Consider the following 45,160-nt stretch of genomic DNA (forward strand, 5'->3'; position numbering starts at 1 on the left):
AAGCCGTTTGGCGTTCAGATAAGAAACAAGAGTCTGAGTTATATCATTCTGGCTATACAGAAATGTTAGCTGATGGGCCAGATCCGGTAGGGATGAACACAGCATCGGGAAATATTTTTGCGTCAGCTGGTCAACCTGTAAGCACCGTAGCCCTGGATGATATCATCGGAGATTCAAAGGTCAAAATTCTCAAAATCGATTGCGAAGGAAGTGAGTTTCCCATTCTTCTCACATCTCAACGCTTACGACAAGTCTGCTGTTTTGTCGGGGAGTATCATCTGATGGACTCCATCCCCAGTGCAGCACAGGTGGAAGGATTCGAGAAATACACTGTGGGAACGTTGGCAGATTTATTCATTAGTCATCGCTTTAGAGTGGAATTTGTTCCCTACCAAGATGCTCGGTTTTCTAATGTCGGAAATTTCTTCGCTTATAATCTTGATTTAGAATAAGTCATTTATAAGTAGTGATGCCTATATCCCCTGAAGAGACGGGGATATAAGCTAAATAGAGGAATTTATCCATCTATTTTATTTATTTTCCACTTTAAATATACAAAGTTTACTCTGCTTACCATACAAAGGAATCTCCTCTTTGTAGGGTATAGTTAGAACTAGCTCTACATTATTTAAATTAAAAGGGGCTTGATCTAAAAAGACTGCTGAATTTTTTTCTAATCTAATTTCAGCACCTGTAGATATATCTAGATTGGGTACACAATCCTGTTCGTTTTCAGGATAACTTTCAGTCACAAATACATAATTATATTGAGTGATTTTATCGATAAATTTCTGAATATGTTGGTTAGATAAGTGCTGCAAAACTTGGCGAATTAAGCAGATATCTCCAGTCGGTAAATCTTCGGTTAAAACATCAACACATAAGAACTCTACATTAGCATTAGCATATTGACTCTGATTGCGTTCTATTAATGTTGGTACTATGTCTATACCTATATATTGGTATTTAATCTGGGCTTGTTCTAAACTTTTTAAAAGCTGCTGACCAACCCGAAAATCACCACATCCTAAATCGACAATTTTGATATTTTTTAACTGTTTCTTCACAGCAAACTCTGTGAGTAATTTACAATAAGGGATAGCAAAAATATCATCTGAACCTTTACCTGAGAAAAATTCTCCGGAATTTCCTCCCCAGATGTTGTTTGCATATATTTCCGAGAAAATATCAGTGGGTGTTTGATTCTCTTGTAGCATATTAAAGTAACAATTATCCTGGTAACATTCTAAAATTTACACTGAATATTAACCTTTGTCTAGTTATAGACCACTCGATAGGGGCGCAAGGCCTTGCGCCCCTACTCACCATTTATTTCCAAATTAAATCGAGGCGTTGTTGAGCTGCTTTTAAACTTTGTTCTGGAGATGCACCCAGCAAGGTAGCCTCAATAGCTCGACCCAGACTATCAGATAAACTACTATAACCAGCAATAATCGGTCTACCACGTGCCGCAGGCATTTGTTCTAGAAAAACTTTTAACACGGGTTTTTCGGTAATGAATTGCTGATAAGCTGCACTTTGGGTAGATTTGATATTCACCGGCAAAAAACCCGTCCCGATACTCCATTCTGTTTGGAATTCTTCACTCAAAACAAACTCTAAAAACTTGAGTGCGGCTTCTTCTCTGGCTGGGGTAGTCTTCATCACATAGAAATTACCATCGCCAATGACCGTAGCTTGTGACACACTTGCAGGCATGGGAAATACCTGATAATCAACATTAGACTTCATGATATAAGTCCAAGGGCCTGTAATCTGCATCGCAACGCGGCCAGCGATAAAGTCGTCTTCTTCATAACCTCGCTCAGGTGCAGATAACTTGGCTGAACCATCTTTAATTAAATCTTGCCAAAATTGCAAAGCTGTCACAGCTGCATCTGTGGTCAAATTTGGTCGATTATCAGTAATAATCTCCCCGCCAGCACTCCATAAAAAGGGGAACCAACTAAATACAGTCCATTCGCCTTTACCTAAAGGTAATAAAATTCCATGCTGTTCGGGTTTACCGTCGCCATCTTTGTCTATAGTCAATTTTTTGGCAACTTCTCTTAATTCCGACCAAGTTTTTGGTGTTTCGGTAATTCCCGCCGCTTGGAACAACTGAGGTCGGTAAAAAATGCCCAGATTGCTGGTGTAAAGTGGAATTGACCAAAGATGATTGTCTAATGTTAATGCTGCCAATAAGTTGGGGCTAATTTCCGATTTCAGGGGTAATTTGTCCAACCAATCTTCTAAAGGTCTAATTGCGTCTAATTCACTAAACTGACCTGTCAATTGCGGGTAAAAACTCAGAATATCTGGAGGAACATTTCCCACAACTGCGGCGAGAATTTTCGGCAATTGTTGGTCTAGTCCACCGGCAAAAATAGATTCTACTTGGATATCAGGATGAGTCTGATTAAATTTATCGACTAATTTTTGAAATACATCTCGATTAACTGGGGGATTAATTCCTTGCCACAATGTCAAACGAATTATGCCATCATCTTTTGGTGATGAAGCTTGACAGCCAGATAAGATGATTAAGCATGAAATCAGCACAATTCCTAAAACTAATCGTCTCCCAGCAGCAGCAATCCACTGGCGAAAATAACTGGTAATTGGGTGTAGTAAAAGAGTCATTTTCATTCCAAATGGTTCGCTAAACAATCATCGAGCCAAGCTTCAAAGTTTTCCCCTAAAGCTGCTAAAGAATAGACCGCTTCTGCCTGTTCTCGGCAATGACGGCGATCAATTTGCCCTAGTTTGGCGATCGCTTCCACCAGTCCATCTACACTATCTGGTTCTACCAGCCATCCTGTTTTGCCTGACTTGACAATTTCACTTGGTCCACCACGATTATAAGCAATCACTGGCACACCACAAGCCAGAGCCTCTATGCATACATTCCCAAAGGCTTCCACCCAATGAGGAGTCATTAATAACCCCCGGCATTTTCCTAAAGCTTCCTGGAGGGCTGGAGTTGGTAAAAACCCCTGATAGCTAAATGGGGCTGAGGAAAATTCGGCTTGAATCCATTCCCAGTACTGAGGGTTTTCTATTTTACCCCAAATCTTTAAGGGAATCTGAATTTTGTTAACTGCCGAAATAGCATCTTCTAAGCCTTTTTCCGGTGCAATGCGCCCCACCCATCCTAAGTAATCTTGGGGGTGTAAATTACAGTTATAAAGACTGAGATCCAATCCATTTTCCAGACAACGACAGGCGGAAGCAAAAGCAAAGGTTTGAGCTTGGGCTTGAGTATGAACAGCGATGGTTCCGGGGAAACGCCGAGCTACAGTATGGATTGCTTCATCCATCACCATAGACAAAGACCCCATACTGACCAAATGGGCTACAGGACGCTGGAAAAAAGGCGTGAGATAAAAGGGTAGCCAATCATAGGCAAAGTTCAGCACAATATCAAACTCTGACTGCAATTTCCTTGCTGTTTCCCACATCTGCCCTAAAACACTACCGGAGGGAATAGAAACAGGAGTATGGCGTTCCTGATGTTGTGCAGAGTCCGGGGCGACTCCGGCTACTTCTATGACCTGTCCATAGGCGGACTGAGATCCTTGGGGTGCAATAATGGTAACACTATGGTTACGGTCAATTAAGGACTGAACCACATTGGTCAGGGTTAATTCTACTCCACCTCCCTCTCCGGAACCTAAAAAACCAATGGGTGTAGACACACATAACAAACGCATGATGGTAGAGGGGTGTTAACGGGATCAATAATCAAACTATTCAGTGGTACGGTTATCGCGATAGCGAAGCGCTGCTGCAAGCAGATCGCACCTTGCTATAAAACCGAACCGACTCAATTATAAGTGGGTCTAATGTTTGAAGTAGGAAGCTTAAGATTGAGCTTGATAGATTGATTGAGGAAAAATACTGGTTGTCTGCAAGCTAGAAAGCTTGAGATGAAACCGCCTAAGACTAAATCCACTAGATAATACCCCATTCTCAATACCCAGTGTCTTATCCTCAACGCCACAATTGCTGAAACCAAAGCTAACGAGGAAGATTATTTGCCGACTCTTGCGCTGCGGTCATAGAAGGTGGACAACCTTAAAGGAACCGTTCAAACCCCACCAGCGAGGAGGGGAATTAGTACCGCCGTCATTTAGTGCAGCTTCACATTCGTTTTGTATTACCAGCCAAATGCCTGTTTCACATTTGACTTATTCAGGGAATATAAAATTTCTATGGAAACGCCAATATTAACAATTGAAAATACTGCTGTCAATGGGAATAAAAAAGGTGTGCAAATTGAACAAAATATATAGATTATTTGAAATATATAAGTAGCGATGAGTGACCATTTATTCAAATTAAAGAAAGCGTAAATAACCACCCAAGATATTAAAGTAATAATTAGTATTGCCCAAAAAGCATATTCCATTATCAAAGTCACCGAGAAACCCATAAATGTGTGCAAACTACCATATACTTGCAAGGCACTTAAATAGAACAAACATAAAAACCCTAATATTAGCCAATAAATACTCAAGTAAATACTAAGGATAGAAATAGTTTTTACTTTAGCGGGTCTTTTTTTATTCATAATTATCTTTTGTCTATATTTAGACTAAACAGTTTAGTTTAAATGCTAATAAATACGTAATTTTTCTATAATTACGTATTTATTAACCGTAGCATAGATTTTTTGCTACTTAAGATAAACTGGGTTGCCAAGAATGAAATACATTTAGGACTTACGCACTGTACAAATTCATCATGGTATGCAGTTACCAAAATAGCCAATTTCCGGCTTTGAAAAATGATTATGTTGATAGTAAATATACCCGTGTTGTAGGGGTTTAGCAATGCTAAACCCCTACGCAATATGTGCTTTTTAGTGTTACACATATTTGGTATTTATTGTCAATGCGTAAGCCCTAACATTATGTTTTTAGCAAACAACATATCATGTATAGGACTAAGTACCCAAAAATTTGTATACTTTGGGTTTAGCTAATTTAACTTGAAAATAAATTCATAATTATGCCTTGGTCTGTTAGCATCTCCCAATTGTTAGAAGTTCTTTGCGCTCAACCTATCAATTTATCTGAGGCTGCTTTAACACAAGTCAGCAGCGCTATCCAAACAGATACCCGGATGATCAAACCTGGGGAAGTATTTTTGGCTTTACGGGGGGAAAAATTTGATGGACACGATTTCGTTTCCCATGCGATCGCTCAGGGTGCAATAGTTGCTATTGTAGATTGCGATTATGCAAATCCGGGTTTACCTGTATTGCAAGTCAAAAACACTTTACAAGCATATCAGCAACTGGGTAGATGGTGGCGCGATCGCCTAAATATTCCAGTGATTGGGGTGACAGGTTCCGTAGGTAAAACCACAACCAAGGAAATCATCGCCGCAGTGTTAGCAACTCAGGGACGAGTTCACAAGACTTTTGGCAATTTTAATAACGAAATCGGCGTTCCCAAAACTTTGCTAGAACTGGATACAGAACATGACTATGCAGTAGTGGAAATGGCCATGCGGGGTGAGGGACAAATCGCCGAACTGACGCAAATCGCCCGTCCGAATATTGGGGTGATTACTAATGTAGGCACGGCACATATTGAGTTATTGGGTTCTGAAGAAGCGATCGCTCGTGCTAAATGTGAATTATTAGCCGAAATGTCTCCAGATGGTGTGGCTATTCTCAATCATGACAATCCCCTATTAATGGCTACAGCGCAGCAAGTTTGGTCTGGGGAAGTTGTGAGTTATGGCTTGTCTGCTGGCGATATCCAAGGAGTGCTGATCGATAACGAGACGATAAAAGTTGAGGGAATACAGCTACCGTTGCCTTTACCTGGTCGTCACAATGCCAGTAATTTTTTAGCAGCTTTAGCGGTGGCGCAGGTTTTGGGAATCCCCTGGTCAAGGTTGCAGAATGGTGTCAAGGTGAATATGCCCACGGGGCGATCGCAACAGTTTACCCTGCCCCATGATATTATTCTCTTAGATGAGACTTATAATGCTGCACCAGAAGCTATGGAGGCAGCTTTGCAATTATTAGCAGATACACCGGGAAAACGCAAGATTGCGGTGTTGGGTGCAATGAAGGAATTGGGAGAGCGATCGCTGCAATTGCACCAAAGAGTGGGTGAAACGGTGCAGAGGTTGCAGTTAGACGGTTTGCTGGTTTTAGTGGATGGTACAGATGCACAAGCGATCGCTCAAAGTGCCGGGGGTATTCCATCAGAATGCTTTGCTACTCATGCTGATTTGGTAGCCAGATTAAAGACATTTGTCCAAGCAGGCGATCGCATCTTATTTAAAGCCGCCCATTCTGTGGGACTTGATCGCGTTGTTAATCAGTTTCGGGCAGAATTTCTGTGATTAATTGGCTAAATTTTCGCCATCCTATTTATTTGGGTTTAAAATCCTATAATCCCGGTATCTCTAATACACCGGGACTTTCTTTGAACGCGAATGATGCAGAAATGCTATAGCAATCCTGAATGAGTTATTAACAAAAATAATCCCAATTTCTTCAAGAAATTGGGTATTAGAAATTCCCAGGATTTGCAAATCGAATATAATTGCTATATAAGGACTAATTGTTACTTTTAAAAGCAACAACTATTTCAGTTTGCATCTCTATTCTTATTGATTCAATTCAAAAAATCAAGCCTATGAGATTAAATATTCAGACATAATTCCTTATAAACAAATATAGAATTAAAGTAAACATAAATAAAGTCCGCAGGTGCGGACTTGCAAAATTGGATAAGGTTAGGTTCTTAACAAGATGGACTACAACTTGTTAGAGGTTATCTTTATTATTAATAAATAATTTTAAAAAATCAAGTATCCCAGATAAACTGTTTAGACAAAATTACTGTATTTATGTCTTCTTGTGCATGAATAAATGTTAGGTATAAAGTATAAAAAATTAGTTAGCATTCTTTCTCTAGTTTGGGTTGCGCTGCGCTTAACCCAACGAAGCAAACCAAATATCGGGTAAAGTTGGGTTTCCTGTTAATTACAACCCAATCTACATTTACGTCTAAGTTTGGGTTTGAAAAAAGTCCCTAGCCCCTTCCCTACCAGTCTATCCATGCAGTGGGGGCGCAAGGCATGATCTGTTATCTAAAAAAAAGTTTTTATTTAATGAAATCTTAATAATTGGTTAATACATCCTTAATAAAAGGTAATACATTGAACCTGTATTATATTTTGGGGACATAAAATTCTTACTTAAGGATGAATTTTAGATCAGTTTGATGGTAAAACTTTTAAGAATGAATACAACTGATATTTGTTACAGATAATAGAGGAGGCAAATGTCTACAAAATCCAGTGTGAGAAGACTCGAAAAAAGTTTAACTGCTACAAAGAAAACATCTGGTCAATTGAGAGGGGCTTGGGAATCATGTTATCTTAGCATGGTTGAATCTGTACCGTTTTTAATTGCTTGTGCTGTGTTTTTAAGTGTAGTTAGCCTCAAAAGTCCCATTCTGCTTTTTTGTGTGCTGGCGGGTAGTTTAATCGCCATAGTCATGCAACAAGTTGGACAGCAAGTGCATTTACCAAAGCGATGGCTGATACTGTTACAAATTTTGGCAGTATCTGTGATTCTCAGTTTCTTCTGGTTAGACTATTTTGCCACACCTGTATATGCACAATTTTTTGGTAGGGCTGAGGATTTTTTCCGCAATACTTTAACTCAAGGTACAGGAGATAGTAACAATAGCCAACCAGCAGTAAGCTTAATATTCAATGTGTTAAGGGCAATTTATTTACTTTATATTGCAGTTTCTCTCATTGGTGTAATTAATGCAGTCCGTAAAGATGAAGATTGGCAAAGTATCGCTAGAGTTCCCTTATTAGTAGTTGTCGCTGTCACTGTTGCTGATGTCTTAACAGGCTTCGTAATTGGTGATAGCAGTAATTAGTACCGCCGTGAAGTCAAAAGTCAAAAGTCAAAAATCTTATCCTCTAGGCTTTTTATTGATTTTGAATTGTCTGTTTACTTACGCCGCAGTGTACTAGATAATTTCCTGAGACTCCAAATGACCAAATAAAATCTTCCATGACTAAATCCCCAGTGTAAAGGTAATTACAAATTACGAATTACGTTCGCGTAGCGTTTCCGAAGGAAATATTACGAATTAAAAAATTATGACTCAAGAACGAGAGCAAGAATTTCGTCCAGTTAATCAGATACTAGGGTCACAACCATCATTAGGACCAATTCCGGCTGACCAAATATTTCCTTGGATTGTAATTGTTTTAGCTGCTTACTTCGTTGTCAATGGAGTTTTTGGGGGGATTTTTGCAGATGATTTCCAAAGATGGTTATGGACAGTATTAATTGCAGGTTGGGGAATAGCCACTTGGTGGATATTAACTGGTGGTAGGAGTTGGCGTTTTTTAAGCAAATTTGTCGGGGTTCCCACTTGGACAAGAGGCTTTGCACGTTATCAAAGCTTGTTAGAAGTTAACTATGAAGCAAAAAATCGGAAAACAAAGCCTAAGCATCGCCGGCAAAGAAAGTAGATTAACACCATTTGAGGACGCTTTACATTTGGCGACAATGTTACGTATTGCCCTTGACGGTCGTGATGTGGGCGCTTACATTTTGAACAAAGAAACCCAGAAAGATCGGTTTTGCTTTGTTTTTGGGTTTGAATGTCGAGGAATTCATACTACTTTAAGGTCTGAACAAATAGACACAATATTCAATAATATTGAATCAGGTTTAAAAGATATTCCTGAAGGTGAAAAAATGACCTTACATATCGGGTCTTTTAGTTCGGACACAAAACGACAATCAGAATTAGCCGACTTGGTAAAGCGGACACCATCGCGGGATATCAAATTTTTATTAACAGCAGAACGAGCCAGAATTCAAGAACTGACTAATTCGGGAATTCGTAAGCCCAAATTTCTGCGAATTTATGTAACTTATACGATTGAACCAAATACTACGCAATCAGATGATTGGATTGAGAAGCTTTTATCCAAAGGTGAATTATGGTGGCTAAAATTTAAAGGTGAATTAGCAGAAGTGCAAAATCAGCGCATCGAAACTCTGATTATTAAAGCTTACCAACAAGGATTTTCCCGTTGGGAACAGCTTTTATCTAACAAAATGGGGTTAGATGTCAAACCTTTAAACGCTGATGATTTATGGGAACACGCTTGGAGAAAATTTAATGATACAGAACCGATAGAAATTCCCCAATTAATTCAGTTAGATGAAAATGGACTGCATGAGCAAGTTAATTCAGACTTAGCTAGTACCAAGTTACTGATCGAAAATATTCACAGTACCACGTTGCTAATGGAGTCTAATGTACCTTGTGCGGATCGGCGCTGGGTAAATGTGAAAAATCGCTATATTGGGGCGTTAACTTTCCTAGAAAAGCCCGGTGGTTGGCAGAATAAATTTGCTCAGATGCGTTATTTATGGGAATTATTAGCCAGAGAAACAGTAGTAGATACAGAAATTTTTTGTGAATTAACTGCCGCTAATCCAGCCATAGTTAAAAATACTTTGCAGCGAGTGCTAAAACAGTCGAATATGACAGCACTTATGGCTCAGGAAAAAAGTAAAACTATCGATGTTAACGCTCAATTAAAGTTAAAGAAATCAGTAGCAGCCCAAGAACAATTATATGAGGGAGCAGTACCGATATATACGAGTATAGTGATTTTTGTCCATCGTCCCACTGTAGCCAAATTAGATGAAGCAACAAGATATATAGAAAACTGTTTTCAAAGACCAGCGCAGGTAATTAGAGAAATTGAATATACGTGGAAAATTTGGCTGCAATCTTTACCCATAGTTTGGGAGGGTTTGTTAGTAAAACCTTTTAACCGTCGTCAGTTATATTTAACTAGTGAAGTTCCGGGATTAATGCCTTTAGTATTAACCAAAGCTGGAGATAGTCACGGCTTTGAATTAATTGCTGAAGAAGGGGGAACTCCCATACATTTAGATTTGTTTAACCAACATAAAAATTTAGCTTTGTTTGCTACTACTCGTGCTGGTAAATCGGTTTTGGTATCGGGAATTTTAACTCAGGCTTTAGCTCATGGGATTCCTGTAGTCGCCTTGGATTTTCCTAAACCTGATGGCTCATCTACCTTTACCGACTATACAGAATTTATGGAGGGGAATGGAGCCTATTTTGATATTTCCAAACAATCCAATAATTTATTTGAGCAGCCAGATTTGCGATCGCTCTCTCCAGAAACACAGCGCGATCGCCTACTAGATTACACTGGCTTTTTAGAATCCGCTTTAATGACAATGGTTTTAGGGTCATCGACTGAAAACCAACTGCTGTCTCAAACCGTGCGTTCCCTTCTCAACTTGGCTTTAAGCGCTTTCTTCGCTGATACAGGGATTCAAGAACGATATAAACAAGCGATCGCTGGAGGATTTGGTAGTCAAGCTTGGCAAAAAACCCCCACTTTAAAAGACTTTCTCTGTTTCTGTTCCCCAGAACATCTGCAATTAGATTCTCTCAGTGGTCGGGTAGATGACGCACTCAGTCAAATTCAACTGCGTTTACGGTTTTGGCTTTCGAGTCGCGTCGGACAGTCTATTTCTGCACCCTCTAGCTTTCCCACCGATGCACAACTTTTAGTATTTGCACTGCGGAACCTCTCAGATAACGAAGATGCAGCTGTTTTATCTTTAAGTGCTTATTCCGCCGCTTTGCGACGGGCGTTAAGTAGTCCAGCGTCTATTTTCTTCATTGACGAAGCCCCAATTTTATTTGAATTTGATCAAATTGCTGATTTAGTGGGAAGAATTTGCGCCAACGGTGCTAAAGCTGGAATTCGAGTCATTTTATCAGGACAAGACCCTGATACCATAGCCAAATCTAAAGCCGCATCAAAGATTTTGCAAAACTTGTCAACCAGATTAATTGGGAGGATTCAACCAGTAGCAGTAGATAGTTTTGTGAACATTTTAAAATATCCTCGCGATATTATTGCTCGTAATGCCACAGAAAGCTTTTTTCCTCGCAAAGAAGGTATTTACAGTCAATGGTTGTTAGATGATAACGGCATTTATACATTCTGCCGTTACTACCCAGGATTTGAGCAATTAGCCGTAGTTGCTAACAACCCAAATGAACAAACTGCACGCCAAAAAGCTATGTTACAACATAGGGATAAATATGAAGCAATTTCGGTATTTGCACGTCAGTTAATCGCTTCGTTGCGGGGGAGTTGATAAAGGAATGAGTGTCACGCAAAGGCGCAAAGACGCAAAGAATTAAATTTGGATTTGAATAACTGCACCGAATCTCTTTCTTCCTCTTTCCTTGGCGTACTTGGCGGTTCGTTCCTCATATCTTCAAAATATATGCAGAAAACTACATTTTTGACACTAACTTTTTCCTTCTTTCTAGTTTTACCAGCAATGGCGCAATTGGGTAAGGTTTGGACTGAATTTCAATTTTACTCTGTAGATATGCAAAATTATCTCAGAAATAATCTCAGCGAAACCTTAAGACCTTTAGAAATTAGAGGTCAAAATGCGCTGAATAATTCTACAGGTGAATTGAATATACCGAATCCCGTTGAGGCTGGGAAAAGCTTTCGTCAGGATTTATTGTTTAACCCCACAACAGATAAATTTGAAAATAATCCCGTTGTGCAATCAAATTCGGTAAGTAATGAAATTAATCGTTTAATTACTCGTGGTTCAGTGGAAAGTATGATGGGTAGAGATGGACAACGGCGATTAAAAAATAAGTTAGATGAAACTGAAAACACAATTATAAATATTCTAGAAACTGCCAAGAATGCCGAAGAAAGTAACCAAAACTTACTCTCTGATCTGCTTGGCAAAATTCCGCTAATTGAAGATGCGGCTCAACAGTTATCAGCACAGACAAATGTTGGTCAAATTAATTTGCAATTACAAACTCTGAAAATTCAAAGTGAGCAATCAAAAATCATTGGAGAAACATTAGCTCAGACAATGCAAACAAATCAATCTCTGCAATACTCTAACTTAAATTTAGCAAATATTTCTCAGCAAATGGATGAGATGAATCGCTCTCGTAGAGTAGATGGTGCAACAGAGACAGCAAGACTGATTCGGACTACGGCTCAAATCGATTTGTTTGGTAGAGAAGAAAATTAGTATATTTATTGTCAACCAAAATGCAGCGTTATATTTTACAAACATTCCCTGAAATTGGTATCAATGAAACTTTTGATAGTGGTGCTGTAACGGCGAGAAGCATGGCTGAAAGTTGGGATAATCAATGGCTAGATTTATTACAAAATAATACCAGTAATAATTTATATGGAGCGCTGACTAATCTGGGTGTATTTTTCGCTGTAGGAACTCTCTTATTTTTTATGATGCAATGGCTAAAAGATGTTATATACAGTGAATATTCGCGACCAATCACGGGTTTAATTTGGCCTTTTATCGTAGTCCTATTATTAAGTAATACAGGAGATGGTAGCATACTTTCTAATCTGACATTGGGAGTCAGAAACTTTATTAATACAGTCAATCAACAAGTAGTAGCTACAGCAGATGCTGAACAAACCTATCAGCAAGCCCTAAATATGAGTTTGGCTGAAGAAGTGGCTGGTTCTTTATTGCGTCCTTGTCAATCACTGACTGGCGAACAACAAACCCAATGTTTTGCTCAAGCCAGCGACCAAATCGATAACCTCTGGCGAGAATATAGAAATTTATATGGTAATAGAATTTGGATTCAAAGACTAGAAAATCAAGTAATTGCCCTGAAGTTCGGTACAGGAAATTTATCAGATACGAGTTTTAATTCTTTGTTAGGGAATACAGCCCAAACCAGTATCAAAAACTTTTTAATTTCTTTGCAATATGCCTTTCAAAACCTCATAGAAGCCACCATGTTGCTGATAGCAGCTTTAGGTCCTTTGGCTGTAGGTGCATCCTTGCTACCTGTAGCTGGTAAACCTGTTTATGCTTGGCTGACTGGGTTTTTCTCGGCGGGAATTGCCAAGATTTCATTTAATATAATTGCTGCTGTAACCGCCGCAGTTGTGATTAATGGACCAGCAGAAAATCCGAATGCTAATCCTGATTTAATGTGGTTTATTATCTTTCTAGGAATTTTAGCCCCACTGTTATCTTTAGCTGTAGCAGGTGCGGGAGGATTCGCCGTTTTCAGTGCGATTAATAATACAAGTGCTGTAGTCAAAGATAGAATATAAATTCTCAAAATGGTAGATGAGGTGAAAATGAAAAAATGACCAATTTACTCCAGAAAAGAAAACCTACCGGAAATGTTCTCACAATCTTTGCGATCGCTACTTTTAGTTTACATCTATTAGTGTTATTTTTATTCATCTTACAAGGGTTAAATATTCGCCAACTCAGTCTGAGAAAACCGCCGAATTTTGTGCAAATGATCGATGGTGAACCCATAGCTGCGGTTGATGATTTAGCCAGAGACCCCGAAGCTATTCGCCAATTTATCAGTAAAACTATGACAGCCATGTTTAACTGGTCGGGAACTCTACCACCACAAACTATAGAAGCAGCTGCAAAACCTCAAGCAGATATAGGAATTCAGGTGAGAACGCCGCAAGGTGGTAGCCAAAAAGTGACTACCAGCAGTTGGGTAGCTAGTTTTGCTATATCAGAAGATTTTCGTAAAGGTTTTTTAAGTGCGATCGCGCAAATGACTCCACCAGAAGTATTCTCTAACAATCCTCGTCAAGTAATCACCGCAGAATTAGTCATCCAACGGGTTTATCCTCCCGAACAAATAGCCCCTGGTCAGTGGCGAGTAGGGATGGTAGCCGACCTGATTCAAAAAAAACAAGATGATGAGCGAAAAATAGTCACACCCTTTAATAAAGACTTTCTGGTGCGGGCTATAGATTATTTTCCCTACCCTCTAGCTAATAATACCACCGACATCCAAAAAGCAATTTATAGCAATCGGGCTGCTAAGTTGGAAATTTACGAAATTCGTAATTTATGTTTATTGGATAATTATAGTAATCTCGGTAAGGATAAATCAAACCCTTGTGTTAAGCAAATAAATTCTGATAGTTTTACGCGATAAATTTTCGGACATGAGTAATTTTATAATTTATAACCTGAACTATTTATGCAATTAGTCAAACCAGAAAACAAAAAAAGTAGCATTTTGCCACTGTTAGCTGTAGGAACATTTGGATTACATCTATTTAGCTTGCTATTATTTTTGTTCCACAATTCTATGATTCAGGATTTAAAACAGCAGTTAACACCCGAAAGTTTGGTGCAACTTGTTGATGGTCGAGCGATTACTGTAGATCCAAAACAAACTGATGAAAGACATCCAGAAACAATTCGCCGCTTTGTCGGTGAAACCATGACTCTGATGCTTACTTGGTCACAGCAACAACCACCACTCACAGTATGGCAAATTAGTTCACAACTTTTAGCTAATAATTTGAAACCCAAGTTTCAAGCAGAAATTACTAATTTAAATCCTACCGGACAGTTAAACAATATTAATCGAGAAACTGAATATGTATTAGTCATAGAAAAAATCTCTCAACCTACAAAAATAGCTGATGGTAAATGGAAAATTGAAATGTTTGCGAATCAATTAAATTTTAGCGGTTCTAATAATCTGGGAACCTCAACTGCTTTCAATAAACAAATCCTAGTGCGAACTATAGATGAATCAATAATTTCACTCCCAGATAAACCACTACCGTGGCATTTAGCAGCTTACCGTCTGGGTGAAGCTAGGCTAGAAATTTACCAGATATGTGACATCGAAGATAACAACTGTTCTTGAAATTCCTACCAAGTAATACACCATGACTTCTTATTCAATTCATCCCGAACTTACTAAAAAACATCTAGTCAAACCAATTCCTGAACAGCCAAAACCAGAAGTAGACTCTTCCGATTGGGAATCTAGAATGGCTAAATTGGTTGGCTTTGAAGAAGAATCTCCAAAAGTTAACGTTGACGAATTAGCAGCAGATTCAGCTAGTTTACAGCCTGAAGAGTTTCAACCAGAAGAAGTACAAACTCCGCAATCTCTTTCAGCTAATCCCTTTGCTAAATTAGCTTTGGTAGGTAGTGCTACCTTGGTTGTAGTGGTAGTCGCTGGTGCATTTTTATCGCAGATTATGAATACCAGCAATCAACAGCCCAGAAATAATCTTGCTTCTTCCACAGCACCATTACCAGCAATCAATGAATCCCCGCAGCGCAATTTAGAGGAAGAGGTGGAGATTCTCAAAACGAAATTAGCCCTAGCTGAACAAGGCCAGACCGTGACAGCAGCCCAACAAAGTCTCAGAAATAGAGTAGCGGCGCGGGTGGAAACGCCACGGGAGAGGGAAAGAACAGCGATACCTGTGCAAACCGCTTCTACACCTAGAGTAGTCACAGTTGAGCGAATTGTGGAAAGGCCTGCTATTTCACCTCTTTCTGTCCCACCAGTTGCTATAGCCCCTACACCGCCAGCGCCCGTAACAGTCGCAACCCCAGAGACTCCACCATCTCCACCAGACCCCCTGGAAGAATGGACAAGGTTAGCCAAATTAGGTAGTTATGGTCAGGTCAACACCACTGGTCAATCGAGAGTGGATACGGCTTTATCTGTACCAAAAATAGAAGCCCAAGGAAGCAATTCTAGCCCGGAACCAACGCCACAACAGCCAGATATTTTAGTCAGCCAATCTCAAAGCTCGAAATCTATCAAAGTTGGGAGTAGTGTTAAAGCTGTGTTAGCAACAGCTGTATTTGGAGAAACCACTAAAGCCAGGAATAATGAAGGTAATGAAGACGGCAATGTATTTGTTTTGCGTTTGACACATCCCCTAAAATCAGTTGATGGTGCGATCGCTTTACCTGTTAATACTGAGCTATTAGCTGAAATTAGTTCTATTTCTGAACGAGGACTACTACAGTTGAATGTAACTAAAGTGATCTCAGAAGATAATGGCGAACTGAGAGAAATGAGTTTACCCAAGAATGCAATGATGGTTCGCGGTTCTCAGGGTAAACCTTTAGTAGCAAATCAATATCCCAATCAAGGAGGAGCTATAGCAGGGATGGACTTAGGGCTATTTGTTCTGGGAGGAATTGGTAAAGGAGCCGAGTTATTTAATCGCACTGAATCACAAGTTACAGTTGGGGATGGTAGCACCGTCGTCACCAACAATAACAATAGACGCAATATTCCGGCGGGAATTTTAGAAGGTGGTTTAAGGTCTGTAGTACCCCAAATTTCACAACGTAATCAACAAGCGATCGCCCGCATGATGCAACAAACCAACGTTTGGTTTCTACCATCTGGCAAAGAAGTAGAAATATACGTTAATAGAACCATACAATTGTAGTTCGTAGCAATAGATAGATCCCCGACTTCTTAAAGAAGTCGGGGATCTGAACCTCTTTTAGGGAATCTGAGCCTCTTTTATGTTTGTCATAAACCTACTTACCTATTTGCAGCTATGAAGCATATTAAATTTATCCAAAAAAACCTAAAATATCCTAATTTATTGTCTCTGACTTCTCTGATTTTCTCCGCATCTATACTATTATTTACAGGTCGAGTTTTAGCTAATAATTCCGTCCTGCGTTCCATGTTTTCTTGCCAAGCCCAAGGGTTAGGAGGTATTCTACCTACTATCAAAGTTTCCTATCAGCAAGGGACAAATTTAAGCTTTCTACCAGCCGGTGAAACAATTAAAAAAGTTTGGTTAAACGACCCTTCACAAGTAACTATGGATTTTGATGGTCCGATGTGTATGCAGTTTGGGGCAGAACGTAACTTGAGTTCAGGCGATTGTCAAAAATCATCAGCAAATGTGATTCAACTGCGGCGAATTCAAAGACTGAACATTCCCGGACTGCCTAAAATGGATAATACACTTTTAACGGTGATTACTGAAGAGGAAAGTAAAAGTAAACTCTATACATTCAGAATACTGTATGAAGACACTGCTCCTAACTATCACACTTTAGCTATTTATCCTGATCCTGTGGCTGGTGAAGCAGCTTGTGCAAGACCTTAGACAATAGATAAGTAGGTAATTAAACATACAACCTTGACAATACAATATATATATAGATCCCCGACTTCTTTGAGAAGTCGGGGATCTGGGTGTTACGTTTTTTAAGTTTGAGCTACTTATTATATGAAACAATTTCAGGATATTTTGCGTCTGTCTTCAGAAATACAAGTTATGACTGCGGCAATCCGGAATTCTGATATTAAAAGTAATTTTGCAAAATATTGATGAAGTTCATTGGCACTACAAAACACCTGTGATATTGTGTACATAGTCGATTTCACTGATATGAAAAGAAAAATCCAACTTAAAACTAATGAGATTTTCAATAAATCATCAGAAATTGGCTATTTATAGGTAAAAACGTCGTATTAATTAAGTGAGGAGATACATTTCTATGTTCGCTCAAAACACACTGAATCGTGGTTTCTTAGTTGCAGCAGCGACTGCTTCTGTATGTTGTGGCACTTTAGTAATGGCTGCACCCAGCTATGCTGCTGGTTTTACAGACTACTATAATCCAACTGTTGCAGGCACTGGCACCAATGGCAACTGGACTTTGAATAATGGACCCAATCTAAATTCCGGAAATTTCAATGTCAGTGCAGACCTTACACAAATTACTCTCGCTAGACCTTCTAATAGTGGTTCGGGCAATACTGATTTCACAATAGCCGCTCCAAGTACTGGCAGTTTTAGCTTTAACTGGAGCTTTACGCCCACAGACGGGAGGAATCGATTCGCCTGGCTCCTTAATGGTACTCCAACTACAATTCAGAATATTTTAGTGGACACTGAAAACGGCGATTCAATTACAACTGTTAATGGCGTATTCTCTCCTCAGAATATTTCTCAAGGGGATACTTTCGGATTTCGCCTTTTTTCTGATCCATTCGCTAGCGCAACTACGTCTTCAACAGTTAGCATTTCCAACTTCAGCGCCCCTGTCACCCCACCCCCCGGTCCCGTAATTCCCACTCCAGCCATGTTACCTGGTCTAGTGGGTATGTGGATGGCTGCAATGCGTAAGAAACGCCAGCAAGAAGCGGTAAAAGAAGAAGCTTAAATCCAAATTCAACTTGTGTTAATGTTTCCTAGCAAACTGCCAGGAGGCATTATTCTATTAATGAGGACAAGAAGCACAAAACCCTGTCTTTTGTTTTCCTCTTTCGTAGAGTTCCCCATCCGCATATATGGGTGGGGAGGGCGACAGGGGAAATATCTGAAAAAGAGCTTCTTTTCTCTGCCTAAGTTTTGACTTTCGTGAGATTATCATGAGTTTACCAGCAATCAGACTACCTCAGTGGGGATTGACTAAATGGTTTCGGACAAATACTAAACAGCTGCTGAACAGTTTTCCATTGCGCTTCAGGTCTGTGGGGCATCAATTGGGGCTGATTGTGGGGCTGGCCTGCATTTTCGGGTTTCTAGTTGACCTAACTGGCGTAGCCTTACCCCTGAAATTTCTGGAAGCTGAATGGCGGTTTGGTGTACTCCGCATGGTGAGCGATCGCAGCATTGTCCTAATAGCTGGTTTGGCACTATTATCTTTTGGTTTGCTCGACGCTCGTTACATCAGACAGATGGTGTCCCGGTTTTGCTTAATCCTGGGGGTAGTCTTTATTCTCTCAGGGGTTTTGGGATTTAGAGATACCATTCAGCTTCGAGATCAAGCTATCAAGAATATTGATACCCAATCTACCCAAGCCTTAAGACAGTTAGAAGCAGCCAAATCCAATCCCGAAAAGCTAGACCCCAACATTACCCCAGAACGTTTACAACAGGTTTCTCAAGAGTTGCAGCAGCAAGCCCAGCAACAAAAATATAGTAATCAGGCAAGACTCTACAAGCTTCTCTCTGTAGCCATAGGCAACCTGGTAGTCTCTGGATTGGCACTGATTGCTATTGGCCGTCTCCCTTAACTCGCAGAAACAGGCGGCAACCTTTGCCAGTGCAGATGATCTAACAGGTGAAATGCCTCAGTAAGTTAATGTAATGATGCGATGTTAAAAAAGCTCAAGCCCAAGCAGATTCTTCATTATTGGCAGCAGTCTCTGAAGACTCATCATGGCCGGATGTTAAACCTAGCGGCTGTAGCAGGGCTACTATACTTCCCAGTGTGGGCAGGAACCCTGCTGTCTTCGGTGATATCTGGTAACGCCTCCATTTTGTTCAATGGCGGTTTTTTGTACTTCGGGCTAAAAAAGTTGTGGACTGAACGAGATACCTTGCGGCAAGTACCAGTTTCTCGCGATGACCGCTTAATTGGTCATATGTTAATCGTGGGTAGTGCCTTCTGGCTACCCTTTTGCCGAAACTCAGTATCACTCCAGGCTTTTGTTTGGCTGATAGTAGTGTTAGGAGTAGGCTGGAGTTCCTTTGGGTTCAACCTGTTTCGGCGCTATCCCATCGCCTCTGCGATGATTCTGGTGAGTATGTATCCCAGTAGCGTTTTTTTAGCTAATCGCCTCTTTGCCAGCATCATTGAACCTAGAGTAGTTGAAACCTTCACGGCTTGGCTGGGTAGTATGGCACTCCAGGTGATTGGGGAACCTGCGATGGCCGCCAAAAACCTAATTGTGGTTAGAGAACAATCTGTTATAGTTGGCTTTGCCTGCACTGGGTTTGATATGGCACTTTCTTTAACTGGGCTGAGTTTCTGGTTAGGTTTGTCTTTAAAGCAGAACTGGTGGCGCATTAGCATGGCTATGGTGAGCGGGATAGCGATCGCCATTGTGTTTAATGTTCCGCGAGTAGTAATGTTAGTCTTAGCAGTGCTTTACTGGGGACAATCAACCTTTGACTTCTGGCATGGTCCTTGGGGAGGGCAAATCTTCTCTGGTATCATGTTTACGGTGGCGTATTATGTTGTTTTTGCCATCTACCAGTTGAATAGCACCGCAGCAATGGCAACAAATGACAACAGACAACAGTAGAATAATAGTGATAATTTTTGCTAAAATATCATATTTTGACAGCAATTTCAGGTAATCTGCCAAACCATCACTACAAAATAACCTGATCATGGTCAGGGACAGTCTTTTCCATATCCCGCACTAATGGGACTGTCAACCCAACTAAACCCACTAGCAACATACACAACGCACAAATCACATATAACAGCGCGATTCCTGCACCAGTACCAGTGCCAAATATTCCCCAAAACAGACTACTATCTGTACTCAAAGCAGGTGCAAACACATTATCAGCCAAGGGTCCGGCTATTAAATAGGCTACAGCAGAACTGACCTGAAGAAGAAGCGATCGCGCCCCAAAAACCCTTCCTTGCACATTTGGCGCAACTTTAGCTAACCAGATCGCGTTATCTGAACTCCCATTTAAAGGGAAATTCAAAGAAGAACAAAATTGTGCTGAAATCCAAACCCAAGGACTTCTACCCAAACCAAAGACAATTTTACTGATACCTGCACCAATCATCCCTAATAAAACACCTTTAATTTTCCATCTAAATCCCCCCCAAGCACTAACAATTATTGCGCCAGTCACACCACCCAAACCAGCAGCAGAGGCTAAACTTCCTAACACTAAAGTATTATTATTACTTCTGGATAAAATCATCGGTGTATATAAAGAATTACCAATATCATGGGGTAGCCAAAATAGTATATTCACTATCAATAGTGCTAGTAAACCTTTTTGATTAACAATATAACGCCAACCAAATCCTAAATCTTGCCAAATGTTGGCTATATTTTCAGTTTCCTTTGTGGGTGGTGGTTGAGGAATTTTGACTATAAATAAACTGCCAATTGCTATAGTAAAAGTAAAAATATCAATCAACCAAATTCCGACAAAACCAATTATTGTGTAAAGAAACCCAGCTAAAGCAGGTGCAAGAATTTGGCTACCGTAACTAGATAAAAATCCCAGACTACTGGCGCGGGTATAATGTTGTTTGGGAATCATCAGCGAGACTGAAGCCGAATAAGCTAAAGATTGAAATTGGTTAAAAGTCCCAACAATTGCGCCGGTAAGGTAAAAGTGCCAAATTTGTAAATTATTAGTGAGATGCAGCCACAAAATTATAATTGTGCTGAGAACGGCAACTGTATCACCTACCATCATTAATAATTTCCGATTAAAGCGGTCTACAATTACACCACTAATCGGGGTAATAATAATACTGGGAAGTAAACTAAAAAAACCTACCAGAGTCAAAGTAGTAGCTTTACCTGTAATTTCCCAAGCCCAAATTTCAATAGCAAAGCCGGTCATTTGGCTACCCATAGCAGAAACTAGCTGACCCAGCCAGACTATAAGAAAATTACGCATACTGACGGAATTTGGTTGTTGTGACATTTCAATCAGCTTCTGTCATATATTGCTTCATTTGGGCGATACGTTCTTGGGGTGTGAGAAGAGGACAGTTAGTACACTTTTCATCACCTGGAGGAATAAACGCATATAAGCAACAAGTGCGTCTCACTATGGTTGTTGTTGGTAAACCCGGTTCGTTGATTTGTTCACTAAGTACCAATTTATAAAGAGGATTGCGTCCTGGCATCACAGCACTGTAGGGTTGTTCATACAAGGTGGAATAATCTGTTTTTATCGTTTCTGAGTTAATACATTTACTCAATTCGGCAAATTGTCTTTCAGAAGCGTTTACAGCATTCCCCCACATAATTTTTTTGGAGAGTTTGGTTAAACTATAAACGCGGTCTATCATCGGTGCAAAATTGCGTTGGAATAAGTTAGTAAAAACAGCATGATGTAAGTCCGCAACACTATTTACTATTTTGACTGGGCAATTTTCAGGAATGGGAATAGATAATCGTTGAGGATAAATTACAGTATCACTAAGGGCATGAAACCATAGCGTCTTGGGTTTACCATCTTCCAAAACAAAACTCACATTATCAATAGAAGCGTCTAGCCCAACTCCCGCCCAAGTCATCAAAGCTAAAATTCCTGGTAATGTTGTCCAGCTATAAATTTTGTTCCAAATAGATGCAGCAATGCGAATGTCTTGACTTTTTTGATATATCTCGCTGGTTTGCCAATCAGATAAAAGTCTATCTGGTTGTAAGTAATCATTTAATGAAATCACCTCAACATCATCAGCAGGTGGAGTCAAAATAATGCAGTCAGTATAGAAACTATCTAAACTACTTTGAGCGGTAGTGAATATTTTTTCTAATAAATTCAGCACAATACTATTACCTTGTTTTTGAGAGATTTGCTGCATTCCTTCATTCTTAGAATTAACATCATTCATTTTTCACTAAATATTTAAACAAATCATCTAAAATTGCATTTGCTGACAAAATATTCCCAAATATCCAGTAACTTGAATTAACAGGATAAATTTGTTGATTTTTAAATGCTTTCAATTGTTGCCATAACTGGGTGTTTTGATATTCTTGAAAAGAATCTTCTGCGCCAGGGTCTAATGCTACAAATAAAATATCTGCATCTAATAAATCTATACGTTCTAAACTAATTGAAATTAGAGGCTGATTTTCATTAGTAGTCAGTTGATTTTGGATTTCTGGGAGAGGTATTCCCACCTCAATCAGTAGGCTTCCAGGAAATGAATATTTGGTGCGAAATTCTGGAACTTGCTTACCAGCATAAAAGCGACTCACAGAAACCGTGGTTTTTTTGAGGTGATGATTTACCACCGTGCGTAATTCTTGAACTCGTTGCTGATATTGCTCAAGTAATGTTTGTGCTTGTGTACTTTCATTTGTTATTTCAGCAATACGCAATAAAGCATCTTTCCAACCAGTTTGAACATAATCAAGTGTTGCTGTGGGTGCTATTTGTGAAAATAACTTGTATTGTTCTGCACTAAGAGAAAAACCCAAAATTAAATCTGGATTTAACTGCACCATTTTTTCGATATTTGGTTGACTATCTTTTCCTAAAGAAACAATCCCCTCTGCTTTTTTTCCCAACTTTGGTATGATACTCCCGGCAATATTAGGCTGTGTTGCTGCTATTATTTTTAAGTCTAGCGCCAACAATGCTTCCATAGAGGTTTCATCTAAAGCAATAATGCGTTGAGGTTTTAAGGGAACACAAGTGTCTCCCAAAGGATGCTTGATTAATTTGCATTCAGACGCGACTAAATTTTCTTTAGATAAATCTGTGTTTTGAGGATAATTTTGCTCACAACCTTGTACTAAAATTATAGTCAAAGTAATGATAAAAAATAAATTGAAATAACGCCTTAATAATTTTTTCATAATCTAATTATTTCGTAGAAGGATAAAGTGCGCCGCTAATTCCAAATAGTGCGTTAAGATATGCAATATAGTAATTCCCATTTAAGTAAGGTACAAGCAATAATAATTAAACGCAGATGGACGCAGATAAATGCAGATAATTCTTTACTTTATTATACTAGGGAAGGCTATAATAGACCCTTCTGACTATTGATTTAATAGATATTTATAAATGTCATCTAGAATAGCATTAGCAGATAGAATATTACCAAAAATCCAGTAACCTGAATCTACAAAATATACGCGATTGTTTTTGACTACATTCAGCTTTTGCCATAGAGGATTATTCTGATATTTTTGAAAGTTTTCTTCAGAGCCTGGATCTAGTGCTATAAACATTGCATCAGCCTCTAACAAGTCTACACGCTCTAAACTAACATTGTTATAACTGACATCTGCTCCACTACTAACCTGACGTTGGGCCAGGGGTATAGATAGTTTTAATTCTTCTAAAATACTTACAGGGAATGATAATTGATTCAAAAATTGTGTAAACTGAAGAGTTGTGTAAAATCGCATTACGGAAATTTCGGTGTCTCCGAGTTTTTGAGCAAACTTCAATCTTAAATTTTCAATTCTTTGTTGATATTCTTCCAGTAGTTTTTCTGCTTTTTCAGTTTTATCGACTATGTTAGCAACCTGGAATAAAGTTTTTTTCCACCCAGTTTCTGTATAATCAATAGCAACTGTCGGAGCTATTTTAGAAAATAATTGATAATTTTGAGGACTGAAAGAAAACCCTACAATTAAATCAGGACGTAATTTGACAATTTTTTCAAGATTAGGCTGGCTTTCCTTACCTAAATCAATAACCTCATCAATCTTTCCCTTCAATATAGGTGCTTTATTGCCTACTCGATTTGATGTAGTTGCTGCTATTGGTTTTAAACCCAACGCCACTAAAATTTCTAAACTTTCTTGGTCAGTCACAATGATACTTTGAGGATTAGTAGGAATACAGCTTTCCCCTAATTCATGCTTAATGATGCGACATTCTGATGTGATTAAGTTGGCTTTTGACGAGGAGATATTTTCAGGAGAGAAGCCATAACATCCTTTGGAAAATATTGCAACCAGGGTTACTATGAAAAATAGTTTGATGTGATACACCCATTTTCTAATCATTTAACACTTTGGTGATGAATTTGGTAGTTAAACAGCCCTGAGAGCATTCAAGGGCTGTATGTAATTCGTCGTAACTCGTAATTAGAATTAACTACCCTATGAGCGATTTATGACTTAAAATTGCCAGCCCAAGGTAAATTTTACCGTGCGAGGTGCGCCGTAAAAAAGACGTAAGCGGTTTTCAGCTACTTCAAAATATTCAGTATCAAACAAGTTCTGCACATTCAAAGCTGCTCGAAAGTTATCTCTACGATAAAATAATGCTGCATCTGTACGTAAATAACTGGGTAAACTAAAAGTATTACTTAAATCCCCTTCTCTTTCACCTACATAAAAAAGACCTAAACCAAATCCTAAACCTTGTAGATTACCTTGTTGAATTTCGTAAGTGTTCCATAAACTCACAGCATTTTTGGGTACATTATTAATTCGATTACCCACAGGAAGATCATTATCTTGAGTGATTTGAGCATCCGTGTAAGCATAACCACCAATAATTTTCCATCCAGGTAATATTTCACCCACAATATCTACTTCAAAACCGCGACTTCTTTGTTCTCCTGTTTGGATGGAAAAATCAGGGTTTATGGGGTCAGATGTTAGCACATTTGAACGAGTAATTTGATATAGAGAAAGAGTTGATGAAAGTTGATTTGTCCAATCAAACTTAGCTCCTACTTCATATTGAGTTCCTCTTTCTGGTTTAAATAAAGCTGTATCAAATGTTGTACCAGTTACCTGCTCAAATGAACGGCTGTAGTTAGCATAAAGTGAAACTAATTGACTGGGCTGATAAACTATACCAATGCGAGGGCTAAATGCTGTGTCTTCTTGAAAAGAAGTAACATTTCTTTCTGCATCTTCTTGTTTTTGATTCACAATATCCAAACGTCCCCCAATCACTAATTTAAAGTTATCTGTTAGGGAAATTTGGTCTTGTAAATAAATTCCTAAACCCTCTTGAGTAAATGGCTCATTAGGAAATTCATCCAGCACAGCACCAATGGTTTGTGAACCGTATACTGGGTCAAATAAATCTAGAGGACTAACTGCAACACGCTGGTCAGTTCCTTGAAATATTTCTCTAGATAAATCAAACCCAAATAATAGTTTATGTTTGATATTTCCAGTATCAAAGTTGCCAGTTATATTGGTATCTAAAATGTAGCTATCTACAGCAGCTTCACTAATAAATAAACCACGGTTTAAAGTTCTAGCATCATCATCTAAAGATGTAGGAAAACCAGAATTTTGTTGCCGTTTTTGAAATGAACTACGTAAGCTATTTTGGATTTGCCAATCTTCATTGAAACGATGCTCTAGATTATAGCCTACTCGCCATACTTGCCCATTATTTTTGTCAATTGATGGCTCATTTGTAAACCGATTTCTAGGAATTTGTCCGTTAGGGTTGGGTAAGACTGTACCTAATGCGGGGATACCTCTGTCGTTACGTTGTTTTGTATCAAAATACTCTGCTTCTAAAGTTAATGCTGTGTTTTCACCAATTTTCCAAGTTAAAACAGGTGCTATTAAGTAACGTTCAATGTCTACAAAATCGACAAAGGAACCAGAGGTAAAAGCAGAAGCATTAAGACGATATAACAGAGTTTTACTCTCATTCAGAGGCCCGGTTAAGTCAATAGCACCACTGTATAAATCATAGCTGCCAATTGTTCCTTCTATGGAATAGAAAGGTGTTTCAAGAGGCTTTTTAGTCACAATATTGACAGTACCACCAGCACCACCTTGACCAAATAAAACAGAAGCTGGCCCTCTGAGGACTTCTATTTGTTCAATGTTGGCAATTCCAGAACCAGCAGTAGTGTTGGTGTCATCTCTCAATCCATTACGGATAATAGTACGATTGGTGAATCCTCGAATTACAAAGCCATCAAATATATTGCGGTCTGAAGTGTTAGTAATTACACCAGCAGTATTTTTTAATGCGTCACTTAAACGCTGCACTTGCTGTTCCTGAATAACTTGCTTTGGTATTACTTGAATGGCTTGAGGAATATCACGGATTGGGGTATCAGTTTTTGTACCAGTGGAGGCGTTAGGTACTCGGTAGGTATCTTGTTGACCTGTAACAACCAATTCAATAGGTGCTTCTGGTGGTGTTTCACTTGTCGGTTGTTCTGGTGGTGGTGTTTCTGATACAGTGGGCGCAAACTCAAAAATCAGACCTTCATTACTATCAAATAACTGTGCTGTGGGTAAACCTTCCTCACCCGTTACTGTCACCCGCACAGTATTAGCGTCAGCTTGAGTCACACTCACAGACACAATCCCACTGGCTGGATTAGTAATGTTAAAGTTTTGACCTTCAGGTAATGCTAAAACAGCGTTGGGAATATCTGCAATGTAATTATTTTCTGTACTTCTATTTAGAGGCTGAAGTGCTTCTGTGTTTGCACTTTCTACAATTACGTCAATCCCTTTATCTGTAGCATTGACTTGAACACCTGTAATTTTGACAACAGATTGCTGTGCTAATAGTAACTTTGCTGTATTGGTGAAATTATGCGTTTTAGTTTCAGCTAAAGCTGGCTGTACAAGTAATGATGTTAGCGCGATCGCGAAGCCTTGCTGCAAGCAAATCGCCATCCCTGCTGATATGATCTCCTTAGATTGCCGATACCCCATACTCCTCACTCCACAAATGCAAATTAAATATTGCTAATAATTAGCAACTATCTATGGAAAGAGTTTATGTAATTTATACAAGCAAAGTCTATACAGTAGACGGAGAGTTTTGAACCCTAGACGGAGAGTGTGAGTAAATTATGACATTAAAAAGTGGCTTAAGACCCCACCCCTAGCCCCTCCGGTGCAAGCGAGGAGGGGAATTGGATTTACAGTTAAATTCTGTTGTTAGGACTGGAAAATCTCTTTGGTTTAGACAGCCTTTTTCCCTAACCGGCAATCTTGGGGAGTTATACCAAATTTACGCTTAAATGCGGCGGCGAAGTGACTCTGATTAGCGTAACCAACGGTATTTACTACAGTTCTCACATTCTGCTTTTGTTCCTGTAGCAGCTTTCGGGCTATTTCTAGGCGATAATCCCGCAAATATCCAAATACTGTTGTGCCAAAAATTTCTTTAAAGCCATACTTTAGTTTATTGTCATTTATCCCGATTTTTTGCGCTAAATCGAGCAGTGAGGGTGGATGTTCGTAGTTACGAGTTAAGATATCCCGTGCTTGATATATTTTCTCAATATCGGCTGCTTTCAAGTTAATTAAGGGTTTTTTAGCTGAATCACTATCTATGAGTTGGGCAAATTGCAAAGCCAGTAATTCTAATACCTTACCTTCCAGATAGATGCGCTGTAGCATCCCGTCAAAAGGGACATGAATAATTTGCTGTAATGCTGTCTGCATGGAACTGGTGATTTTACCGACTGGTTGATGAAAGCGCGGTGCAGAGTCACTTTCTAACAAAGGACGTAACTGTTTTGGTATAGAGTCTCTTCCACCCATGAAGGATTTCAATAAATCTAAGTCTAAACAAATTTTAATTAAATAAATGCGATCGCCTGAAAAATTTTGCTCAATTTCTTCAATATCTGGTAAATAAAATAAGTAGTTATTTCCGGCTATCTCTTGATAATTGTCCTTAACTCCGGCAATACTGGGACAAATTACGCCATGATTCCCGGAAAGATAAAATTTAGACGTTAGCTCATAAAATCCATAGTGATTATTGTGACAATTAATTGGCTGATAATAAGTTTCATCAGTAATGCTCAAATTTAATCCTGGACGCAGCTGAACTAGCTGACAATAACCGTTACTAAATTTACTGTCCCATTTCTTGATTTCGTTAAAGGTATTCTTGACAGTCTCAGACTGCTTTAGGCTTTCTTGTTCAATTTCCTCAAGCCTTTCTGCCGTAATCACTTCCATCATATTTTGACAGCAATTTGAGATAATTAATTACTCTAATTCTCAATTAGGAACTTTTAAATTAAAATATACCTTACTTTTGGGGTTAAGTACAATAATAATTTTTCTCAATTGCTATGTGATCATTTTGCCAAAAGGTATGATGTAACCCAACCTAAGACACTCAAACCCAACAACAAAACTGTCAACCAATCGCCCCAACGCACATACAAAGTTTGAGTTTGTCGTTTGTATATAGTTTCTGCATGAGTTTCATAAGTGTTATATCTCGACATCCATAAGGTTCTCCCGTGAGGGTCTACAAAGGCTGAATATCCCGTATTTGTCGCCCTGACTGTCCATCTATCAGTTTCAATTGCCCGCATCATATCTAAGGCGTGATGCTGAAATGGCATAGCTGCGGTGTAATGAGCATCGTTAGAAGAACTGAGAATAAATTGCCCACCCGCAGCAGCTTGACGGCGAAATAATTCGGGAAATGCTGAGTCGTAACATATCCCAACTATCGCCCGACCAAAGGGGGTATCAAATATCTGATTTGTTGAACCTGGGACTTGATGGGCATTTAAAGGTGATAAGCGTTGAATTATACCGCCGAAAATGCCCTCAAAGGGGATATATTCACCTAATGGGACTAATTTGGTTTTGTCGTAACGGCTGAAAATTTCACCATTACCAGTGAAGGTAAATAAACTATTTGTATAGCTGCGTTCCCGTTGTCCAAATGCCCCAATCCAGGCAACTACGCCTTTTTCTGCCACTGCTTGCACTAAGCTGGTGTTGGGTAAGTCGCGCTGGAAATATGGTAAGGCGGTTTCTGGGGTGAGGACTGCATCTACACCTTGGTCTACTAGATTGTAATATCCGGTGGTGTAACCTGCGATCGCCTGTCGCAAACCTTGGGGTATGAGTTTAATTTCGTTGGGAATATTACCTTGAATAATTCCCACTTTTAAAGCCGCTTCTGGTGGTTGGGCGATGGGACGAGTATATAAGTAAAAACCCACGAGGTGTAGGGTAATTAATAGTGCTGTGGCGGAAGCTAAATTTTTATTAACGAACCGCAGAGGCGCAGAGGGCGCAGAGGAAGTTTTGGCGTTTATCCATGCTTCTGCTATAAAACCATTGACTGCAACTATTGCGGCGGTGACGGTGTTCGCGCCAGAGAGTTGACCGAGGTGTAAAATTACGAGGTTATGGGGACTTTGGGTATAAGCTAGTGAACTCCACCACAAGGGGCCAGCACTCCAAAGAGTTTCTAGGGCGCACCATATTGCTGTACCAAATAGAACACGCTGCCAAGTTTTTTGCTTACCCAAACGAGCCATAGCAGCCGCCCACAGGGTAACGAGGGAACCCCCCAATAGGCTGATAAATGACCAACAAAAGAGGGTAATTGCCAAACTCGGCAACCAAGGAACGCCCAACCAATTCATTGGATGAATGCCGGTAATCCAGGATAGGGCGACTCCATGATAGCCAACACCCCAGGCGAGGGCGAGGAGAAGGGGAGATGAGGTAGCGGTAAGAACTAATACCCATAGGGGAGCTAAGGCAATCCATGCCAAAAACCATGCACCTACAGGGGCTACGGTTAGCCCCATCGATACACCACTGGCTAAGGTGATCAAGTAAGGGAGTATAGCAATTAGCTTCTCCCTGTGATTTTTACTCAGCTTCTTCCACCACATCAACATCAACTGCATCAGGAGGAACTATGGCTACACCGTTAATGGCATCTTCTTCATCAAGACGCTGCACTCTTACGCCAGTTGCTGACCGCGATTGTATGGAAATCGCATTTACTGCTTGACGGATAATAATACCGCGCTTTGTCACCATCATGATTTCATCATCGTCATTATTCACAATGCGTAAGGTGGCTAATTTGTCTTTGCCTTTACGGTTTTTGAATTTGGTAGCCATTAAACCCTGACCAGCACGGTTTTGCAGTCGGAATTGGGCGACGGGAACGCGTTTGCCATATCCGCCCATTGTAATTACCAACACCCAAGGGCCTATATTGCCGTTAGTTGGTACTTCTGCGGTTTCCTCCTGATTTTCGATTTCTGCGGTTTCGGTTTCTACAACTTCGGTTTCTACGGCTTCGATTTCTGCGGTTTCGGGTTCATCTGTATTTAAGGTGTCCAGAATGGCGGCTGGAAGTATATCCATTCCTACCAATTCATCCCCTTTCTTCAGTTTCATGGCTCTGACTCCACGAGTTGCTCTACTTAAAGGACGCAACTGTTCATGGGTACATCTAAAGTGAATGGCCATACCTAGACGAGAACCAACTAAGATGCTGTCCTCGACTCGCGCCCGTCGCACCCAGCGCAGTTGGTCGCCTTCTTCGAGAGAAATGGCAATTAAGCCGTTAGCCCTGATGTTACTAAATGCGGCTAGTTCGGTTTTCTTAATATTGCCACCTTTGGTGAGCATAACCAGATATTCTTCCCGGCTAAACTCGTCTACTGGGACAATTGAGGTGATTTTTTCTTCCCTGGGAATGGGCAGCATCTGCACAATGGCTGTGCCGCGACTGGTACGGGAACTTACCGGAATTTGATAAGCTTTTAAGCAGTAGACGACACCGCGATCACTAAAGAATAAAATACTATCGTGGTCGCAGCAAGTCAAGAAATGCTCAATGGTATCATCATCTTTGACCTTAGCAGCAGCTTTACCTCTGGTAGCACGGCTTTGAGCTTCAAAGGTGTTGACAGGCATCCGTTTGATGTAACCTTGCTCTGTCACCAGAATGATCGCTTTTTCATTGGCAATCAAATCACGCTCATCTATTTCGCCTTCTCCCGGTAAAATTACTGTGCGCCGGGGTGTCGCAAAGCTCTCTTTTAATTGAGCAATTTCGATTTGAATGATTTCTAGTATCCGTTCTCGCCGTGCCAAAATATCCTGCAAGTCGGCAATCTGCGTTTGTAAGTCTTCGTGTTCTTGACGAATCTTATCTGCTTCTAAGGCAGTCAAACGCCGCAGTTGCATCTGCAAAATAGCATCAGCTTGCACTTCTGACAGCCCGTAGTTGGTAATTAACTCTCCTTTGGCTGTGGGTGCGTCGGGTGCGTGACGAATTAAGACGATAATTTCATCTAACTGAGATAAAGCAATCAATAACCCTTGTAAGAGATGATCACGGGCTTCGGCTTTTCGCAGTTCGTAGCGGGTGCGTCTGGTAATGGATTCGATGCGGAAATCTAAGAAGACTTCTAAGAACTTCTTCAGGTTGAGAATTTCCGGTTTACCATTCACCAACGCCAGCATATTCGCCCCAAAGTTGGCTTGCAGTGGGGTTTGTTTGTAGAGATTATTGAGGACTACACGGGGGTAAGAATCGCGTTTCAGTTCGATAACGATTCTCATGCCGTCGCGATCGCTTTCGTCGCGGATGTCTGCAATTCCCTCTAACCGCTTCTCATTCACCATATCGGCGATTTTTTCAATCAACGCCGCTTTGTTGGTTTGGTAGGGCAGTTCGGTGATAATAATTGCTTCCCGATCCTGCCGTCCTCGTTGTTCGACGGTTTCAATGGTGGCGACACCACGCATGGTAATGGAACCCCGTCCAGTGGTATAAGCTTCCCGAATCCCAGATGTCCCTAAAACCTGCGCCCCGGTGGGAAAGTCTGGCCCGTGAATATAGTTCTCCATTAACTCCAGGTCGGTGATCTCTGGATTATGAATCAAGGCCACCAAACCATCAATTAATTCGCCCAAGTTGTGAGGAGGAATATTGGTAGCCATCCCCACGGCAATTCCGGAGGAACCATTCAGCAATAATTGGGGGATGCGTGATGGTAATACTGTGGGTTCTTGTTGGGAACCGTCGAAGTTATCGATGAAATCTACGGTTTCTGATTCAATGTCTTGCAGTAGAGACAGATTAGTTAAAGCTTGCAAGCGACATTCTGTGTACCGCATTGCCGCCGGCGGATCGTTGTCTACTGAACCAAAGTTACCATGCCCGTTAATTAGGGGCGATCGCATGGAAAAATCCTGTGCCATCCGCACCAAAGCATCATACACTGCTGTATCGCCGTGGGGGTGATATTTACCCAACACTTCCCCGACTACACGGGCGCATTTCCGAAACGGGCGATCGTGCATCAGACCCAGCTCGTGCATTGCGTAGAGGATGCGACGATGCACAGGTTTCAGACCATCCCTGGCATCTGGGAGCGCCCGACCCACAATAACACTCATGGCGTATTCCAGATAAGACTGGGACATTTCGTTCCGCAAGTCTGTCGGGATAATCCTCTCCTGTGAGGTTGTCATAACCTAAAAAACTCCAAAAAATGTAGATTTTAGCCCTTACGCTTCCGCAAGCGTCAAATTATTCTCAATTAATCTTGAATAATTGCCATATTTTGTTAACATTCTAACACATAGAGTGGTGTTTTGCCGATAAACTAACTAGCTCTAACATCAGAAGTTAAACTTTAAAAGTTCAATTTTTATAGGCTGCTATATAAAATTTTTTACAAGTCGCTTTTTAGGTAATTGTTTTTATAAAAAATAATCTATTACATCCTTTATTTAAAAAGTTTATTATAAATGCAGTTTATCTGCCAAATAAATTAATTAGTAATATTTTAATAATCAATACAATGTTACTAATTGACTCAGATCCCCGACTTCTTAAAGAAGTCGGGGATCTTTTTTGGGGTTATAACTGATTTAGGATTACCATATCAATTCCCTATAATCGCTGGTATGACATAGCCATAGATGCGCGTAACCATAGCATTTAGTAATTTATCTGTAGTTAATTAATTATTTGCTTTTGTAGAGACGCGATAAATCACGTCTTCTATATTTTATTTGATCCCGTCTCCTATATTTAATTATTATATCTAGAGAATGTTTACAAATTACGACTTTAATGCAGCCCACCATAGCCATTATTGAGAGATGCCTAAAAATAGCAATTTAAGTCTCAAGATAGTTTCCGCCTCCCCACAATATATCTTAAGGTGAAGACTAGCAGTTCAAGGAGTTTTCCATGAATCAGGAAAAAGTTCCCCATCCCAGGGAAAAAACTCGTCCAGAAGATGCTGCATCTCAATTAAGTCCAGAGGTGCTGGACATGATTAAACATCCTCCCAAAATTGATGATGTCATCAGAGGACAAACGCCTGCGGAACGTCGGGGAAATCCCGCTTTAGTCCCAGAAATGCTGGAGCAACCAATTGATGAAACACTGATGGATGATCAAGAGTAGAGCTAGTAGTCAGGATAAAATGATTTCAGTATTTTATTGCTGATATTTTTCTCCTTATGCTACCAGTCATTTATTCCCACGAGTTTCTGGATCACAATACTGGAAAATACCATCCAGAATGCCCAGAACGCTTAACAGCCATCGTTAATGCGCTGAAATCAGCCGCTTTTGCCCAAAAGATTACTTGGCGATCGCCTACCGCAGCATCAGAAAGGCGATCGCTGATGTCTACACTATTAAAAGCGCACACTCCAACTTATATCAATAAAGTTAAAGAAATTGCTGCTACTGGTGGCGGTTATTTAGACGGTGATACACCAGTTTCCCCGCGCAGTTATGATGTGGCGTTGTTAGCGGTAAGTGCTTGGATGGATGGAGTTGATACTGTACTCGCCACAAAAAATCCGGCTTTTGTTTTAGCACGTCCACCGGGACACCATGCTGAAAGTAATACGGGGATGGGATTTTGCTTATTTTCCAATGCCGCGATCGCCGCTTTATATGCCCTAGAACAACCAGGAGTTAGGCGTGTCGCCATTCTAGATTGGGATGTACATCATGGTAATGGTACACAGGCGATCGTTGAAACTCACCCCCAAATTGCCTACTGTTCTTTACATCAATATCCGTCTTATCCCGGAACTGGGAAATCGACTGAACCCGGATTTTATGACAATGTTTTAAACCTACCTGCACCTCCTGGTAGTGATATCACTGCATATCAGCCACTACTAGAAAACAAAGCCATACCGTTTTTAGCTAACTTTCAGGCAGATTTCCTGATTGTCAGTGCTGGTTATGATGGTAATCGGGCAGATCCTTTAGCTAGTACAAATTTACAACCAGAAAATTATGCTTTATTTACAGACGCTTGTCTGGGAATAACTCGTAAAATTCTTTTTGGTTTGGAAGGTGGTTATGATTTTCCATCACTTTCCCAATCTGTCTTAGCCACAATTGAACGCTGCTTGATTTAGGTTGTGGATATTCTCCAATCACAATTTATTCATAAATAATTCCACTTCAGAAAAACTTGAGGTAAATTTTAATGCAACCAAGTTATAATTTATCCAGTAAATTCTGGGAAGATGTGTTCTGTCTATGCCAGCGATATTAGAAGCCGTAATAAAGGTTTCGTAAATATTTATAAATTTGATGGTTCCATAATATTTATTTTTGCTCTGTAATTTAAGTCCCTACTTAAATGAAGTATTTACGTAAATATTTTGAGCCATAATTATGACATTGAAACCTTTTCAGTATTCTTTGTGACAGAAAGCTGATCAAGTTCATCTAATCTTTAGAAAAAAAAACTTCAAGTAATCTCGTGTATTAGCTAAAGTTTTGTTAAGATACTAATATAAATTTTTCCACAGAAACTACTAAGCCATGTGGAGAAACCAAAACTACTAGCAACACAAAGTTGAGCAGGTGAAGCAATGACCACCTATATGTTTTTTGAAGATGCCCTCCAAATGTTCAGCAATATGTATTTGCTTTCAGCAGTCATGCTCATAGCAGCTTCTGGTATTGGTTTAGCAGTCATAGAAACAATTGAAAAAACAGGAGAGCGCTAAATTACTCCCTGGTGGAATGCTTCGCGTTAACTGATATGGGATCACAGAGTTGCCTTGAAGAAATTTTGGTGACACTTGAAGACAGCAACTTTCATAGCACTACAGCACTACCTGGAATTCAACACATCCACAGGTAAATAACTGTAAAGCTACTGAAACCCAAACTAAGGAGCAAGTAATCTTAGTAGCATAGCCTCGAAAGATGCGGACTATTAAGCACGTAGCGCCTGTGCTTGAAGAATTCTTGATAAAACTTAATCTAACTCTCTGCGACCTTCCAAGGCTCTTGCCAGCGTCACTTCATCGGCATATTCCAAATCGCCACCCACAGGTAGACCAAAGGCGATACGTGTCACCTTAGTAAAAGGTTTCAGTAGCTGACCTATATACAGGGTTGTGGTTTCCCCTTCGATAGTCGGACTAATTGCCATAATCACTTCTTTGGTTTTTTGTTGACTAACCCGCCGCACCAAAGCTTGGATAGTTAGCTGTTCTGGTCCAATACCATCCATAGGAGAAATTACCCCACCCAAGACGTGATACTTACCTTTATATTCGCGGGTTTTTTCCAACGCAATCAAATCACGGGAATCCGCAACCACACAGATTGAAGTATCATCACGGTTAGGATTACGACAAATTTCACAAACAGGATCAGCAGATAGGTGAAAGCAAACAGAACACAAGCCTATCTGCTTTTTTGCATCAATAAGGGCTTGTGCTAAAGCTTCTACTTCTGCTTCTGGGCGCTTCAGGATGTGCAAAGCCAGGCGTTGGGCTGACTTGGGGCCAACTCCTGGTAAGCGTTGCAACTGCTCAATTAACCGTGCTAAGGGACGTGCGTAAACCGTAGTCTTATCTCCCGTATGTCATCACCTTAACTATAATGACATTTTTCGCGTACTTTCATTTGGCTGAGATCACCCTACAAACGGGAGCATTGATTCTCTTTACTCGGCGTTGCTGAATTACAGCAGTTTTCATGTATTTAGACCAAACGCTGATATTTGTATTTCTTTCTTCCTTTGCGCCTTTGCGCCTAACGTACTTCGTACTAGAGCTTACAGCACGCTACGCGAACGCTTCGCTGATGCGTGAGATATAAAGAAAAAACGGATAAAACAACCAAAGCACCACAGAAACTCTCAATACTTCTCTTAACTCTGCGTCCTCTGTGTTCTCTGTGGTTAATTAAAGAAATTCAAATATATATACATTAAAAAACGCCCCCCATCTCTGAGAGGCGTTTTTTATTCAGCTAAACTTGATGATTAACCGTTGATTGCAGGTGCAGTTAAAGCAACTGGAGCAACATCAGCAGCAGCCAAGTCTAGGGGGAAGTTGTGAGCGTTACGCTCGTGCATTACTTCCATACCCAAGTTAGCGCGGTTGATTACGTCAGCCCAGGTAGCGATAACGCGACCTTGAGAATCAATTACTGATTGGTTGAAGTTGAAACCGTTCAAGTTGAATGCCATTGTGCTGATACCCAAAGCGGTAAACCAGATACCGATTACAGGCCAAGCAGCTAGGAAGAAGTGAAGTGAACGGCTGTTGTTGAAGGAAGCGTATTGGAAGATTAACCGACCGAAGTAGCCGTGTGCAGCAACGATGTTGTAGGTTTCTTCTTCTTGTCCGAACTTGTAACCGTAGTTTTGTGATTCGGTTTCGGTTGTTTCACGTACCAAGGAAGAAGTTACCAAGGAACCGTGCATTGCGGAGAACAAAGAACCACCGAAGACACCAGCTACACCCAACATGTGGAAGGGGTGCATCAAGATGTTGTGTTCTGCTTGGAACACAATCATGAAGTTGAAGGTTCCAGAGATACCCAAAGGCATACCGTCAGAGAATGAACCTTGTCCGATGGGGTAGATTAAGAAGACTGCGGTAGCAGAAGCCAAAGGCGCAGAGTAAGCTACACAGATCCAAGGGCGCATACCCAAGCGGTAAGATAGTTCCCACTGACGACCTAAGTAGCAAGCGCAACCGATCAAGAAGTGGAAAATTACCAATTGGTAAGGACCGCCGTTGTACAACCACTCATCTAAGGAAGCTGCTTCCCAGATGGGGTAGAAGTGCAAGCCGATCGCGTTAGAAGAAGGAACAACTGCACCTGAGATGATGTTGTTTCCGTAAATTAATGAACCAGCTACGGGTTCACGGATACCGTCGATGTCTACGGGAGGAGCAGCTACGAATGCGATGATGAAGCAGGTGGTAGCAGCTAGTAGGGTTGGGATCATGAGAACGCCGAACCAACCGATGTAGATCCGGTTGTCGGTGCTGGTGATCCACTCGCAGAAGCGATCCCATACGTTGGCGCTTTGGCGCTGTTGTAAGGTAGTGGTCATGTTTTTATAATTGCTTTTCGTGTTTACGAATTGGGTAGGTAAACTTGCCTACTTGAATACTACCTTAGAGGATAAGTTTTGTTTTGTAAAGGGATTTTAATAAATTTTTACTTATAAAAATGATTAGTTTTTGTTATGAATCGCATCTCAAGACACGATTCATTCAGGTTTGATTAACCAGGAGGCCAGTCCATTTGCCGTCCTCCCAGGATATGTAAATGTAAATGGTAGACACTTTGACCGCCATCAGCACCATTATTGATCACAACCCGATAACCGTTGTTTAATCCGGCTTCTGCGGCTACGCGTTGAGCCGTTAGTAATAGATGTCCTAAAAGAGCTTGGTCTTGGGATTCAGCATCAGCTAATTTGACAATGGGTTTTTTGGGAATGACAAGGATATGAACTGGGGCTTGCGGGTTAACGTCTTTAAATGCGAGGGCTAAGTCATCCTCGTAAACAACATCTACCGGAATTTCTCGGCGAATAATTTTGCTAAAAATCGTCTCTGTAGTTTCACTCATCAGGATTTACCTATATATCTGTTAGAGATTTTAGGCGATTTTCAAAAGTGGTCTGCTGTTATTTTAGGCAATTGGCACTTATAGATCCCCCTTGATCAGGCAGTCTTGGGGTTTATCCCATGAGCAACTGGCGTTGATTTAGGGGGATATAAAATATTTGCTCCCGACAATAGGAGTTTTCAAATAACCTCTTAGACGCATTGACCCGAAATCCTAGTTTAGCGAAGTAGAAGACCCTGAAAAAGTTATTAACAAAATCTATCTATAGATATTTCCTACAAATAGGCGACCGCCATTAAAATGCTCAGAATATGTTCAGTTTTTATACATATTTTGTATATGATAGATATTTACATTCTTGAACTACTGATTATTGGTCTACTGTTACTAGTAGTTACACTAGGATCAGGTTGGATTAAGCGCTTACCACTTTCTTTTGCACTAATATATCTATTAATGGGTATATTTTTAGGTTCTGAAGGCATAGGAATCATCCAACTGAGAGAAAATAATGTATTTAATGCCAAAATACTCGAAAGACTAACAGAGTTTGTAGTGATTGTTTCTGTATTTAGCTGTGGTTTGAAAATTATCCATCCTCGACGCTGGAGAGTGTGGAATATCACAGCACGGTTGATTGGGTTATTAATGCCGATTTCTATCTTTGGATTGGCAATAGTCGGGAGATTATTTTTAGGAATGAATTGGGGAGAAGCAATCTTATTAGGAGCAATTCTTGCCCCCACCGACCCAGTATTAGCTTCAGAAGTACAACTAACAGATACTAACGATAGAGATGAGTTACGCTTTGGTTTAACCTCTGAAGGCGGGTTAAATGACGCTTTGGCTTTTCCTTTCGTTTATTTTGGGATTTATGCCATTAAAGATAATAATTGGCACAACTGGTTTAAGGATTGGTTAATAATTGATGTGATGTGGGCAATTACATCTGGTATTGTGATGGGTTTTTTGGTAGCTAAACTCATCGTTTGGGTTGACCAAAAAATTCAAAAAAAGCGTTCTTCTGATGTACAGATGGAATATTTCGTTGCTATTAGTACGATTTTAATTACCTATTCTTTAACAGAAATTATCAATGGCTATGGATTTTTGGCAGTATTTGTAGCTGGTTTGATTACCCAAGACAGTTACAGAAATCCTCACAAGCCAATGGCACAATTAGAATTTGTTGAACGACTAGAAAGATTATTGGAGGTAGGGATAATTTTATTATTGGGAACAATATTATTATGGCAACCAATGCTTCATTATGCCTCTCATTCTTTAATAGTCATAGTTTTATTATTTTTTGTAATTCGACCTTTAGGAGCTTGGATTAGTACAATTGGTCAACGTCCCTTACACTCCCAACGTCGTAATTTTCATCCCGCAACTCGTTGGTTATTTGGCTGGTTTGGTATTCGTGGCGTAGGCTCTTTATATTATCTTGCCTATGCCTTTAGTCATGGCTTAAAAGGAGAGGTTGGTGAACAGATATCGTGGATAATTTATAATACTGTTGTAGTTTCTGTAATTTTACATGGCATTTCTGCTACACCCTTAATGAACTGGTATGAACATCAGGTTGCTGCAAAACGATCTTTGGCTCACAGTACTATGAGTGAATTAGAAGATAATTCTAGAAATTAGAGAGCCTATCCCACTCATCTGAGATCGACTTGATCAAACTTGTTGCTGGTTAATGTCTCCAGCATAAGCAGTTAAGGCGATCGCTAGCATCTGTGCCAGATCGCATGAATTTTCCGGTACATGAAAATCATTTCTATAGCTTCACTCATACCAATTTCAGCGATCGCCTGGTGTTTTTTTTCGATGATGCTATTCTGTTAACCAACTAAAAAGTTTACCCACAGTCAGGTTGAATGATTCTGCAAAGGGTGGAACAGGTAAGCGATCGCTTGCTAATTCAAAAACTGCAAGGGTGCGATTAGCAAAATAGGCAAATACCACTTCTTCTTCTGGATCAATCAACCAGCCCATCTGAGTCCCGTGGTTGAGATAGTGGAGAATGTTACGGACGACTTTGGTTTGACTTTGGTCAGGGGAAAGGATTTCAATTGTCCAGTCTGGTGCGATAGCAAAAGTGTTGGATACTTTACCATTATCGTCGCGGGGAATGCGTTCCCATGTGAAAACTGCGATATCAGGAACAATGGATCTACCCCCAAAGGTACAGCGTAGTTCTGAATAAGCACGGGCGATATGCTGGGGTTTCAGCGTTAGATTGATATCAGCACCAAGATCCACTTGAAGCGTGCTGTGTTTTCCTTTGGCTATATGTTTTTGAATAATCTGACCGTCTATAAACTCGCTAGCCGGTTTGGTTTCCGGTTGTTGGAGGAATTCTTCTAGGGTTAAGGGTTTGGTGGGGGTTTGAACCATAATTCACCTGCATCTCTAAAAATTATTATTTTAGCCATAGCATGAATTTTTTGGCGTTGCAAAATAGAAATATGGATTGGTCTCACGCAGAGGCGCAGAGTCGCAGAGAGGTAATTGTCTCTGTGGTTTCACCCATGCCGATTTAGCAATTCATTTGTTAGAGATTTTAAAGGTTTACTATATATAGAAGAAATGCTTGCTAGAGTCTGGAGTGCATCTATTGTGGGCATCGATGCCGTGAAAGTCGGTGTTGAAGTCGATATTTCAGGGGGTTTACCGGGAATTGTGGTGTTGGGTCTTCCAGATTCGGCGGTGCAAGAATCTAAGGAGAGGGTAAAAGCGACGCTAAAAAATGCTGGTTTTGCTTTCCCGATGCGGAAAATTGTGATTAACCTGACTCCGGCTGATTTACGCAAGGAAGGGCCATGTTTCGATTTACCCATTAGTGTGGGGATTTTGGCGGCTTCTGAGCAAGTTAGTGCTGATTTGTTGGGAGATTACCTTTTTTTGGGTGAAGTCTCCTTAGATGGTAGTTTACGTCCTGTGGCTGGGGTTTTACCTATTGCGGCTACAGCCCAAAAAATGGGGATTGCAGGTTTAGTGGTTCCAGTAGATAATGCTCAAGAAGCTGCGGTAGTTGCAGGATTGGCGGTTTATGGTTGCAAAAATATCGCTGAGGTGGTGGATTTGTTGAATAATCCAGGGCGTTACAAACCTGTACAGCCAGATAATTCACAACCGCTACCTAAAACGGCTTATCCTGGTGCAGACTTAAAAGATGTCAAAGGTCAGGCTCATGCGCGTCGGGCTTTGGAAATTGCGGCGGCCGGAGGTCATAATTTAATTTTCGTCGGACCTCCAGGAAGTGGGAAAACGATGTTAGCTCGACGTTTACCAGGAATTTTACCACCTTTGGAGTTTGCGGAATCTTTAGAAGTGACTCGGATTCACTCGGTGGCTGGGTTGTTGAAAAATCGCGGTTCCTTAGTACGCGATCGCCCTTTTCGCAGTCCTCACCATTCAGCATCAGGCCCTTCTCTAGTTGGTGGTGGTAGCTTTCCCCGTCCTGGCGAAATTTCTTTATCTCACCAAGGAATTTTATTTCTGGATGAGTTAACAGAGTTTAAACGCGATGTTTTAGAATTTCTCCGCCAACCTTTAGAAGATGGTTATGTGACGATTTCCCGCACTAGACAATCGGTGATGTTTCCGGCGCAATTTACTTTAGTCGCCAGTACAAATCCCTGTCCTTGCGGTTATTATGGCGATACTATTCAACAGTGTACCTGTTCACCCAGACAACGGGAAAATTATTGGGCAAAGCTTTCGGGGCCTTTGATGGATCGGATTGATTTACAAGTTGCGGTGAATCGTTTAAAACCAGAGGAAATTACCCAACAACCCACGGGAGAAGCTTCAACTTCGGTTTTAGAGAGAGTTACAAAGGCACGCGATCGCGCCGTTAAACGTTTTCAAGGAGAACCAAATCTGCGTTGCAATGCTCAAATGCAAAGCCATCATCTTCAGAAATGGTGCAAGTTAGATGATACTAGCCGCAGTTTATTGGAAGCAGCAATTAGAAAATTAGGCTTATCTGCAAGGGCGAGCGATCGCATTCTCAAAGTCGGGCGGACTATTGCAGATTTAGCTGGGGAAGAGGAATTAAAAGCCAATCATATAGCCGAAGCGATTCAGTACCGCACAATCGATAGAATGCAATAATATATTAGAATCTGGTTTGATTTATGAAAAAATAAGTATTTTAGGGTGCGTTAGGATGAAATACGTATAGCACCAACATTGTTTATTGTTTAAGAGACCTCCACAAAAAGAAATGCCAATTGTCATTGCGAATGGAGCGAAGCGAAATGAAGCAACCGCAAAATCTTGGGATTGCTTCGCTACACTCCGTTTCGCTCGCAATGACAGCTTTTGGATCAATCATTCTGTGGAGTTCTCTAATTAAAGTCTAATCCCTACGGAATGTTAACTATATGGATAACCCTGTAATGGAACCGAACTCAGTAAATACTGAGTCTGTCACTGATCGGAAGACAATATATGATGCTTTTATTTCCTATGGACGTGCCGATAGTAAAGCCTTTGCTACAAATCTTAATCAAAAGTTGGCAGCAGCAGGTTTAAATGTCTGGTTTGATCAAAACGATATTCCCGCAGCAGTAGATTATCAAAAACAAATTGATGATGGCATAGAAAAAGCTCATAATTTTTTATTTATTATCTCTCCTCATTCGGTAAATTCTCCCTATTGTCTCAAGGAGATTGAACTGGCTATTAAGCTCAATAAACGCATTATTCCCTTACTTCAGGTTGAAAAAATTAGTCAAGAAGTTTGGCAAAAAAGAAATCCGAATGGGACTGAAGACGACTGGAAAGAATACCAGCAAAAAGGACTGCATTCTATTTTCCCGAAAATGCACCCCACCATTAGTAAAATTAACTGGATTCGGTTTGCAGATAATCTTGCTGATTTTGATACTTATTTTCAAGATTTATTGAATGCAATTAGTAAACATCAAGATTATGTGGAACAGCATACTAATTTTTTATTACAAGCTTTAGAATGGTCAAGAAATCAGCAACAAACTAATTATTTTTTGGTTGGGGAAGAAAGAGGAAAAGCTGAAAAGTGGTTAAAGCAGAGATTCACTGAAGAACAACCACCTTGTATTCCTACAGATTTACATTGTGAATTTATTTGTGAAAGTATAAAAAATTCTCATAATTTACTCAGTCAAGTTTTTCTGGCAGCCGCAGATACAGACGAGGCAATTAAGGATAAAATTAGAAAAACCTTAATGCGTGAAAGCTTTACTGTTTGGACAAACAAGACTGATATAAAAACCGGAACTGCGTTTCCAGAGGCAATTAATCAAGGAATTGAGGGAGCAGATAATTTTGTCTATTTGATTTCCTGGGATTCATTAAACTCGGAATATTGTCAACAGGAATTAAATCAGGCTTTAGCAAATAATAAACGGATTATTCCTTTATTGGTTGCAGAAACTGATTCAGAATTAATTCCGTTACAGTTAAAGCAATTACAGTTTATTGATTTTACTAAATCAGACAGCGAAGCAGAATATCGTCTCAGTGCTGACAAACTATTACAAGAATTAAAGAAAGAACCTTCCTACTATGAAAAACATAAAATTCTTTTAGTCAAAGCCCAAAAATGGCAAAGACAAAACAAAAACCCTAGTCTTTTATTGCGGGGTTATAACTTACAACATTTTGAGGCTTGGTTAAAGGTTGCCAAACAAAGAGAAGATTATCCTCCCTTACCTTTACAAGAGGAGTTTATTACTGCCAGTCTGAATAAACCAGAAGAAGCTTCTTTAGAAGTTTTTATCTCCTATTCTCGTACTGATTCAGATTTAGCGCGGAAGTTGAATGATGCTTTACAAGAATTAGGAAAAACGACTTGGTTTGACCAAGAAAGTATTGCCACAGGGACTGATTTTCAGCAGGAAATAAATCGAGGGATTGCTAGTTCCGATAACTTTGTATTTATTATTTCGCCTAAATCTGTAAACTCTCCCTATTGTGCGGAAGAAGTGGAATATGCCCGAAAATTGGGTAAACGCTTTGTTACTATACTACATCGCCCTCTATCAGCCGATGAGCTAAAAAACCTACCTCCGGCTTTAGCAAATGTGCAATGGCTCGATTTTAATCAGCATGGAGGGGAATTTTCTGCAAATTTTAATGAATTGGTGAGGACGCTGGATACAGATAGAGATCATGTCAGAAGTCACACGAAATGGTCACAACGTGCCAAGGAATGGGATGAAAAAGGCAAAAATGAGGATTTGTTGTTACGAGGAAGTGAGTTTACTGTTGCTGAAGAATGGCTAAAGACAGCAGAAACAGAGAATAAAAATCCGGCTACGACAGATTTACACAGGGAGTTGATTCATAAAAGTAGGGAAGCAATTGCAGCACAAGAAAAACAGGATAAGCGTCAGATATTACTATTGAGGTCGTTGCTTACGGGTGCTATTGTTTTATTGGTGGCAGCAATTAGCACAAGTGGCTTTGCTTTCTTTCAAAAACGTAATGCTGAAATAGCCAGTCAGCAGGCTCAGACAAGTGAACAGAAAGCCAAAAATCAATTAAAGGAAGCACAACGTAATCAAGCCGAATCTTTTGGTAGATATTCTTTGTTTCTATTTAATACTAATCAGAAATTCGATGCTTCCATCCAAGCAATTAAAGCAGGAAGAATCCTGAAAAACCAGAACTTATACAACTTAGTGGTGATGAATGCCTTACAAGCACCTCTTGGTGATAGAAGCGAACTAAATAGCTTGGAAGGACATAGTGGCACTGTCATGAGCGTCAGTTTTAGCCCCGACGGCAAGACTTTAGTTTCTGCTAGTTATGACAAGACTATTAAACTGTGGAATCTAGACACAGGCAAGGAAATTCGCACCCTCTCCGGGCATACTAACACTGTCAGAAGCGTCAGTTTTAGCCCCGACGGCAAGACTTTAGTTTCTGGTAGTCAGGACAAGACTATTAAACTGTGGAATCTAGACACAGGCAAGGAAATTCGCACCCTCTCCGGGCATACTAACTCTGTCTGGAGCGTCAGTTTTAGTCCCGACAGCAAGACTTTAGTTTCTGGTAGTCAGGACAAGACTATTAAACTGTGGAATCTAAACACAGGCAAGGAAATTCGCACCCTCTCCGGGCATACTAACTCTGTCTGGAGCGT

Annotated in this window: 35 protein-coding genes (1 of these 35 only partly in view); 20 read left to right on the forward strand and 15 right to left on the reverse strand. The window is 40.2% G+C overall.

The window, feature by feature from the left end:
• Window positions 1–452, forward strand: the 3' portion of a protein-coding gene (locus ACM0OW_RS14990) for an FkbM family methyltransferase (protein ID WP_414550893.1). 256 nt of this gene lie to the left of the window's left edge; 452 of the gene's 708 nt are visible here — the last part of the coding sequence; its start codon lies beyond the left edge, outside the window; it ends in the stop codon at window positions 450–452.
• 78 nt (window positions 453–530) lie between these two features.
• Here the strand turns inward: ACM0OW_RS14990 and ACM0OW_RS14995 are convergent, their stop codons facing one another.
• The 3 genes from ACM0OW_RS14995 to ACM0OW_RS15005 form a co-directional block, all read right to left on the reverse strand.
• On the reverse strand, window positions 531–1,217 hold the full coding sequence (locus tag ACM0OW_RS14995) for a class I SAM-dependent methyltransferase (RefSeq protein WP_414550894.1): 687 nt from the start codon (window positions 1,215–1,217) through the stop codon (window positions 531–533).
• A 112-nt stretch (window positions 1,218–1,329) separates the two neighbouring features.
• On the reverse strand, window positions 1,330–2,649 hold the full coding sequence (locus ACM0OW_RS15000) for an ABC transporter substrate-binding protein (protein WP_414550895.1): 1,320 nt from the start codon (window positions 2,647–2,649) through the stop codon (window positions 1,330–1,332).
• Window positions 2,646–3,713 (reverse strand): glycosyltransferase family 4 protein, encoded by a 1,068-nt coding sequence (locus tag ACM0OW_RS15005; protein WP_414550896.1) that lies wholly within the window; start codon window positions 3,711–3,713, stop codon window positions 2,646–2,648. The genes ACM0OW_RS15000 and ACM0OW_RS15005 overlap by 4 nt, the downstream gene beginning before the upstream one ends.
• A gap of 1,300 nt (window positions 3,714–5,013) precedes the next feature.
• Between ACM0OW_RS15005 and ACM0OW_RS15010 the strand changes: the two genes are divergently transcribed.
• The 13 genes from ACM0OW_RS15010 (at window position 5,014) to crtC (ending at window position 19,967) form a co-directional block, all read left to right on the forward strand.
• Complete coding sequence (locus tag ACM0OW_RS15010; RefSeq protein WP_414550897.1) at window positions 5,014–6,366, forward strand: UDP-N-acetylmuramoyl-tripeptide--D-alanyl-D-alanine ligase; 1,353 nt, start codon at window positions 5,014–5,016, stop codon at window positions 6,364–6,366.
• 947 nt (window positions 6,367–7,313) lie between these two features.
• Window positions 7,314–7,925: a hypothetical protein gene (locus tag ACM0OW_RS15015; RefSeq protein WP_414550898.1), complete on the forward strand. Its 612-nt coding sequence runs from the start codon at window positions 7,314–7,316 to the stop codon at window positions 7,923–7,925.
• A gap of 226 nt (window positions 7,926–8,151) precedes the next feature.
• Window positions 8,152–8,529: a hypothetical protein gene (locus ACM0OW_RS15020; protein WP_414550899.1), complete on the forward strand. Its 378-nt coding sequence runs from the start codon at window positions 8,152–8,154 to the stop codon at window positions 8,527–8,529.
• Window positions 8,477–11,224, forward strand: a complete 2,748-nt coding sequence (locus ACM0OW_RS15025; protein ID WP_414550900.1) for a hypothetical protein — start codon at window positions 8,477–8,479, stop codon at window positions 11,222–11,224. Before ACM0OW_RS15020 ends, ACM0OW_RS15025 begins: the two co-directional genes overlap by 53 nt.
• A gap of 132 nt (window positions 11,225–11,356) precedes the next feature.
• Window positions 11,357–12,142, forward strand: a complete 786-nt coding sequence (locus ACM0OW_RS15030) for a hypothetical protein (protein WP_414550901.1) — start codon at window positions 11,357–11,359, stop codon at window positions 12,140–12,142.
• A 20-nt stretch (window positions 12,143–12,162) separates the two neighbouring features.
• Window positions 12,163–13,212, forward strand: coding sequence for a hypothetical protein (locus tag ACM0OW_RS15035; protein ID WP_414550902.1), 1,050 nt, complete (start codon window positions 12,163–12,165; stop codon window positions 13,210–13,212).
• A gap of 35 nt (window positions 13,213–13,247) precedes the next feature.
• Window positions 13,248–14,072, forward strand: a complete 825-nt coding sequence (locus tag ACM0OW_RS15040; protein WP_414550903.1) for a hypothetical protein — start codon at window positions 13,248–13,250, stop codon at window positions 14,070–14,072.
• Between the two features lie 45 nt (window positions 14,073–14,117).
• Entirely contained in the window at window positions 14,118–14,798 is a 681-nt protein-coding gene (locus tag ACM0OW_RS15045) for a hypothetical protein (RefSeq protein WP_414550904.1), read from the forward strand.
• A gap of 22 nt (window positions 14,799–14,820) precedes the next feature.
• A complete protein-coding gene (locus ACM0OW_RS15050; RefSeq protein WP_414550905.1) occupies window positions 14,821–16,356 on the forward strand; it encodes a TrbI/VirB10 family protein in 1,536 nt (511 codons plus the stop codon).
• Window positions 16,357–16,470: 114 nt separating this feature from the next.
• The gene (locus ACM0OW_RS15055) at window positions 16,471–17,034 is read left to right on the forward strand and encodes a hypothetical protein (RefSeq protein ID WP_414550906.1); all 564 of its coding nucleotides are present in this window, start codon (window positions 16,471–16,473) and stop codon (window positions 17,032–17,034) included.
• Window positions 17,035–17,428: 394 nt separating this feature from the next.
• Window positions 17,429–18,097, forward strand: a complete 669-nt coding sequence (locus tag ACM0OW_RS15060; RefSeq protein WP_414550907.1) for a PTPA-CTERM sorting domain-containing protein — start codon at window positions 17,429–17,431, stop codon at window positions 18,095–18,097.
• Between the two features lie 208 nt (window positions 18,098–18,305).
• Entirely contained in the window at window positions 18,306–18,953 is a 648-nt protein-coding gene (locus tag ACM0OW_RS15065; RefSeq protein WP_414550908.1) for an HpsJ family protein, read from the forward strand.
• Between the two features lie 81 nt (window positions 18,954–19,034).
• The gene (crtC, locus tag ACM0OW_RS15070; RefSeq protein WP_414550909.1) at window positions 19,035–19,967 is read left to right on the forward strand and encodes a cyanoexosortase C; all 933 of its coding nucleotides are present in this window, start codon (window positions 19,035–19,037) and stop codon (window positions 19,965–19,967) included.
• A gap of 70 nt (window positions 19,968–20,037) precedes the next feature.
• On the opposite strand, the gene ACM0OW_RS15075 is transcribed toward crtC, so the two are convergent.
• From ACM0OW_RS15075 to gyrA, 8 genes are all read right to left on the reverse strand, one after another.
• The gene (locus tag ACM0OW_RS15075; protein WP_414550910.1) at window positions 20,038–21,351 is read right to left on the reverse strand and encodes an MFS transporter; all 1,314 of its coding nucleotides are present in this window, start codon (window positions 21,349–21,351) and stop codon (window positions 20,038–20,040) included.
• Between the two features lies 1 nt (window position 21,352).
• A complete protein-coding gene (locus tag ACM0OW_RS15080) occupies window positions 21,353–22,270 on the reverse strand; it encodes an IucA/IucC family C-terminal-domain containing protein (protein WP_414550911.1) in 918 nt (305 codons plus the stop codon).
• Entirely contained in the window at window positions 22,263–23,243 is a 981-nt protein-coding gene (locus ACM0OW_RS15085) for an iron-siderophore ABC transporter substrate-binding protein (protein WP_414550912.1), read from the reverse strand. The genes ACM0OW_RS15080 and ACM0OW_RS15085 overlap by 8 nt, the downstream gene beginning before the upstream one ends.
• 186 nt (window positions 23,244–23,429) lie before the next feature.
• Window positions 23,430–24,407, reverse strand: a complete 978-nt coding sequence (locus ACM0OW_RS15090; protein WP_414550913.1) for an iron-siderophore ABC transporter substrate-binding protein — start codon at window positions 24,405–24,407, stop codon at window positions 23,430–23,432.
• 114 nt (window positions 24,408–24,521) lie between these two features.
• The gene (locus ACM0OW_RS15095) at window positions 24,522–27,056 is read right to left on the reverse strand and encodes a TonB-dependent siderophore receptor (RefSeq protein WP_414550914.1); all 2,535 of its coding nucleotides are present in this window, start codon (window positions 27,054–27,056) and stop codon (window positions 24,522–24,524) included.
• Window positions 27,057–27,308: 252 nt separating this feature from the next.
• A complete protein-coding gene (locus tag ACM0OW_RS15100; protein ID WP_414550915.1) occupies window positions 27,309–28,322 on the reverse strand; it encodes a helix-turn-helix transcriptional regulator in 1,014 nt (337 codons plus the stop codon).
• Window positions 28,323–28,441: 119 nt separating this feature from the next.
• Window positions 28,442–30,010: an apolipoprotein N-acyltransferase gene (gene lnt, locus ACM0OW_RS15105; protein ID WP_414550916.1), complete on the reverse strand. Its 1,569-nt coding sequence runs from the start codon at window positions 30,008–30,010 to the stop codon at window positions 28,442–28,444.
• Complete coding sequence (gene gyrA, locus ACM0OW_RS15110) at window positions 29,988–32,615, reverse strand: DNA topoisomerase (ATP-hydrolyzing) subunit A (RefSeq protein ID WP_414550917.1); 2,628 nt, start codon at window positions 32,613–32,615, stop codon at window positions 29,988–29,990. The genes lnt and gyrA overlap by 23 nt, the downstream gene beginning before the upstream one ends.
• Before the next feature lie 727 nt (window positions 32,616–33,342).
• On the opposite strand from gyrA, the gene ACM0OW_RS15115 reads away from it, so the two are divergent.
• The 3 genes from ACM0OW_RS15115 to ACM0OW_RS15125 all read left to right on the forward strand — a co-directional run bounded on the left by ACM0OW_RS15115 (window position 33,343) and on the right by ACM0OW_RS15125 (window position 35,138).
• A complete protein-coding gene (locus tag ACM0OW_RS15115) occupies window positions 33,343–33,561 on the forward strand; it encodes a hypothetical protein (protein ID WP_414550918.1) in 219 nt (72 codons plus the stop codon).
• A 56-nt stretch (window positions 33,562–33,617) separates the two neighbouring features.
• Window positions 33,618–34,538: a histone deacetylase family protein gene (locus ACM0OW_RS15120; protein WP_414550919.1), complete on the forward strand. Its 921-nt coding sequence runs from the start codon at window positions 33,618–33,620 to the stop codon at window positions 34,536–34,538.
• A gap of 462 nt (window positions 34,539–35,000) precedes the next feature.
• The gene (locus ACM0OW_RS15125) at window positions 35,001–35,138 is read left to right on the forward strand and encodes a hypothetical protein (RefSeq protein ID WP_006196267.1); all 138 of its coding nucleotides are present in this window, start codon (window positions 35,001–35,003) and stop codon (window positions 35,136–35,138) included.
• A gap of 254 nt (window positions 35,139–35,392) precedes the next feature.
• On the opposite strand, the gene recR is transcribed toward ACM0OW_RS15125, so the two are convergent.
• From recR to ACM0OW_RS15140, 3 genes are all read right to left on the reverse strand, one after another.
• A complete protein-coding gene (gene recR / locus ACM0OW_RS15130) occupies window positions 35,393–35,950 on the reverse strand; it encodes a recombination mediator RecR (protein WP_414550920.1) in 558 nt (185 codons plus the stop codon).
• Between the two features lie 459 nt (window positions 35,951–36,409).
• On the reverse strand, window positions 36,410–37,492 hold the full coding sequence (gene psbA / locus ACM0OW_RS15135) for a photosystem II q(b) protein (protein ID WP_089090755.1): 1,083 nt from the start codon (window positions 37,490–37,492) through the stop codon (window positions 36,410–36,412).
• A gap of 173 nt (window positions 37,493–37,665) precedes the next feature.
• The gene (locus ACM0OW_RS15140) at window positions 37,666–38,016 is read right to left on the reverse strand and encodes a histidine triad nucleotide-binding protein (RefSeq protein ID WP_414550921.1); all 351 of its coding nucleotides are present in this window, start codon (window positions 38,014–38,016) and stop codon (window positions 37,666–37,668) included.
• 339 nt (window positions 38,017–38,355) lie between these two features.
• On the opposite strand from ACM0OW_RS15140, the gene ACM0OW_RS15145 reads away from it, so the two are divergent.
• Window positions 38,356–39,666: a cation:proton antiporter gene (locus ACM0OW_RS15145; protein WP_414550922.1), complete on the forward strand. Its 1,311-nt coding sequence runs from the start codon at window positions 38,356–38,358 to the stop codon at window positions 39,664–39,666.
• A 189-nt stretch (window positions 39,667–39,855) separates the two neighbouring features.
• Here ACM0OW_RS15145 and ACM0OW_RS15150 read toward each other — a convergent pair whose 3' ends face one another.
• Window positions 39,856–40,419, reverse strand: coding sequence for a Uma2 family endonuclease (locus ACM0OW_RS15150; protein ID WP_414550923.1), 564 nt, complete (start codon window positions 40,417–40,419; stop codon window positions 39,856–39,858).
• Window positions 40,420–40,611: 192 nt separating this feature from the next.
• Here ACM0OW_RS15150 and ACM0OW_RS15155 point away from each other — a divergent pair, with 192 nt between their 5' ends.
• Window positions 40,612–42,141: a YifB family Mg chelatase-like AAA ATPase gene (locus ACM0OW_RS15155; RefSeq protein ID WP_414550924.1), complete on the forward strand. Its 1,530-nt coding sequence runs from the start codon at window positions 40,612–40,614 to the stop codon at window positions 42,139–42,141.
• A gap of 272 nt (window positions 42,142–42,413) precedes the next feature.
• Window positions 42,414–45,160: toll/interleukin-1 receptor domain-containing protein (locus ACM0OW_RS15160; protein ID WP_414550925.1), on the forward strand; the 2,747-nt coding region annotated here is incomplete at its 3' end.

Source organism: Anabaena sp. CCY 0017 (assembly GCF_963920885.1).
Classification (GTDB): domain Bacteria; phylum Cyanobacteriota; class Cyanobacteriia; order Cyanobacteriales; family Nostocaceae; genus Nodularia.

Coding starts and splice junctions, on each gene's coding strand:
- ACM0OW_RS14995 (WP_414550894.1), bottom strand. CDS start 1,217: ATGCTACAAGAGAATCAAACACCCACTGATATTTTCTCGGAAATATAT.
- ACM0OW_RS15000 (WP_414550895.1), bottom strand. CDS start 2,649: ATGAAAATGACTCTTTTACTACACCCAATTACCAGTTATTTTCGCCAG.
- ACM0OW_RS15005 (WP_414550896.1), bottom strand. CDS start 3,713: ATGCGTTTGTTATGTGTGTCTACACCCATTGGTTTTTTAGGTTCCGGA.
- ACM0OW_RS15010 (WP_414550897.1), top strand. CDS start 5,014: ATGCCTTGGTCTGTTAGCATCTCCCAATTGTTAGAAGTTCTTTGCGCT.
- ACM0OW_RS15015 (WP_414550898.1), top strand. CDS start 7,314: ATGTCTACAAAATCCAGTGTGAGAAGACTCGAAAAAAGTTTAACTGCT.
- ACM0OW_RS15020 (WP_414550899.1), top strand. CDS start 8,152: ATGACTCAAGAACGAGAGCAAGAATTTCGTCCAGTTAATCAGATACTA.
- ACM0OW_RS15025 (WP_414550900.1), top strand. CDS start 8,477: ATGAAGCAAAAAATCGGAAAACAAAGCCTAAGCATCGCCGGCAAAGAA.
- ACM0OW_RS15030 (WP_414550901.1), top strand. CDS start 11,357: ATGCAGAAAACTACATTTTTGACACTAACTTTTTCCTTCTTTCTAGTT.
- ACM0OW_RS15035 (WP_414550902.1), top strand. CDS start 12,163: ATGCAGCGTTATATTTTACAAACATTCCCTGAAATTGGTATCAATGAA.
- ACM0OW_RS15040 (WP_414550903.1), top strand. CDS start 13,248: ATGACCAATTTACTCCAGAAAAGAAAACCTACCGGAAATGTTCTCACA.
- ACM0OW_RS15045 (WP_414550904.1), top strand. CDS start 14,118: ATGCAATTAGTCAAACCAGAAAACAAAAAAAGTAGCATTTTGCCACTG.
- ACM0OW_RS15050 (WP_414550905.1), top strand. CDS start 14,821: ATGACTTCTTATTCAATTCATCCCGAACTTACTAAAAAACATCTAGTC.
- ACM0OW_RS15055 (WP_414550906.1), top strand. CDS start 16,471: ATGAAGCATATTAAATTTATCCAAAAAAACCTAAAATATCCTAATTTA.
- ACM0OW_RS15060 (WP_414550907.1), top strand. CDS start 17,429: ATGTTCGCTCAAAACACACTGAATCGTGGTTTCTTAGTTGCAGCAGCG.
- ACM0OW_RS15065 (WP_414550908.1), top strand. CDS start 18,306: ATGAGTTTACCAGCAATCAGACTACCTCAGTGGGGATTGACTAAATGG.
- crtC (WP_414550909.1), top strand. CDS start 19,035: ATGTTAAAAAAGCTCAAGCCCAAGCAGATTCTTCATTATTGGCAGCAG.
- ACM0OW_RS15075 (WP_414550910.1), bottom strand. CDS start 21,351: ATGTCACAACAACCAAATTCCGTCAGTATGCGTAATTTTCTTATAGTC.
- ACM0OW_RS15080 (WP_414550911.1), bottom strand. CDS start 22,270: ATGAATGATGTTAATTCTAAGAATGAAGGAATGCAGCAAATCTCTCAA.
- ACM0OW_RS15085 (WP_414550912.1), bottom strand. CDS start 23,243: ATGAAAAAATTATTAAGGCGTTATTTCAATTTATTTTTTATCATTACT.
- ACM0OW_RS15090 (WP_414550913.1), bottom strand. CDS start 24,407: ATGATTAGAAAATGGGTGTATCACATCAAACTATTTTTCATAGTAACC.
- ACM0OW_RS15095 (WP_414550914.1), bottom strand. CDS start 27,056: ATGGGGTATCGGCAATCTAAGGAGATCATATCAGCAGGGATGGCGATT.
- ACM0OW_RS15100 (WP_414550915.1), bottom strand. CDS start 28,322: ATGATGGAAGTGATTACGGCAGAAAGGCTTGAGGAAATTGAACAAGAA.
- lnt (WP_414550916.1), bottom strand. CDS start 30,010: ATGTGGTGGAAGAAGCTGAGTAAAAATCACAGGGAGAAGCTAATTGCT.
- gyrA (WP_414550917.1), bottom strand. CDS start 32,615: ATGACAACCTCACAGGAGAGGATTATCCCGACAGACTTGCGGAACGAA.
- ACM0OW_RS15115 (WP_414550918.1), top strand. CDS start 33,343: ATGAATCAGGAAAAAGTTCCCCATCCCAGGGAAAAAACTCGTCCAGAA.
- ACM0OW_RS15120 (WP_414550919.1), top strand. CDS start 33,618: ATGCTACCAGTCATTTATTCCCACGAGTTTCTGGATCACAATACTGGA.
- ACM0OW_RS15125 (WP_006196267.1), top strand. CDS start 35,001: ATGACCACCTATATGTTTTTTGAAGATGCCCTCCAAATGTTCAGCAAT.
- psbA (WP_089090755.1), bottom strand. CDS start 37,492: ATGACCACTACCTTACAACAGCGCCAAAGCGCCAACGTATGGGATCGC.
- ACM0OW_RS15140 (WP_414550921.1), bottom strand. CDS start 38,016: ATGAGTGAAACTACAGAGACGATTTTTAGCAAAATTATTCGCCGAGAA.
- ACM0OW_RS15145 (WP_414550922.1), top strand. CDS start 38,356: ATGATAGATATTTACATTCTTGAACTACTGATTATTGGTCTACTGTTA.
- ACM0OW_RS15150 (WP_414550923.1), bottom strand. CDS start 40,419: ATGGTTCAAACCCCCACCAAACCCTTAACCCTAGAAGAATTCCTCCAA.
- ACM0OW_RS15155 (WP_414550924.1), top strand. CDS start 40,612: ATGCTTGCTAGAGTCTGGAGTGCATCTATTGTGGGCATCGATGCCGTG.